Source organism: Streptomyces sp. PR69 (genome assembly GCF_026420845.1).
Lineage (GTDB): Bacteria > Actinomycetota > Actinomycetes > Streptomycetales > Streptomycetaceae > Streptomyces.
On the sequence record NZ_JAOWCB010000017.1, the window covers coordinates 1 to 56,861 of the forward strand.

General features: G+C 71.6%; 50 protein-coding genes and 1 riboswitch (1 of these 51 running past the window's edge). Of the genes, 13 read left to right on the forward strand and 37 right to left on the reverse strand.

Annotated elements, in window-relative coordinates; translation table 11 throughout:
- The 4 genes from OF819_RS17780 to rimP form a co-directional block, all read right to left on the reverse strand.
- Positions 1-721: translation initiation factor IF-2 N-terminal domain-containing protein (locus OF819_RS17780; RefSeq protein WP_267244552.1), on the reverse strand; the 721-nt coding region annotated here is incomplete at its 3' end.
- A gap of 207 nt (positions 722-928) precedes the next feature.
- Positions 929-1,207 carry a YlxR family protein gene (locus tag OF819_RS17785; protein WP_267244553.1) on the reverse strand — a complete coding sequence of 93 codons (279 nt, stop codon included), beginning with the start codon at positions 1,205-1,207 and terminating at the stop codon, positions 929-931.
- A gap of 162 nt (positions 1,208-1,369) precedes the next feature.
- A complete protein-coding gene (gene nusA / locus OF819_RS17790; RefSeq protein WP_267244554.1) occupies positions 1,370-2,422 on the reverse strand; it encodes a transcription termination factor NusA in 1,053 nt (350 codons plus the stop codon).
- A gap of 2 nt (positions 2,423-2,424) precedes the next feature.
- A complete protein-coding gene (rimP, locus tag OF819_RS17795; RefSeq protein WP_267244555.1) occupies positions 2,425-2,922 on the reverse strand; it encodes a ribosome maturation factor RimP in 498 nt (165 codons plus the stop codon).
- A 148-nt stretch (positions 2,923-3,070) separates the two neighbouring features.
- Here rimP and OF819_RS17800 point away from each other — a divergent pair, with 148 nt between their 5' ends.
- Genes OF819_RS17800 through OF819_RS17810 form a run of 3 tightly spaced genes read left to right on the forward strand, consistent with a single transcriptional unit; the run spans position 3,071 to position 5,153 of the window.
- Positions 3,071-3,724: a hypothetical protein gene (locus tag OF819_RS17800; protein WP_267244556.1), complete on the forward strand. Its 654-nt coding sequence runs from the start codon at positions 3,071-3,073 to the stop codon at positions 3,722-3,724.
- The gene (locus tag OF819_RS17805) at positions 3,721-4,164 is read left to right on the forward strand and encodes a DUF4439 domain-containing protein (protein ID WP_267244557.1); all 444 of its coding nucleotides are present in this window, start codon (positions 3,721-3,723) and stop codon (positions 4,162-4,164) included. Before OF819_RS17800 ends, OF819_RS17805 begins: the two co-directional genes overlap by 4 nt.
- 17 nt (positions 4,165-4,181) lie before the next feature.
- Positions 4,182-5,153, forward strand: a complete 972-nt coding sequence (locus OF819_RS17810) for an aminoglycoside phosphotransferase family protein (RefSeq protein WP_267244558.1) — start codon at positions 4,182-4,184, stop codon at positions 5,151-5,153.
- A 1,136-nt stretch (positions 5,154-6,289) separates the two neighbouring features.
- Here OF819_RS17810 and OF819_RS17815 read toward each other — a convergent pair.
- The 11 genes from OF819_RS17815 to OF819_RS17865 all read right to left on the reverse strand — a co-directional run bounded on the left by OF819_RS17815 (position 6,290) and on the right by OF819_RS17865 (position 22,670).
- Complete coding sequence (locus OF819_RS17815) at positions 6,290-7,984, reverse strand: proline--tRNA ligase (RefSeq protein WP_267244559.1); 1,695 nt, start codon at positions 7,982-7,984, stop codon at positions 6,290-6,292.
- A gap of 65 nt (positions 7,985-8,049) precedes the next feature.
- Entirely contained in the window at positions 8,050-8,589 is a 540-nt protein-coding gene (locus tag OF819_RS17820) for a GNAT family N-acetyltransferase (RefSeq protein ID WP_267244560.1), read from the reverse strand.
- A 110-nt stretch (positions 8,590-8,699) separates the two neighbouring features.
- Positions 8,700-9,545 carry a GNAT family N-acetyltransferase gene (locus OF819_RS17825; protein ID WP_267244561.1) on the reverse strand — a complete coding sequence of 282 codons (846 nt, stop codon included), beginning with the start codon at positions 9,543-9,545 and terminating at the stop codon, positions 8,700-8,702.
- Positions 9,546-9,824: 279 nt separating this feature from the next.
- On the reverse strand, positions 9,825-10,979 hold the full coding sequence (gene ispG, locus OF819_RS17830; RefSeq protein ID WP_267244562.1) for a flavodoxin-dependent (E)-4-hydroxy-3-methylbut-2-enyl-diphosphate synthase: 1,155 nt from the start codon (positions 10,977-10,979) through the stop codon (positions 9,825-9,827).
- A gap of 189 nt (positions 10,980-11,168) precedes the next feature.
- Positions 11,169-12,470 carry a M50 family metallopeptidase gene (locus OF819_RS17835; RefSeq protein WP_267244563.1) on the reverse strand — a complete coding sequence of 434 codons (1,302 nt, stop codon included), beginning with the start codon at positions 12,468-12,470 and terminating at the stop codon, positions 11,169-11,171.
- Positions 12,467-13,759 carry a 1-deoxy-D-xylulose-5-phosphate reductoisomerase gene (gene dxr / locus OF819_RS17840; protein ID WP_267244564.1) on the reverse strand — a complete coding sequence of 431 codons (1,293 nt, stop codon included), beginning with the start codon at positions 13,757-13,759 and terminating at the stop codon, positions 12,467-12,469. Before dxr ends, OF819_RS17835 begins: the two co-directional genes overlap by 4 nt.
- Positions 13,760-13,871: 112 nt before the next feature.
- Positions 13,872-15,839 carry an acyl-CoA dehydrogenase family protein gene (locus OF819_RS17845; RefSeq protein WP_267244565.1) on the reverse strand — a complete coding sequence of 656 codons (1,968 nt, stop codon included), beginning with the start codon at positions 15,837-15,839 and terminating at the stop codon, positions 13,872-13,874.
- A gap of 270 nt (positions 15,840-16,109) precedes the next feature.
- Complete coding sequence (locus OF819_RS17850; protein ID WP_267244566.1) at positions 16,110-17,555, reverse strand: aldehyde dehydrogenase family protein; 1,446 nt, start codon at positions 17,553-17,555, stop codon at positions 16,110-16,112.
- Positions 17,556-17,700: 145 nt separating this feature from the next.
- Positions 17,701-18,648, reverse strand: a complete 948-nt coding sequence (locus OF819_RS17855; RefSeq protein WP_267244567.1) for an EamA family transporter — start codon at positions 18,646-18,648, stop codon at positions 17,701-17,703.
- Between the two features lie 82 nt (positions 18,649-18,730).
- On the reverse strand, positions 18,731-20,314 hold the full coding sequence (locus OF819_RS17860) for a PucR family transcriptional regulator (protein WP_267244568.1): 1,584 nt from the start codon (positions 20,312-20,314) through the stop codon (positions 18,731-18,733).
- Between the two features lie 199 nt (positions 20,315-20,513).
- The gene (locus OF819_RS17865; protein WP_416370563.1) at positions 20,514-22,670 is read right to left on the reverse strand and encodes an ATP-binding protein; all 2,157 of its coding nucleotides are present in this window, start codon (positions 22,668-22,670) and stop codon (positions 20,514-20,516) included.
- Positions 22,671-22,971: 301 nt separating this feature from the next.
- Between OF819_RS17865 and gabT the strand changes: the two genes are divergently transcribed.
- Together gabT and OF819_RS17875 are read left to right on the forward strand one after the other, a co-directional pair.
- Positions 22,972-24,306: a 4-aminobutyrate--2-oxoglutarate transaminase gene (gabT, locus tag OF819_RS17870; RefSeq protein ID WP_267244570.1), complete on the forward strand. Its 1,335-nt coding sequence runs from the start codon at positions 22,972-22,974 to the stop codon at positions 24,304-24,306.
- Positions 24,307-24,453: 147 nt separating this feature from the next.
- Positions 24,454-25,278 carry a phosphatase PAP2 family protein gene (locus OF819_RS17875; RefSeq protein ID WP_267244571.1) on the forward strand — a complete coding sequence of 275 codons (825 nt, stop codon included), beginning with the start codon at positions 24,454-24,456 and terminating at the stop codon, positions 25,276-25,278.
- 83 nt (positions 25,279-25,361) lie between these two features.
- Here OF819_RS17875 and OF819_RS17880 read toward each other — a convergent pair whose 3' ends face one another.
- The 7 genes from OF819_RS17880 to OF819_RS17910 form a co-directional block, all read right to left on the reverse strand.
- A complete protein-coding gene (locus OF819_RS17880; protein ID WP_267244572.1) occupies positions 25,362-25,823 on the reverse strand; it encodes a hypothetical protein in 462 nt (153 codons plus the stop codon).
- Positions 25,824-25,962: 139 nt separating this feature from the next.
- Positions 25,963-27,378 carry an NAD(P)/FAD-dependent oxidoreductase gene (locus OF819_RS17885; RefSeq protein WP_267244573.1) on the reverse strand — a complete coding sequence of 472 codons (1,416 nt, stop codon included), beginning with the start codon at positions 27,376-27,378 and terminating at the stop codon, positions 25,963-25,965.
- Between the two features lie 25 nt (positions 27,379-27,403).
- A complete protein-coding gene (locus tag OF819_RS17890) occupies positions 27,404-28,216 on the reverse strand; it encodes an ABC transporter permease (RefSeq protein ID WP_267244574.1) in 813 nt (270 codons plus the stop codon).
- Entirely contained in the window at positions 28,216-29,163 is a 948-nt protein-coding gene (locus OF819_RS17895; RefSeq protein ID WP_267244575.1) for an ABC transporter permease, read from the reverse strand. Before OF819_RS17895 ends, OF819_RS17890 begins: the two co-directional genes overlap by 1 nt.
- A complete protein-coding gene (locus OF819_RS17900) occupies positions 29,160-30,326 on the reverse strand; it encodes an ABC transporter ATP-binding protein (RefSeq protein WP_267244576.1) in 1,167 nt (388 codons plus the stop codon). Before OF819_RS17900 ends, OF819_RS17895 begins: the two co-directional genes overlap by 4 nt.
- A 59-nt stretch (positions 30,327-30,385) precedes the next feature.
- Positions 30,386-31,645, reverse strand: a complete 1,260-nt coding sequence (locus OF819_RS17905; protein WP_267244577.1) for a polyamine ABC transporter substrate-binding protein — start codon at positions 31,643-31,645, stop codon at positions 30,386-30,388.
- 71 nt (positions 31,646-31,716) lie between these two features.
- Positions 31,717-33,231, reverse strand: a complete 1,515-nt coding sequence (locus tag OF819_RS17910; protein ID WP_267244578.1) for a gamma-aminobutyraldehyde dehydrogenase — start codon at positions 33,229-33,231, stop codon at positions 31,717-31,719.
- 175 nt (positions 33,232-33,406) lie between these two features.
- On the opposite strand from OF819_RS17910, the gene OF819_RS17915 reads away from it, so the two are divergent.
- Positions 33,407-33,982, forward strand: coding sequence for an NADAR family protein (locus OF819_RS17915; protein WP_267244579.1), 576 nt, complete (start codon positions 33,407-33,409; stop codon positions 33,980-33,982).
- 340 nt (positions 33,983-34,322) lie between these two features.
- Here the strand turns inward: OF819_RS17915 and OF819_RS17920 are convergent, their stop codons facing one another.
- Positions 34,323-35,045: a DUF4190 domain-containing protein gene (locus OF819_RS17920; RefSeq protein ID WP_267244580.1), complete on the reverse strand. Its 723-nt coding sequence runs from the start codon at positions 35,043-35,045 to the stop codon at positions 34,323-34,325.
- A gap of 123 nt (positions 35,046-35,168) precedes the next feature.
- Between OF819_RS17920 and OF819_RS17925 the strand changes: the two genes are divergently transcribed.
- Both OF819_RS17925 and OF819_RS17930 read left to right on the forward strand, forming a co-directional pair.
- Positions 35,169-36,194 carry an adenosine deaminase gene (locus OF819_RS17925; RefSeq protein WP_267244581.1) on the forward strand — a complete coding sequence of 342 codons (1,026 nt, stop codon included), beginning with the start codon at positions 35,169-35,171 and terminating at the stop codon, positions 36,192-36,194.
- 43 nt (positions 36,195-36,237) lie between these two features.
- On the forward strand, positions 36,238-36,924 hold the full coding sequence (locus tag OF819_RS17930; RefSeq protein ID WP_267244646.1) for a glycerophosphodiester phosphodiesterase: 687 nt from the start codon (positions 36,238-36,240) through the stop codon (positions 36,922-36,924).
- Between the two features lie 42 nt (positions 36,925-36,966).
- Here the strand turns inward: OF819_RS17930 and OF819_RS17935 are convergent, their stop codons facing one another.
- From OF819_RS17935 to OF819_RS17945, 3 genes are all read right to left on the reverse strand, one after another.
- Positions 36,967-38,142 carry an ABC transporter substrate-binding protein gene (locus OF819_RS17935; protein ID WP_267244647.1) on the reverse strand — a complete coding sequence of 392 codons (1,176 nt, stop codon included), beginning with the start codon at positions 38,140-38,142 and terminating at the stop codon, positions 36,967-36,969.
- A gap of 319 nt (positions 38,143-38,461) precedes the next feature.
- Positions 38,462-39,307, reverse strand: coding sequence for a hypothetical protein (locus OF819_RS17940; protein ID WP_267244582.1), 846 nt, complete (start codon positions 39,305-39,307; stop codon positions 38,462-38,464).
- Positions 39,308-39,463: 156 nt separating this feature from the next.
- Entirely contained in the window at positions 39,464-40,903 is a 1,440-nt protein-coding gene (locus OF819_RS17945) for a gamma-aminobutyraldehyde dehydrogenase (RefSeq protein ID WP_267244648.1), read from the reverse strand.
- Between the two features lie 201 nt (positions 40,904-41,104).
- Here OF819_RS17945 and OF819_RS17950 point away from each other — a divergent pair, with 201 nt between their 5' ends.
- The 4 genes from OF819_RS17950 to OF819_RS17965 all read left to right on the forward strand — a co-directional run bounded on the left by OF819_RS17950 (position 41,105) and on the right by OF819_RS17965 (position 45,093).
- The gene (locus tag OF819_RS17950) at positions 41,105-41,608 is read left to right on the forward strand and encodes an Lrp/AsnC family transcriptional regulator (protein WP_267244583.1); all 504 of its coding nucleotides are present in this window, start codon (positions 41,105-41,107) and stop codon (positions 41,606-41,608) included.
- Complete coding sequence (locus OF819_RS17955; protein WP_267244584.1) at positions 41,593-42,972, forward strand: aspartate aminotransferase family protein; 1,380 nt, start codon at positions 41,593-41,595, stop codon at positions 42,970-42,972. The genes OF819_RS17950 and OF819_RS17955 overlap by 16 nt, the downstream gene beginning before the upstream one ends.
- Before the next feature lie 211 nt (positions 42,973-43,183).
- Positions 43,184-43,915, forward strand: a complete 732-nt coding sequence (locus OF819_RS17960; RefSeq protein ID WP_267244585.1) for an ABC transporter ATP-binding protein — start codon at positions 43,184-43,186, stop codon at positions 43,913-43,915.
- Entirely contained in the window at positions 43,897-45,093 is a 1,197-nt protein-coding gene (locus OF819_RS17965) for a hypothetical protein (protein WP_267244586.1), read from the forward strand. Before OF819_RS17960 ends, OF819_RS17965 begins: the two co-directional genes overlap by 19 nt.
- Positions 45,094-45,247: 154 nt before the next feature.
- On the opposite strand, the gene OF819_RS17970 is transcribed toward OF819_RS17965, so the two are convergent.
- The 9 genes from OF819_RS17970 to rpsB form a co-directional block, all read right to left on the reverse strand.
- Complete coding sequence (locus OF819_RS17970; protein ID WP_267244587.1) at positions 45,248-46,288, reverse strand: ABC transporter ATP-binding protein; 1,041 nt, start codon at positions 46,286-46,288, stop codon at positions 45,248-45,250.
- Positions 46,288-47,991, reverse strand: a complete 1,704-nt coding sequence (locus tag OF819_RS17975) for an ABC transporter permease (protein WP_416370564.1) — start codon at positions 47,989-47,991, stop codon at positions 46,288-46,290. The genes OF819_RS17970 and OF819_RS17975 overlap by 1 nt, the downstream gene beginning before the upstream one ends.
- On the reverse strand, positions 47,967-49,076 hold the full coding sequence (locus tag OF819_RS17980; RefSeq protein ID WP_267244588.1) for a thiamine ABC transporter substrate-binding protein: 1,110 nt from the start codon (positions 49,074-49,076) through the stop codon (positions 47,967-47,969). Before OF819_RS17980 ends, OF819_RS17975 begins: the two co-directional genes overlap by 25 nt.
- A gap of 87 nt (positions 49,077-49,163) precedes the next feature.
- Positions 49,164-49,273: riboswitch (TPP riboswitch) on the reverse strand.
- 71 nt (positions 49,274-49,344) lie between these two features.
- Positions 49,345-50,457: a 23S rRNA (adenine(2503)-C(2))-methyltransferase RlmN gene (gene rlmN / locus OF819_RS17985; protein ID WP_267244589.1), complete on the reverse strand. Its 1,113-nt coding sequence runs from the start codon at positions 50,455-50,457 to the stop codon at positions 49,345-49,347.
- A gap of 183 nt (positions 50,458-50,640) precedes the next feature.
- A complete protein-coding gene (locus OF819_RS17990) occupies positions 50,641-51,801 on the reverse strand; it encodes a phosphatidate cytidylyltransferase (RefSeq protein ID WP_267244590.1) in 1,161 nt (386 codons plus the stop codon).
- Complete coding sequence (gene frr / locus OF819_RS17995; protein ID WP_267244591.1) at positions 51,801-52,358, reverse strand: ribosome recycling factor; 558 nt, start codon at positions 52,356-52,358, stop codon at positions 51,801-51,803. The genes OF819_RS17990 and frr overlap by 1 nt, the downstream gene beginning before the upstream one ends.
- A 113-nt stretch (positions 52,359-52,471) precedes the next feature.
- Positions 52,472-53,275: a UMP kinase gene (gene pyrH, locus OF819_RS18000; protein ID WP_267244592.1), complete on the reverse strand. Its 804-nt coding sequence runs from the start codon at positions 53,273-53,275 to the stop codon at positions 52,472-52,474.
- A 161-nt stretch (positions 53,276-53,436) separates the two neighbouring features.
- Complete coding sequence (gene tsf, locus OF819_RS18005; RefSeq protein WP_267244593.1) at positions 53,437-54,273, reverse strand: translation elongation factor Ts; 837 nt, start codon at positions 54,271-54,273, stop codon at positions 53,437-53,439.
- Between the two features lie 106 nt (positions 54,274-54,379).
- Positions 54,380-55,246: a 30S ribosomal protein S2 gene (rpsB, locus tag OF819_RS18010; protein WP_267244594.1), complete on the reverse strand. Its 867-nt coding sequence runs from the start codon at positions 55,244-55,246 to the stop codon at positions 54,380-54,382.
- A gap of 270 nt (positions 55,247-55,516) precedes the next feature.
- On the opposite strand from rpsB, the gene OF819_RS18015 reads away from it, so the two are divergent.
- Positions 55,517-56,005, forward strand: coding sequence for a M23 family metallopeptidase (locus tag OF819_RS18015; RefSeq protein ID WP_267244595.1), 489 nt, complete (start codon positions 55,517-55,519; stop codon positions 56,003-56,005).
- Positions 56,006-56,111: 106 nt separating this feature from the next.
- Here the strand turns inward: OF819_RS18015 and OF819_RS18020 are convergent, their stop codons facing one another.
- Both OF819_RS18020 and whiG read right to left on the reverse strand, forming a co-directional pair.
- Positions 56,112-56,675, reverse strand: coding sequence for a TetR/AcrR family transcriptional regulator (locus OF819_RS18020; RefSeq protein WP_267244650.1), 564 nt, complete (start codon positions 56,673-56,675; stop codon positions 56,112-56,114).
- Positions 56,676-56,747: 72 nt separating this feature from the next.
- On the reverse strand, positions 56,748-56,861 hold the final stretch of the coding sequence (gene whiG, locus OF819_RS18025) for an RNA polymerase sigma factor WhiG (protein WP_267244596.1). Its footprint extends 723 nt past the window's final position; 114 of the gene's 837 nt are visible here — the last part of the coding sequence; the start codon falls outside the window, past its right edge; its stop codon occupies positions 56,748-56,750.

Below are 56,861 nucleotides of genomic sequence, written 5' to 3' on the forward strand. Positions count from 1 at the left end.
GACCGCCGCCCGGACGGCCGCCGCCGGGGCCGCCTGCCGAGCGGGGCGACTGCGGACGGGCCATGCCGGTGGAGCCGCCCGAGGTGAAGGGGTTGTTGCCGGGACGCGGACCGGCCGGACGGCCGCCGGGACGCGGAGCGCCCTGACCGCCGGACGGGCCGGGGCGTGCAGCGCCGCGTCCGCCGCCCTGCTGACCGCCGGACGGACCGGGGCGCGCGCCGGGACGCGGGCCGGGGGCGGCTCCCTGAGGACCGCCGGCAGGACGCGGCGCCTGGGGCGCGGGGGCCGGGGCCGCGGGGGACGAGAACTCCGCCGCGGGCGCCGGGGCGGGCTTGGCCGGCACCGGCTTGGGGCCGGGCGCGGGCCGCGGACCCGGAGCCGGGGCCTGGGAGGGGGTGCTGCTCGCCGGAGCCTCGGGGCGTGCGGCCGGCTTCGGGGCCGGTGCGCCGGGCTTCGGGGCAGCAGGACGGGCCGACTGTGCCGGGGACGGCGCGGTCGGCTTGGCAGGCGCGGCCTTACGGGGCGCGCCGGGCTTGGCAGCGGGCTTGCCGGCGGTTCCGCCGGGCCCCTGCAGCGCATCGGTCAGCTTACGTACTACGGGTGCCTCGATCGTCGAGGACGCCGAACGGACGAATTCACCGAGTTCCTGGAGCTTAGCCATGACGACTTTGCTCTCTACACCGAACTCCTTGGCGAGTTCGTATACCCGGACCTTAGCCACTTCGCTCCTTTTAGGTCCGGGTTACCGCCGGACCGTCGCTACTTCATGGGCGTACTCATCGCGTACTCATCGAGTGCTCATCGCAATCTCGACCTACTTCCGACTCGCGAGGTACCTGACCGCACGGGGTTCCGTGCCGTACTTCTTTCTTTCTTTCTTCTTCACGGCGCTGCCTCAAGCCTGCTTCACGCCTGCTTTACGCCAGCCTCAAGCCTGCTTTGCCTCAAGGGCAAGGCGCACCTCCGCGGTGTCGAGCGGTCCCCGGTGCCTGAGAGCCCGTGGAAACGCCCGGCGGCGGACCGCCATATCGAGACAGGCCAAAGCGGGATGCACATAAGCGCCCCGGCCGGGCAGCGTACCGCGATGATCGGGGACGCAGGCGTCCTCGATCGCCACGATCCGCAGCAGATCGCCCTTGGCCGCTCGCTCCCGGCACCCCACACACGTGCGCTCAGGGCATGCGCGGGCATGCGTCCGGCCAGACACGGTTAAGTCTACCTCCCCGCACCGACCTCACCCCTTTGGGGCAAAAATCGAACAGCTGATGGCTCAAAAGATCACTGTGATCCCGCCGAGCCACAACGTGATCACGGCGGGCGAGTATTCCCGAGGCGGCCGACGCCTTCATGCCGCGCCGGCCATCAGACCTCAGATCCGGCGGGAGTCCTCCGAGGTCTGCTCTGCCGACTGCTCGCCGCCGGGGCCGGTCTGACCAGCCAGTCCCGCCGGGGTGTCGGGGCGGATGTCAATGCGCCAGCCGGTCAGCCGGGCGGCCAGCCTGGCGTTCTGACCTTCCTTGCCGATCGCCAGGGAGAGCTGGTAGTCGGGGACGGTCACCCGCGCGGAGCGGGCGGCCAGATCCACGATCTCCACCTTGGAGACCCGCGCCGGGGAGAGCGCATTGGCCACCATCTCGGCCGGGTCATCCGACCAGTCCACGATGTCGATCTTCTCGCCGTGCAGCTCGCCCATCACATTGCGCACCCGGCCGCCCATCGGGCCGATGCAGGCACCCTTCGCATTCAGGCCACTGCGTGTCGAACGGACAGCGATCTTGGTGCGGTGACCGGCCTCACGGGCGATCGCCGCGATCTCCACCGAGCCGTCCGCGATCTCCGGCACCTCCAGGGCGAAGAGCTTCTTCACCAGATTGGGGTGCGTGCGGGACAGCGTGACGGACGGGCCGCGCACGCCCTTGGCCACCCGGACGACGTAGGTGCGCAGCCGCAGACCGTGCGTGTACTCCTCGCCGGGCACCTGCTCCTGCACCGGAAGGATGGCCTCCAGCTTGTCGTCCAGCTTGACGAGGACGTTCTTGGGGTCCTTGCCCTGCTGCACCTGGCCGGCGACCACATCGCCCTCACGGCGGGCGTACTCGCCGAAGGTGACGTCGTTCTCGGCGTCGCGCAGCCGCTGCTGGATCACCTGCCGGGCGGTGGTGGCTGCGATCCGGCCGAAGTCAGTCGGAGTGTCGTCGAACTCCTTGGGCTCCTGCCCCTCTTCGAGGTCCGCCGGGTCCTCCTTCGCCCACACCGTGACATGGCCGGTGTCGCGGTCGAGCACCACGCGTGCGTGGCGGCGGCTGCCCTCGGTGCGGTGATAGGCGATGAGGAGGGCCGACTCGATGGCCTCGACCAGCAGGTCGAAGGCGATCTCCTTCTCCTGTGCCAAGCCCTTCAGGAGCTTCACGTCGATATCCACGGCTACGCCTCCTCTTCCTTCGTGTTCTTGCGGCTGAATTCGATCTCCACGCGCGCCTTGGCGACATCGGCGAATTCGACCCGGCGGGCAGTGGGCTTGCGCCCCTTGACGCCCGGCACCTCCAGATCGAGGCCGTCGTCGTCCACGGTGAGAATGCGAGCCGTGAGCTCTCCGCCTTCCTTCAGCTGGAATTTCACCAGCCGGCCGACAGCGCGTACGTAGTGGCGGTGCTGGGTCAGCGGGCGGTCCGCGCCGGGGGAGCTGACTTCGAGGACGTACTCGCCCTCGCCCATCGCGTCCGTCTCGTCCAGCTTCTGGGAGATGGTGCGGCTCAGCTCCGCGCAGGCGTCCAGCTCGACGCCCTGGTCGGAGTCCACGATGATCCGCAGCATGCGGCGCCTGCCTGCCCGGGAGATCTCGATCTCTTCCAGCTCCAGGTCGGCGGCGCTGACGAGCGGTTCCAGCAGCCCGCGCAGCCTTTCGCTCTGGGTGGTGCTCATCCGGGTGACTCCTCGGCCGCGTGTGCTGTTGTGGGATCGTCGCGTGTCAGGTCAAAGGGTATCCGGTCCCAGGGGGTGTTGCCGTCCACCTCCGCCGTACCCACGGGTACGCTCGCGGGGCGGTGATGATCAAGGGCGAGGAGCATGCGTGGGGCGCACAGGCGAGGGGCGCGCGGGGGCGACGCGCAGGCGTGTCCTGGCGGTGGGCGCGGCGGCCGCGACGGCCGTGGCGGCCGGCTGTTCCTCTCCGGCCCGGGAGCCGGAGGCCCTGCCGGCCGGGATGGAAGAGGTCCGCGTCGAGGAGGCCCGGCGACGGCTGCTCGTGGCGCACAGCACGGTGCTGCGGGAGCGGTATGACGCTGTGATCGCACGCCATCCACGGCTGGCGGAGCGGCTGGGGGCGCTGCGGGAGGCGGTGGCGGAGCATGAGAAGGCGCTGCTGCCGGGGGGTGTCAGGGCGTCCGGGACACCGTCCTCCGGGGTGCCGTCTGAGGGGCCGTCCGGGGCAGCCTCGGGGGTGCCTTCCGGGGAGCCGTCCGGAATGGCGGCATCGGGGGTGCCCTCCGGAACGGCGTCTCCGTCGCCCGGCGCGGCGGCATCGGCCCCGGGGGTCGGTGTGTCGGCCGATCCCGGCACGGCGCTGAAGGAGCTGGCCGCGGCCGAACGGCGTACCTCCGACGCCTTCGCCGCAGCCCTCGTGGACGCCGAACCGGAGCTGGCGCGGCTGCTCGCGTCCGTCGCGGCGGCGGGGGCGGCGCACGCGTACCTGCTCACGCACCCACCGGCCGAGGGGGCGCGGTGAGCCCGGCGGACAGAGCCCTTCAAGCCGTGCAGGCGGCGTTGGGCGCGGAGCACGCGGCGGTGTACGGGTACGGGGTCGTCGGCGGCCGCGTCGGCGAGGACCGCGCGGCCGAGGCGCGGACCGCGTACGCGGCGCACCGGGCACGGCGGGACTCGCTCGCCCGCACGGCGCGCGACCTGGGCGGCACGCCCGACGCCGCGGCGCCCGCGTACGCCCTGCCCTTCCCGGTGCCGGACGCGGCGGCGGCCGAGCGGCTGGCCGCTGCGCTGGAGGACCGGGTGGCCGGCGTCTACTCCGACCTGGTACGGGCCGCCGAGGGCCCGCTGCGCACGGAGGCGGCCCGGGCGCTGCGGGAGGCGGCGGTCCGCGCGGTGCGGTGGCGGGGCAGCGGCGTAGCCTTTCCGGGGCTCGCCGAGCGGACCCCGAATCCTCAGCGCTGAAAGGGAACGACATACGCATGGCTTTCGAACCGCCGCAGCGGCTCGTCCGGGCACTCGCCGAGAACTACGGGGAGGCGGCGGCGGGCGAGTGGCTCGCACGGCTCCCCAAGGCCGCGCAGGCGGCGGTGGACCGGTGGCAGCTGGACGTCGAGCGGGTCCTCGCCCCCGGCGGACGGAGCAGCCTGGTGCTGCTCGTGCACACTCCGGACGGCGCGCCCGCGGCGCTGAAGGTGGTTCCGCCCTTCGCCGCGCCCGCTGCGGAGCGGGCTGCGCTGGAGCACTGGGACGGCTGGGGCGCGGTACGACTGCTGTCGTCCATGGACGAAGCGGACGGGGGCGAACCGGACGGGGGCGCCCTGCTGCTGGAGCGGCTGCACCCCGAGGTCTCGCTGCGGTCGCTGCCGGAGGCGAAGGCGCTGCTGGAGGCGGCGGGCACCGTGCGGCGGCTGTGGGTCGAGCCGCCCGCGGGGCACGGGTTCGAGACGGTGGCGGAGCGCACGGAACGGCATGCGGCGGCGATGGTCCGCCATCGGGCGGACGCATCGTTCGGCCCGCTGGTGGAGAGCGCGCTCGCCGCGCGGGCGGAACTCGTCGCGGGTGCGGACGCCGACGGCGCGGGTGCGGGTACGGGCGTGGGTGCCGGCCGCGCGGTCGAGGCGGTGCTGCTGCACGGCGACTTCCGGCAGAGCAAGGTGCTGGCGGGTGACCGTACGCCGTGGCTGGCCGTCGGGCCCGCTCCCGTCGTCGGCGAACGCGCCTACGACCTGGCCCGGCTGGCCCGCGACCGGGCCGAGGACCTGATCGCCTCGACGGCGGGCGCGGCGGGGGCGCGGCGGCGGGTGAACCGCCTGGCCGACTCCCTGGACGTCGACCGCGACCGGCTGCGGGGCTGGACCCTTTTCCGGGCGGTCGCGTCGGCCGCGCGGGCGCTGGGGGCGGGGCGAAGGAGGGACGCGGAGCTGGCGCTGGAGTTCGCGTCGTGGTTGTAGGGGGCGGAGCCGGTGTCCGCGGGTGCGGGTCCCTTTCCCACCCACCCGCCCTTGTTGGTGCAGGGGCTTCGCCCCCACACCCCGGCGGCGCTGCGCGCCGTGCGGGTTTCCCGGGCGGGCCCCTCTCCGCGGGTGCGGGCCCTTCCCCCACCCACCCGCCCTTTCTAGGTGTAGGGGCTTCGCCCCCTTACACCCCCTGGCGGCGCTGCGCGCCGCTGGGGTTCCCCGGCTGCGCCCGTCTCCGTTGGGCACGGGCTTTTCGGGCCCTCGCCGGGTGCGGGTTGCCTGTCCCTTGGGTTCCTTGGGGTGCGGGGCCTTGCCGAACCTCGGGCAGTCGGGGCCCCTCCGGGCTCACCTCCTCAAGGCCGGCGGCGTGACCGCCCTTGTCAGGGTCACCCCGGTCTTGCCGCCGGTCCTCTGCGGGGGCGACCCTGCACGGCCCCTCCGCCCCAGACGGGCCGACTGCCCCGGCGTCCCCGCACCCGACAGGATGCGAGTCCCCCCTCACCCGCGCCTGACGGGGTGCCGGCCCCCCCACCCACCCGCCGCACCCGACGAGGTGCTGGAAACGTGGGGGTCCCCCCACCCCCCAGGGCGAAGGGGGAAAGCGGGAGGGACAAGCACCCGCCCGGGCCACGGGCGGCCCGCACGGGCGGGAAGCCGCAACCCCGGGGCACCCCGCCCCGCACCCGGCGGAGTGCCGGACCCCCCACCCACCTACCCGCCCGCACCCGGCGGAGCACTGGAAACGTGGGGCCCCCCACGCCCCCAGGGCGAAGGGGGAGGACGGGAGGGACAAGCACCGGCCCGGGCCGCGGGCGACCCGCACGGAAGGGCAGCCATGACCCCAGGGCACCCCGGCCCGCACCTTGTGGGGTGCTGGAAACGTGGGGGTCCCCCCACGCCCCCAGGGCGTAGGGGGAGGGTGGCCGGGAGAGGTACCGGCCCGGGCCGCGGGTAACCCGCACGGATGGGCGGCTGTGCCTCGGGGCACCCCAGCCCCGCGCCCGGCGGAGTGCCGGACCCCCACCCCACCCACCCGCACCCGGCGAGGGACGGGAAGGGCACCTGCCCGGGCCATGGGTGACCCGCACGTGTGGGCGGCCGCAGCCCGGAGGCTCCCCGCGGCCCCCCCGTCACACCGTGAGCCGCGCCACCGCCTCGTCGAGGGGGAGTTCTACGCGCTCGCCCGTCCGGCGGTCCTTCAGTTCGAGGACGCCCTCCGCCGCGCGGCGGCCCGCGACGAGGATGTGCGGGACGCCGATGAGTTCCGCGTCGGTGAACTTCACGCCAGGGGAGACGCCCGCGCGCTCGTCCACCAGCACCCGCAGCCCCGCCCCGGCCAGGCGGTCGGCTGCCTGAAGGGCCAGCTCGGTCTGGAGCGCCTTGCCGGCGGCGACGATGTGGACGTCCGCGGGGGCGATCTCCCGCGGCCAGCACAGGCCCTTGTCGTCGGCGGACTGCTCGGCGAGCGCGGCCACCGCGCGGGAGACGCCGATGCCGTAGGAGCCCATCGTCACACGCACGGGCTTGCCGTTCTGTCCCAGGACGTCGAGCTGGAAGGAGTCCGCGTACTTGCGGCCCAGCTGGAAGATATGGCCGATCTCGATCGCCCGGTCCAGCTTCAGGCCGGCCCCGCACGCGGGGCACGGGTCGCCCTCCTCGACGACGACCACGTCGAGGTAGTCGTCGACGTCGAAGTCCCGCCCGCATACGACGTTCTTCGCATGGGTGTCGGGCTTGTTGGCGCCGGTGATCCACGCGGTGCCGGGGGCCACCCGCGGGTCGGCGATATAGCGGACCTTCTCCAGGCCCTGCGGGCCGACATAGCCGCGGACCAGGTCCGGACGGTCCGCGAAGTCGTCCGCGGTGACCAGCTCGACCTCCGCCGGGGCGAGGTGCTCGCCCAGCTTGCCGAGGTCGACCTCGCGGTCGCCGGGCACGCCGACCGCGACGATCTCGCCGTCGACCTTGACGAGCAGGTTCTTCAGGGTGGCCGAGGCCGGCACGCCCAGGTGCTCGGCGAGGGACTCGATGGTCGGCGTGTCGGGGGTGTCCAGCTCCTCGGCCGGCCCGTGCCCCTCGCCGGTCACCGGCTTCAGGGCGAAGGTGACGGCCTCGGTGTTGGCCGCGTAGTCACAGGCGGGGCAGTCGACGAAGGTGTCCTCGCCCGCGGGCGCGGGCGCGAGGAACTCCTCCGACTTGGAGCCGCCCATCGCGCCCGCCACCGCGGAGACGATGCGGTAGTCGAGGCCGAGTCGCTCGAAGATCCGCTGGTAGGCGGCGCGGTGCAGCGCGTAGGACTCGGCCAGCCCCTCGTCGGTCGTGTCGAAGGAGTAGGAGTCCTTCATCTGGAACTCGCGGCCGCGCAGCACACCGGCACGGGGCCGCGCCTCGTCCCGGTACTTGGTCTGGATCTGGTAGAGGATCACCGGCAGGTCCTTGTAGGACGTGCACTGGTCCTTCACGGTCTGGGTGAAGATCTCCTCGTGCGTGGGGCCGAGGAGGTAGTCCGCGCCCTTGCGGTCCTTCAGGCGGAACAGCAGGTCGCCGTACTCGTCGTAGCGGCCGCTCGCCTCGTACGGCTCCTTCGGCAGCAGTGCGGGCAGCAGCACCTCCTGCGCGCCGATGGCGTCCATCTCCTCGCGTACGACGCGCGTGATGTTCTCCAGGACCTTCTTGCCGAGCGGCAGCCAGGACCAGACGCCCGCGGAGGTCCGGCGGACGTAGCCCGCGCGGACCAGCAGCTTGTGGTTGAGGGTCTCGGCGTCCGCCGGGTCGTCGCGCAGTGTCTTGACCATCAGACGGGACATGCGCTGGACCTGGGACATGGTGAACTCCTGCTCGGAAGGTGTGGAGTACAGGAGGTTAGCCGGGGCACGCCGCCGGGCGGAAATCAGTTCCCGCGCCGCAGGGGCAGCGGCGCGCCCATCACCGCGTAGGGGCTGGGCGCGCTGGGGAACAGCACCTGGCGGGCGAGGTCGGTGTAGCCGAGGCTGCGGTAGAGCGCGCGGGCGGGGCTTTCGACGTCGATGGCGGACAGGATGGAGCGCGGCTGGTCGGCGTCGTCGGTGAGGGAGGTGATCAGCGAGCGGCCGATGCCCCGCCCCTGGAAGTCGGGGTGCACATGGAGCTCGGTGATCACGAAGGAGTCGTCGAGCCAGTCGTCCGTGCCGGAGGCGCGCAGATAGGGTTCGACGACGGTCGACCACCAGTGGGTGCGGTCGTTGGGCATGCCGTAGACGAAGCCGACGAGCCGTCCCGTCTCGGTGGTCGCGCCCAGCGCGCGGGCGCCGGGGCTGAGCAGATGCCGCAGCACGATGTAGCGGCGCACCTCGATCTCTTCCTCGCTCAGGCCGAAGGCGAGGGCTTGGACCGCGAGGGCCTCGTCGACCCGGGCGGCCAGTTCGAGCGGTCCGATCACTACATCTGCCATGCGGGAACCCTACTTCGCGCCGCCGAAGCCCAGAACGGCGCGCCCAGAACGGCCCGCCCGGAACAGCAGGCCCGGAACAGCAGGCCCGGAACAGTCGGCTCATCAGCCGCTCAGAACAGCACGCTCATAAAGGCTCCGACCTCCCGGAAGCCGACGCGCCGGTATGCGGCCCTGGCCGCGGTGTTGTAGTCGTTGACATACAGGCTGACCACCGGGGCGACATCAGCGAGGGCGTAGCGGAGCACCGCGGCCATCCCTGTTTCGGAGAGCCCTCGGCCGCGGTATTCGGGGTCGACCCAGACTCCTTGGATCTGGCAGGCCTGGTCGGTGGCCGCACCGATCTCCGCCTTGAAGATCACTTTGCCGTCGTCGATGCGGGCGAAGCACCGGCCCGCGCCGACGATTTCCGCGACCCGCGCCTGATAGAGCAGTCCGCCGTCGCCGGCGAGCGGCGAGACGCCGACCTCTTCGGTGAACATCGCCACGCACGCCGGCATGATCACGTCGAGTTCGTCCTTGCGGATGCGGCGGACGCGGGGGTCGGGCCGGACGTCCGCGGGGAGCTGGTCCGCGACCATCAGGGGCTGATGGGGCCGTACGTCACGGGCGGGGCCCCAGCTGGATTCGAGCAGCCGCCACAGCTGGGCGGTGGGCTCTGCGGGGCCGACGATGGACGAGCAGCGGCGGCCTGTTCTGCGGGCGCGGTCGGCGAAGGCGCGCACCGCGTCCGGGGTGGCGCAGATGGGCACGAGATTGGCGCCGGAGTAGCAGAGGGAGCGCAGCCGCCCTTCCGCGTACCAGCCCCACATCTCCCCGCCGAGACGCCAGGGGTCGAGTCCGGCGACCTGGACGCGCGAGGTGACGAAAGCATTCTCTACGGGCTCGCTCTCCAGGATGGCGAGCGCGGCCCCGAGGTCGCTGGGGTCGAGGACCCGGGTGGTGGTGTGCGTCAACACGAGGGTGGCTCCAACGCTCCTTCGGGGCGGCGGCACAGCGTCCTGCTCGCTGTCGGCGTCGCCGCGTGCCAGTTCGGCACCGGTCAGGGCTTGACCGTCGCGTCGCTTGCGAGAAGCCCCTCGTGGGCGGAGGCACAAGGTCTGCTGATCTGTCGAACTGTACCCGGAGATGGCCCGCAGCACCTCATGCACGGGGAACCGGGACCCTGTCCATGACCAGGCCGGGGTCCCGGTCCGGGGCCGCGCGCGGCGGTGTCAGCCGCAGTGTCAGCCGCGGTGTCAGCTGATGGAGACCTGGGGTTCGCCGGAGGCGACGCCGTCCTTCTCCATCTGCTCGGCGATCTTCAGCGCCTCTTCGATCAGCGTCTCGACGATCTTCGACTCGGGGACGGTCTTGATGACCTCGCCCTTGACGAAGATCTGGCCCTTGCCGTTGCCGGACGCCACGCCGAGGTCGGCCTCGCGCGCCTCGCCTGGGCCGTTGACGACGCAGCCCATGACGGCGACGCGCAGCGGCACCTCCATGCCCTCCAGACCGGCGGTGACCTGGTCGGCGAGCTTGTAGACATCGACTTGGGCGCGTCCGCAGGAGGGGCAGGAGACGATCTCCAGCCGGCGCTGGCGGAGATTCAGCGACTCCAGGATCTGGATGCCGACCTTGACCTCCTCGGCGGGCGGGGCGGACAGCGAGACGCGGATGGTGTCGCCGATGCCCTCCGACAGCAGCGCGCCGAAGGCGACGGCCGACTTGATGGTGCCCTGGAAGGCCGGGCCGGCCTCGGTGACGCCGAGGTGGAGCGGGTAGTCGCACTGCGCGGCCAGCTGCCGGTAGGCGTTGACCATCACCACCGGGTCGTTGTGCTTGACCGAGATCTTGATGTCGCGGAAGCCGTGCTCCTCAAACAGGCTCGCCTCCCACAGCGCGGACTCCACCAGCGCCTCGGGGGTGGCCTTGCCGTACTTCTCCAGCAGCCGCTTGTCCAGCGATCCGGCGTTGACGCCGATGCGGATGGGGGTGCGGGTCTCGGACGCCGCCTTGGCGATCTCCTTGACCTTGTCGTCGAACTGCTTGATGTTGCCCGGGTTCACCCGGACCGCCGCGCAGCCCGCGTCGATGGCGGCGAACACATACTTGGGCTGGAAGTGGATGTCCGCGATGACGGGGATCTGGGACTTCTTGGCGATCGTCGCCAGCGCGTCCGCGTCATCCTGGGTGGGGCAGGCCACCCGTACGATCTGGCAGCCGGACGCGGTCAGCTCCGCGATCTGCTGGAGGGTCGCCCCGATGTCGGAGGTGCGGGTGGTGGTCATCGACTGCACCGAGACGGGCGCGTCCCCTCCGACGGCCACCGAGCCGACCTGGATCTGCCGGCTCACCCGCCGGTCGGCGAGCTTGGCCGGGACGGACGGCATACCGAGTGAAATCGCAGTCATCTGCTGTGCAACCCCAAGGTGTGGAACGAGGTCCCGAATCGGCGCGGGCTCCGGCTTCTGAGATTACGGCACTCAGCTGACAGCGGGCACATCGCGGGGGAAAGACTCGCCCAAAGGGCGGGCGGCCGGACACCGGGCGTGTCCGGCCGCCGCGGAGCGGGCAGCCTCAGCTGATCTTGACCGGTTTCCTCAGCTGATCTTGACGGGGTTGACGATGTCGGCGACCAGCACGAGCAGTGTGAAGCAGATGAAGATCCCGGCGACGACATAGGCGACCGGCATCAGCTTGGCCACGTCGAACGGGCCCGGGTCGGGACGCCGGAAGACCCTGGCGACATTGCGGCGTACGGACTCCCAGAGCGCCCCCGCGATATGCCCGCCGTCCAGCGGAAGCAGCGGAAGCATATTGAACAGGAAGAGGGAGAGGTTGAAGCCGGCCAGCAGCATCAGGAAGGTGGCGACGATGTTCTGGGCTGGCACGTCGAGGTTGAGCACCTCGCCGCTGATCCGGGCGGCTCCGACGACGCCGACCGGGGAGTCGTCCTTGCGCTCGCCGTCGTTGAAGGCGGCGTTCCACAGGTCGGGGATCTTGGACGGGATGGCGACGACCGCTTCGACGCCGTTCTCCATCATGTCGCCCATGCGGTCGACGGACTCGGTGAAGGACAGCGGCAGGATCTCGGTCTTCGCGGCGAACCCGAGATAGCCGGCCTTGACGAACTCCCCGGAGACCACTTCGCCGTCGGCGTCCTTCTTGGCGACCAGGTTCTCCAGGAGGCTGGCTTTGAGGACCTGCTCCCGGCCGTCACGCTCCACGGTGATCGTGGCGGGGCCGATGGTGTCGCGGATACGGCTGGAGAGCGTGTCCCAGTCGTGGACCGGGGCGCCGTTGAAGGCGACGATCTTGTCGCCCTCCGTGAGCCCGGCGGCGTGGGCGGGTGAGACGGGGTCGCCGGCGGCGCAGGTGTCGCGCTCCTCGCTCTGGGCGATGACGCACTTCTGCACGCCCGCGACCTCGGTGGTCTGGGTGGCGAAGCCGAAGGTCATCGCGACGCCCATGAAGATCGCGACGGCGAGCACCAGATTCATGAAGGGGCCCGCGAACATCACGATCACGCGCTTCCACGGCTTGCGCGTGTAGAACAGCCGCTTCTCGTCGCCCGGCTGGAGCTCTTCGTAGGCGGCGGTGCGGGCGTCCTCGATCATGCCGCGCCAGGGCGAGGTGGAGCGGGCCTCCAGCTTGCCGTCGTCGCCGGGCGGGAACATCCCGATCATCCGGATATAGCCGCCCATGGGGATGGCCTTGATGCCGTACTCGGTCTCGCCCCTGCGGCGCGAGAACAGGGTGGGGCCAAAGCCGACCATGTACTGCGGCACGCGGATGCCGAAGAGCTTGGCGGTGGAGAGATGGCCCAGCTCGTGCCACGCGATCGAGAAGAGCAGCCCCACGGCGAAGAGCGCTATTCCGAGGACCGTCAACAGAATCGTCATGCGCGAGCCTCCGCCGGCTGTGCCGCGTCGTCGCCTACTGCGCCGCCGCTGTACTTGGCTGCTGTCTCCCGGGCCCGGGCGCGCGCCCAGGCATCCGCTTCGAGGACGTCGGCCACGGTGAGGGAGGTTCCCTGCGCGTGCTGTGCGGGAGAGCCGTGCGCGGCGACGACCTCGGTGACCGTATCCATGATGGCGTTGAACGGCAGCCGTCCGGACAGAAACGCCTCCACGCACACCTCGTTCGCGGCGTTGAACACGGCGGGGGCGGTGCCGCCCAGCTCGCCGACATGCCGGGCGAGCGCCACGGAGGGGAAGGCCTCGTCGTCGAGCGGGAAGAACTCCCAGGTCGAGGCGGTGGACCAGTCGAAGGCGGGGGCCGCGTCGGGGACTCGGCCGGGCCAGCCGAGGCCGACGGCGATGGGCCCGCGCATATCGGGCGGGGTGGCCTGGGCGAGGGTGGAGCCGTCGGTGAACTCCACCATGGAGTGAACGTACGACTGGGGGTGGACGACGACCTCGATGCGGTCGAAGGGGATGTCGTAGAGCAGATGGGCCTCGATGACCTCAAGCCCCTTGTTGACGAGCGTCGCGCTGTTGACGGTGATGACCGGGCCCATCGCCCAGGTGGGGTGGGCGAGCGCGTCCTCAGGGGTGACATGCGCCAGCTGCTCGCGGCTGCGGCCGCGGAAGGGCCCGCCGGAGGCGGTGACGACGAGCTTGCGGACGTCGGCCCTGGCGCCTGCGGCGAGCGCCTGGAAGAGGGCGGCGTGCTCGGAGTCGACGGGGATGATCTGCCCGGGCTTCGCGGCGGCCTTGACCAGCGGGCCGCCCACGATCAGCGACTCCTTGTTGGCCAGGGCGAGCGTGCGGCCCGCTTCGAGGGCCGCCAGCGTGGGGCCGAGGCCGATGGAGCCGGTGATGCCGTTGAGCACCGTGTGGCACGGCGAGGCGGCCAGCTCGGCGGCGGCGCCGGGCCCCGCGAGGATCTCGGGCTGCGGTTCGGAGCCGTACTGCCCGGCCAGCGCCTCCCGCAGCGCGGGGAGCGCGCCCTCGTCGGCCACGGCGACCGCGTCGACGCGCAGCCGCCGTGCCTGCTCGGCGAGGAGCCCCACCCGGCCGCCCGCGGCGGACAGGGCGGTCACCCGGAAGCGGTCGGGGTTGCGCAGGACCAGATCGATGGCCTGCGTGCCGATGGACCCGGTGGAGCCGAGGACGACCACGGACCGGCGGCCTTCGGTCGTGTCGAAGACGGTATGCGGGTCTGCGAGAGGGGCTGGGCTGTCGCTCATGCCCCCCATTCTTGCCGCATCCGCTGTGCGTCCGGACACCACTCCCCGCGAAACGCCACTCCCGGGGGTGGTGCCTGACGGTGTCCGGTCGCCGGGCCCCGGCGCGCCGCGGTCAGCGGATCGGACGGTGGACGTTCTCGCGCTGGGAGGGCCCGGGGGCGGCGTCGGCGATCCAGGGGCCTTCGCCGCTGGGGTCGACGACGCCCTCTTCGAGCCAGGTGTGGTCCCCGGACAGCACGCTTCTGACGACCTTGCGGTCCAGCTCGTCGGTGTTGGTCCACAGCCGGTCGAAGAGCTCCTCGACGCGGATGCGGGCCTGCCGGCAGAAGGCGTCGGCCAGTTGGTACGCCGCGCGGCCGTGGTCGCCCTGGGTGCGCAGCAGCTCGGCGCGTACGCAGGCGGCGCTCATCGCGAACAGCTCCGCGCCGATGTCCACGACCCGGCCGAGGAAGCCCTGTTTGGTCTCCATGCGGCCCTGCCAGCGGGACATGCCGAGGAAGGTGGCGCGGGCGAGCCGGCGCGCGCCGCGTTCGACATAGCGCAGATGGGGGGCGAGCGCGCCGAACTCGGCGTAGGCGCGCGGGAGCTGGCCCCGGCCCGCGACCAGCTTGGGGAGCCAGCGGGCGTAGAAGACGGCGGCGTTTGCCCCCGCCTTGGCCTTGGCCGACATCGGCTTGTCCGGGTCGATGATGTCTCCGGCGACCGCGAGGTGGGCGTCGACGGCCTCGCGGGCGATCAGCAGATGCATGATCTCCGTCGAGCCCTCGAAGATCCGGTTGATGCGCAGATCGCGCAGCATCTGCTCGGCGGGCACGGCCTTCTCCCCGCGCGCCGCCAGGGACTCGGCGGTCTCGAAGCCCCGGCCGCCGCGGATCTGGACCAGCTCGTCCGCCATCAGCCAGGCCATCTCGGAGCCGTACAGCTTGGCCAGCGCGGCCTCGATGCGGATGTCGTTGCGGTCTTCGTCGGCCATCTGGGAGGAGAGGTCGAGGACCGCCTCCAGGGCGAAGGTGGTGGCCGCGATGAAGGAGATCTTGGAGCCGACGGCCTCGTGTTTGGCGACGGGCTTGCCCCACTGTTCGCGGACCGCCGACCACTCGCGGGCGATCTTCAGACACCACTTGCCCGCGCCGACGCACATGGCGGGCAGGGAGAGCCGGCCGGTGTTGAGCGTGGTCAGGGCGATCTTGAGGCCGGCGCCCTCGGGGCCGATGCGGTTGGCGGCGGGGACGCGCACCCGGTGGAAGCGGGTGACGCCGTTTTCGATGCCGCGCAGGCCCATGAAGGCGTTGCGGTTCTCGACGGTGATGCCCTCGCTCCCGGCCTCCACCACGAAGGCGGTGATGCCGCCCTTGTGGCCCTCGGACTTCGGCACCCGGGCCATGACGACGAGCAGATCGGCGACGACGCCGTTGGTGGTCCAGAGTTTGACGCCGTCGAGGATGTAGTCGTCCCCGTCGGGCACGGCCGTGGCGGCCATCCGCGCCGGGTCGGAGCCGACGTCGGGTTCGGTGAGCAGGAAGGCGGAGATGTCGGTGCGGGCGCAGCGCGGCAGGAACGCGTCCCGCTGCTCCTGGGTGCCGAACAGTTTCAGCGGCTGCGGTACGCCGATCGACTGATGTGCGGACAGCAGCGCGCCGACGGCCGGGTTCGCGGAACCGACGAGCGCGAGCGCCTTGTTGTAGTACACCTGGGTGAGGCCGAGCCCGCCGTACTTGGTGTCGATCTTCATGCCGAGCGCGCCGAGTTCCTTGAGCCCGTCGATCACCGCGTCGGGGATGCGGGCCTCGCGTTCGATCAGCGCGCCGTCGATCTTCGTCTCGCAGAAGTCGCGCAGCTTGGCGAGGAACTCCTCGCCGCGCTGGACGTCCTCGTCCGCGGGCAGCGGGTGAGGGTGGATCAGGTCCAGCCGGAAGCGGCCCAGGAACAGCTCCTTGGCGAAGCTGGGTTTGCGCCAGCCCTGCTCGCGGGCGGCCTCGGCGACCTGGCGCGCTTCGCGTTCGCTGACCTTGGGAGCCGCGTCGGGCTGCGACCTGTCGGGCCTGTCGGGCCTTTCGAGCCTGTCGAGTGGTGCGGACATGAGGTTCACCTCGCCGCGAGTCGGAGTGGACTTACCAGCCGGTGCTACTCGTTCGTAGTACCCAAATTCCGGCGGGTCCACCAGTGCGCGTACGCCGCTTGCCGCGTGCGGCCGGATGAGGGCGCGCGAAGGTGCGGGGAGGTGTACGGGGGTGTACGGGGGTGCACAGAGCGGGTTGTACGGAGGGGGTTGTACGGAGGGATGTGCGAGCACGGCCTGAGCCCCCGCACAGTGGGCTCAGGCCGTGGGTCTTTTCGGGGACCGGCGGGCTTACAGCGCCAGACCGGTCAGCACGAGCACCCGCTCGTAGGTGTAGTCGTCCATCGCGAAGCGCACGCCCTCACGGCCGACGCCGGACTGCTTGACGCCGCCGTACGGCATCTGGTCCGCGCGGTAGGAGGGCACATCGCCGACGATGACGCCGCCGACCTCCAGAGCGCGGTGGGCGCGGAAGGCGGTCTGCACATCGTGGGTGAACACGCCCGCCTGCAGGCCGTACTTGGAGTCGTTGACCGCGGCGAACGCGGCCTCCTCGCCGTCGGCCCGCTGGACGGTGAGCACCGGGCCGAAGACCTCCTCGCAGGCGAGGGTGACATCGGACGGCACCTCGGCCAGCACGGTCGGGGCATAGGACGCGCCGTCGCGCTTGCCGCCGGCGAGCAGCTTGGCGCCGGCCCGCACCGCCTCCTCGACCCAGGCCTCGACCCGCTTGGCGGCGTCCTCGCTCACCAGCGGGCCGACATCGGTGGCCGGGTCGGACGGGTCGCCGGTGACCTGCTTCTCGACGGCCGCGACGATCTTCGGCACCAGCCGCTCGTACAGCGAGGCGTCGGCGATGACGCGCTGGACGGAGATACAGGACTGACCGCCCTGGTAGTTGGAGAAGGTGGCGATGCGGTTCGCCGCCCAGTCCAGGTCCTCGTCGCGTGCGAAGTCGGCGAGGACGACGGCGGCGCCGTTGCCGCCGAGCTCCAGGGTGCAGTGCTTGCGCGGCACCGAGTCCATGATCGCGTAGCCGACCTTGTCGGAGCCGGTGAAGGAGATGACGGGGAGGCGCTCATCCTGCACAAGTGCGGGCATGCGGTCGTTCTCCACCGGCAGGACCGACCAGGAGCCCGCGGGCAGCTCGGTCTCGGCGAGCAGTTCGCCGAGGAGCAGCCCGGACAGCGGGGTGGCGGGCGCGGGCTTGAGGATGATCGGCGCGCCGACGGCGATCGCCGGGGCGATCTTGTGGGCGCACAGGTTCAGCGGGAAGTTGAACGGCGCGATGCCGAGGACGACGCCCTTGGGGAAGCGGCGGGTGAGGGCGAGACGGCCCTGGCCGCCCGCGTCGGTGTCCAGGCGCTGGGCCTCGCCGCCGTTGAAGCGGCGGGCCTCCTCGGCCGCGAAGCGGAACACGGAGACGGCGCGGCCGACCTCGCCGCGCGCCCACTTGACGGGCTTGCCGTTCTCGGCGGAGATCAGCTGGGCGATCTCCTCGGTGCGCTCGACGAGACGGCGCGAGACATGGTCGAGGGCGGCGGCGCGGACATGGGCCGGGGTGGCGGCGAACTCGTCCCGTACGGCGTGGGCGGCGGCCACCGCCTCCTCGACCTGGGCGTCGGTGGGCACGGAGACCGTGCCGACGATCCGGCCGTCCCAGGGGGAGGTGACGTCAAAGGAGGTCTCGCCGGTGGCCTGGCGGCCGGCGAGCCAGAAGGCGTGGGTGGAAGTCATTGTGCGGTCCCGGCCCTTCCGGAGGTAGCGGGGGGTTGTCTGTGCCCACCGTAGGACCGGGGCGGACGGTGTGGGTTTATCCGGCGTGGAGTGGTCGACGGGGCTGATCCGCCGGTTCGGCAGATACGGCGCGCTCCGTCAGGCGTCAGGCGCGCCGCTCGGTGCTGACGATGAGGCAGACGCCCGCCACGACGACGGCGCCTCCCAGCAGAATGGGCCAGGTCAGCGCCTCGTTCAGGACGAGCGCGCCGAGGAGGACCGCGACGACCGGATTGACATAGGCGTAGGTGGCGACCAGCGAGAGCGGGGCGGTCTGCAGAAGCCAGGCGTACGCCGTGAACGCGAGCAGTGAGCCGAAGAGGACCAGATAGCCGAGGGCGGTCCAGGAGCGGGCGGAGAAGGCGGTGACGTCCAGGCCGAGGTGTTCGCCGCGGACCAGTCCGACGAGCAGGCAGCCCAGGCCGCCGAAGACCATCTCGTACGCGCTGGCGGTGAACGCGTTGGAGGGCATCGGGATCCGGGAGGAGGTGAAGGAGCCCGCCGACCACATGACGGTCGCGGCGATCACGGTGAGAACGCCGCCGATGCGGACCTCGCCGCTGAGACCGGGGAGGGTGAGGACCGCCAGCCCGCCGAGGCCGAGCAGGACGCCCAGATACGCGCCGGCGCCGGGCCGCTCGCCGAAGGCGGTGCGCAGCAGCACGACCCAGGCCGGTACGACGGCGATGAGCAGCGCGGCGAGGCCGGAGGGCACGGAGGTCTCGGCGAGGACCACGAGCCCGTTGCCGCCGAGGAGCAGCAGCGCTCCGACGACGGCGGTGGAGGCGAGCTGGGCGCGGGTCACCTTCAGCACGGCCGGCCCGCGCCGCCAGGCGAGCAGCGCGCCGAGGGCGAGCCCGGCGACGGTGAACCGGAATCCTGCGGACAGGAAGGGCGGCATGGTCTCCACGACCACCCGGATGCCGAGGTAGGTGGACCCCCAGACCACGTACACGATCGCGAGGGCGGCCCAGACGGCCGCCCCGCCCGTGCGGCGGCGGGCGGGGCCAGGGGGTATGGATGAGTGCGCCGTAGCGACGGCAGGACGTGTCATGCGCCGGAGAATATGGATCAGGAGCGCCAAACAGCAAAGAATTTGCCCGAGTTCGGGCAGGATCAGGGAAGTCGGGGCGCCGTCAGCGGGATGGAGCGCCGTCGCCTGTGGCCTTGAGCGCCAGCCAGAGCTCCATGCGGACGTCCGGGTCGTCCAGTGAGCGGCCGAGGATCTCCTCGACGCGGCGCATCCGGTAGCGCAGGGTGTGGCGGTGGACGCCCAGATCCGCGGCGGCCGCGTCCCACTGGCCATGGCGGGAGAGCCAGGCACGCAGGGAGGCGACGAGGTCCCCGCGGCCGGTGGCGTCGTGTTCGTAGAGGGCGCGGAGCATGCCGTCGGCGAACGCGCGGACCGCGTCGTCCGCGAGCAGCGGCAGGATCGAGCCCGCGGACAGCTCGTCGTGCTCGACGAGGGCGCGGCCGCGGCGGCGGGCGACCGAGAGCGCCTGCTCGGCCTGCTTGTACGCGCCTGCGGCGGCGATCGGGCCGGTGGGCGCGGAGAGCCCGACGACGGCCTGGGCCTCTTCGGCGTCCTGGCCCGCGCAGGCGGCGGCCACCGCTGTGACGACCGCGCCGCCGTCCACGGCGAGGACGACCAGCCGGTCGTCGCGCTCCGGCACCGCCAGCACGGTCTCGCCCGCCCGGGCGGCGGCCGACTCCACCGACTCGGCGAAAGCGTGCAGCGGGCGGGCGTCGGCGGGGGCGGCGGGCGCCGTGGGCGCGGGGGGTTCGGCGGGCTCGGCGATCAGCAGCCGGAAGGGGGCGTCGAGGAGCGATCCGTACAGATCTCCCGCGACCGCGCGGGCGTGGTCCTGCTGACCGGCCAGCAGCATGCGCAGCACGGCGGCGCCGAGCCGCTGTTCGGCGGCCTGGAGCGAGCGGGACCGCTCCGTGGTCAGGGTGAGCAGGGCGACGGCGGAGTGGACGGCGTACCGCTCCGCCGTGCCCAGCGGCGCGCCGGTGCCGACGGCGAGAGCGCCGCGGACCCGGCGTCCGGTGCCGAGCGACTGCAGCTCCACGCGGTCGTCCGCGTCTCCGACGACCGCGCTGACCGGCGCGGGGCGGTCACGCAGCCGCTCCACATCCGCGGTGAGCCGGGCGGCCCTGCGCTGCGCCCACTCCGGGGCGACGGCCAGCACGGCCCCCGACGCGTCGTACACCGCCGCCCAGCCGTCGACATGCGCGGCCAGCCGGGCGACGACCGCGGCCGGGCCCTCCGCGAGCGCGGCGCGGGTCAGCTCGCGCTGGGCCTCGAAGCCCGCGGTGACGGCGCGGTACTGGTCGGCGGCGATGGCCGCGGAGACGGCCTTGCTGATGGCGAGGAAGGGGGTGCGGCGGGGGACGGCGAGCAGCGGGAAGTCCTCCTCCTTCGCCGCCTCCACCAGCGCGTCGGGGATGTCGTCGTAGTACACGCCGACGGCGAATCCGAGCCCGACGACGCCCGCGGCGGCGAGCCGCCGGACATAGCGGCGCATGGCGTCGCGGTCCTCCGCGTCCAGCTTCATCGCGGTGACGAGCAGCAGCTCGCCGCCTTCCATATACGGCACCGGGTCGGCCAGCTCGCTCACATGCGCCCACCGCACGGGCCTCTCCAGCTGCCCGTGCCCGGCGCGGACGGTGAGCTTGAGCGCGGAGTGCTGGAGGAGGGAGGCGAGGGTGGGGGGCATGGGGGTGCGCTTCCGGGGGAGACGGCGGCTTTTGCGCCGTCCTGTATGAACGGCCTACCCCGATTCTGCCAGGTCGTAGGACTCCCGGGGGGACGGTGCGGGGGGTCTCGAAACTGGGGGCTGCGCCACATCCCAGCCCCGCCGGCGTTTGAGGCGCGGGGGTACGGGGCGGAGCCCCCGGTTCGGGGGCGGGCGCGGATCACCCCCGCAAGTTCACCAGCAGCGGCGGCGTATGGTCCCCGTGCACCGTCGTCAGAGACAGCACCGCGTGCCCCGCGGGCAGCCCGTGCGACAGGTCGGAGGCCGACCACCGCGGGCGCTCCACCTCGCGGACGGTGACCGCCTGGGCCGTGGCCGCCTTGCCGGTGGCCAGGCGGCGCATCAGGTGCAGGGCCTTGGTGAGGGGCTCGTCGGAGACGATCTGGCGGTCGGTGACATCGCGGGTCTGGACCCACTCCGTGCCCCAGGTCTCCGCGAACCGCCCGCCGTCCCACGGAGCGACCCCGGCGAACGCCATCCGGCAGCCGACCGCGCCGAGGAGCGGATCCCGCAGCGGCTCGGGCACGTCCTCCAGGGTGCGCAGGGCGAGCAGCACGCCGGCGTTGGCCGAGCGGAGCCGCTGGATCGCGCGGACGGAGTCGGCGGTGACGGTGTGGGTCGCGTCGTCGAGGACGAGGCAGGCGAACAGGGAGCGGTCCGACCTGGTCAGCGCGGCCTCGGTGAACTGGGCGAGCACCAGGCGCGCGACGATCCTGGAGGCTTCCGCGTGCCCTCGCTCCGGCAGGTCGATGCGGACCCGCAGGGGATGCTCGACCGCCCGCAGGGAGAAGGGGCGGCCGCCGCCGTCCGTACGGAAGAAGTCGGCGAAGGCGGGCCGGTCGAGGAAGGCGATCCGCTCGGCGAGGAGGACGCCGATGTCGTCGGCGCGGGCCGACTGCCGCTCGCGGGCGTCCAGTTCCCTCAGCTGCGCTGCGGCGCCGGGGGCGGCGGACTTCTCCAGAGCGGACCGCAGCTCGCCCACGGCCGCGGGCGCGCCCGCGAGGAGGTCGCGCAGCTCCGGCACCCCGGGGAAGGAGCCGTGGACGCACTGGTAGGGGCCGATCAGCTGGGCGAGCGCGGTCGCGGCGCGCCGGCTGTCGGCGACGAGGTCGCCGACGAGCGCCTCGGCGAGGGTGCGGGCCGCTTCGTCGGGGTCCTCGGCCCCGCCGTACAGATCGAGGTCGTGTGTGGAATCGGGCCGGCCGACGCCGATGACGAGGTCGAAGGCGTCGTCGGGGGCGAGCCCGGAGCCGTACTCGGTGACGGCGACGACCGCGGCGCGGTTGGCCAGCGCGAGGAGGCACAGGGATTCGACGACCGGCCGCACCAGACGCACGCTCTTGCCGGAGCCGGACGGCCCCACGGCCAGCAGGGAGGTGCCCAGCAGCGCGGGCTCCAGGGCGAGCCCGGTGGTGCGGCGGGCGTAGGGGTTGCGGGGGTCGTCCGCGACCGTGCCGATCCTCACCTGCGCGGTGGCCAGGTCGTGTGTCGCGCCGCGCACGGGCAGGTCCCGCATCCCCGAGGGGTGGGCGCAGGCGGCCGGCCCGCGGGTGCGCACGGCGTCCGTGAACGCGGCCAGCCGCTCGGGGCTGGCGTGGACGCCCTGCCAGGCGCGGCGGATGCGCGCGTAGTCGACGTCGCCGAGTGTCCCGGCGTGCGTCGCCTCGGTGAGCCGGGCGGCGGCCTCGGCCAGCCCGGCCGCGCGCAGCTCCGGCCAGTCCGCCGGATCGGGCTCCCCCTTGGGCGGCGGCGGGACGGCGGGCCGCCGGTCGGAGCGCCGGGCGTAGCGCTGGACGAAGCGCCGCCAGATCTCCGGGACATGGCCGATCCGGGCGAAGAAGACGAGGAGTCCGCCGCCGACGAGGGTGTAGTACGTGTAGCTGGCGAACGCCCAGAGGGACGGCTCGGAGCGCCAGGAGTCGGGGGTGAGGGCGAGGAGCGGCCAGATCCAGTAGCGGCCCAGATAGCCGTTCCACAGCAGCGACCACAGCAGCCAGCCGCTGAGCAGGGCGATCAGCGCCCCTGCGAAGAGCCGCCTGGCCGGTACGGGCTCCGGCTCCTCCGCCGGGCGCGGGCGGTGGCCGAAGCGCCATACGCCCGGTTCGGCCTCCGGCCGGGGGGTCCGCAGCCACTCGACGGCTCCCGGCCGGGTCATGGGCGCATGCGCGGGCGGTGCGGGGGGCGTCGGCAGACCGGGCGCGGACGGCGGCGGGGCCGCGGGGCGTGGCGGCGCCGGCGGGGCGGCAGGCCGCGGGAACTGCGAGTCCCGGGTGCCGCATGTGTCGGATGTGCCGTCGGACGTGCCGTCGGAATTCATGAACCCTGCCCCCTGACCAGCCAGGCCCGCCGTGTGCATCCGTCAATCTAGTGCCCCGTCAGGGGGAGTTCACCGATCCCCGGCCCTGACCCGGCCGCGTCGCCGGCCGGAACACGGAACGGAACGCCGACCGGAACGCCGACCGGAACGGCTGCGGAGCACCGGCCGGGCGTTCGGGTGACACTCCGCCGCGGACAAGGACACAAGCCCAACACTCCCGAACGGAGCATGCCCGGCCGAAGTGCCCGCGCCTAGCCTGCGAGACAGAAGCAATGCGTCCGGAAGATCCCAGGAGCCCCTCATGACCGCAATCCCGCAGGAGCGCCGCGTCGTCACCGCCATCCCCGGCCCGAAGTCCCAGGAGCTTCAGGCCCGCCGTACCGCCGCGGTCGCCGGTGGTGTGGGGTCCGTGCTGCCCGTCTTCACCGCCCGCGTCGGCGGCGGCGTCGTCGAGGACGTGGACGGCAACCGTCTGATCGACTTCGGCTCCGGCATCGCCGTGACCAGCGTCGGCGCCTCCGCGGAAGCCGTCGTTCGCCGGGCGTCCGCGCAGCTCGCCGACTTCACCCACACCTGTTTCATGGTCACGCCGTACGAGGGCTATGTGGAGGTCTGCGAGCAGCTGGCCGAGCTGACCCCGGGCGACCACGCGAAGAAGTCCGCGCTGTTCAACTCGGGCGCGGAGGCCGTGGAGAACGCGGTCAAGATCGCCCGCGCGCACACCAAGCGGCAGGCCGTGGTGGTGTTCGATCACGGGTACCACGGGCGCACCAATCTGACGATGGCGCTGACCTCGAAGAACATGCCGTACAAGCATGGCTTCGGCCCGTTCGCGCCCGAGGTGTACCGGGTGCCGGTGGCCTATGGCTACCGCTGGCCGACCGGCCCGGACAACTGCGGTCCGGAGGCCGCGGCCCAGGCGATCGACCAGATCTCCAAGCAGGTCGGCGCGGACAATGTGGCCGCCATCGTGATCGAGCCGGTCCTCGGCGAGGGCGGCTTCATCGAGCCGGCGAAGGGCTTCCTGCCCGCCCTCGCGCAGTTCGCCAAGGACAACGGCATCGTCTTCGTCGCCGATGAGATCCAGTCCGGCTTCTGCCGCACCGGCCAGTGGTTCGCCTGCGAGGACGAGGGCGTCGTCCCGGACCTGATCACCACCGCCAAGGGCATCGCAGGCGGTCTGCCGCTGGCCGCCGTGACCGGCCGCGCCGAGATCATGGACGCCGCGCACCCCGGCGGCCTCGGCGGCACCTACGGCGGCAACCCGGTGGCCTGCGCCGGGGCCCTGGGCGCGATCGAGACCATGAAGGAGCTCGACCTCAACGGCAAGGCCAAGCGGATCGAGGAGGTCATGAAGGGCCGCCTGGCCGCCATGGCCGAGAAGTTCGACGTGATCGGCGACATCCGCGGCCGCGGCGCGATGATCGCGATCGAGCTGGTGAAGGACCGCGGCACCAAGGAGCCCGCGCCCGAGGCCGCCGCCGCGCTCGCCAAGGCGTGCCACGCGGCGGGCGTGCTGGTGCTCACCTGCGGCACGTACGGCAATGTGCTGCGCTTCCTGCCGCCGCTGGTGATCGGCGAGGACCTGCTGAACGAGGGCCTGGACGTCATCGAGCAGGCGCTCGCCGGGCTCTGAGCCGTGGCCGTTCCGATCGGTTCCGGGCCGGAACCGATCGGGCGCGGCGCGGCTCACCGGTGATTGGTGAAGAAGCTGTGGGGGGCCGATGGCGGGTTGGAGATCCGGCTGTCGGTCACCCCGGCCGCTGACGTACGGTTCCTGCAGATGAGAGAAACACCCCGTCCGCAGGGGACTGCGGGCGATGCCAGGGCGGAGCCTCCCCAGCCCCGGCCTGGCGGTGCCATTGCGCACACCGTCGGAGCCTTGTGTTCCGGAACTCCTCACCGATCGGACGGCCGCCCGCCCCAAACCCCCCGGGGCGCGCGGTGCACCGGTCAGGCCGGCTTCCCCGGAACCACCCCCCCTGTTCCGGGGAAGCCGGCTCTTCTCGGCCCTCTCCGCCGTCCCGCCCTGCTCGTCCTTCTCGGATGTGCGGCCCTCTTCGCGCTGGTCACCTGGCAGGTGGCCGCCCATGGGCCGCTGCGCTCCGCCGACGAACGCCTCGGCAGGTCGCTCTTCGGCCGTGGCCCGGCCTCCGTCACCGAACTCCTCGCCGACCTGGGCAGCATGACGGTCGCCCTTCCCGTTCTCGCGGCGGCGATCGCGTATGCGCTCTGGCGCGGCCGCGACTGGCCGCGGGCGCTCGCCGCCGCCCTCGCCATGGCCGCCGTGCCCGCTCTCGTCATTCCCCTGAAGCTGTGGATCGCCCGCCCCGGGCCGCTGGAGCCCGGCACCGGCTGGTACCCGTCGGGGCATACGGCCACGGCGGCGGTGGCGTACGGGGCGGCGGCCCTGCTGCTCGCCCCGTACACGGGCCGCCGGCTGCGGCGATGGACGATGGCCGCCGCCGGGGCGCTGACACTGGCGACGGGCGCCGGTCTGGTGCTGCGCGGCTACCACTGGCCGCTGGATGTGGTCGGCAGCCTGTGCCTGTGCGGGGTGCTGCTGGTGTTGTTGCGCCTGGCGCAGGGGCGGACGACGCTCCTTTGACGACGCCACTTTGACGACACCACTTTGACGACACGGCCCAGGCCGCCGAAGCAGGAGCTGAAGTCCTTCACGGCGGCCTCCGGTCAGCCCTCGCCCTCCCTGCTGATCGACGCTGCCGCCTCGTGCATGGCCAGCTCCAGCAGCGACGGGTCGTTGAGCGTGCCCGCGCCGTCGGGCAGGACCAGCCAGCGCACGGTGCCCGCGGTTCCCTTGGCCGGGTGCGGCACGACGATCCATGTGCCCTTGCCCGCGCCGCGTACACCCGTGCCGAGCCAGCGGGCGGCGGTGCCCGGCGGCACGAAGTACCCGATGCGGGAGTCGCCGAAGTCGGCGAGCACGGGACCCGGCCGCTCCACCAGCCGGGTGAGCACATCGAGGGCCGGATAGCCGAGTTCCCCCGGCAGGATCAGCACATCCCAGAGCCGGCCGGCCGGGAGGAGAGCGACACCCAGGGGGTTGCGCTCCCACTCCCAGCGGCAGGCGTCGGGGTCGGGCGCCGCCGACACCAGCCATTCCACCGCCGTTTTGACTCCCGGGCCTGTCATCGTCCCCGTCTCCCATCCGTGTGTGCTGCATGGGTGCTGCACGGGGAGAGAGCAGGGTGGGCCCGGACTATGACGCGGGTTCAGCTGCCGATGCGCAGTGAACTGGGTCACACAGAAAGGAAGCGGATGTGATCGCGTGTCAGCTGTCGAAGCCGAGGCCCAGGCGGTCCATGGCCTTGAGCCATAGATTCCGCCGGCCGCCGTGCGCATCCGCCCGCGCCAGCGACCACTTGGTGAGACCGATGCCCGCCCAGGCGATCGGCTCGGGCGGGAACGGCAGCGGCTTGGTGCGCACCATCTCCAGCTCGGTGCGTTCGGTGCGCTCCCCCGCCAGCAGGTCGAGCATCACCTCCGCGCCGAAGCGGCTCGCGCCCACCCCGAGCCCCGTATAGCCGGCGGCGTAGGCCACCTTGCCGCCGTGCGCGGTGCCGAAGAAGGCGGAGAAGCGGGAGCAGGTGTCGATCGCCCCGCCCCAGGCATGGCTGAAGCGGACGCCCTCAAGCTGCGGGAAGCAGTCGAAGAACTGCCCCGCGAGCTTCAGATAGGTCTCGGGCCGGTGATCCATCTCGGCGGTCACCCGGCCGCCGTAGGGATAGACGGCGTCATAGCCGCCCCACAGGATGCGGCAGTCGGCGGTGATGCGGAAGTAGTGGAACTGGTTGGCGCTGTCGCCGAGGCCCTGGCGGTTCTTCCAGCCCACCGCCGCCAGCTGCTCCTCGGTGAGCGGCTCTGTCATGAGCGCGTAGTCGTAGACCGGGACGGTGTACGCCCTCACCCTCTTGACCAGCGAGGGGAAGACGTTGGTGCCGAGCGCCACCCGGCGGGCGAAGACCCGGCCGTACGGGGTGCGCACCCCCATCCGGCTGCCGTTCGAGGACAGCTTCAGCCCGGGGGTGTTCTCGTAGATCCGGACGCCCAGCTCCTCGCAGGCGCGCTTGAGACCCCAGGCCAGCCTGGCCGGATGCAGCATGGCGACCCCGCGCCGGTCCCACAGCCCGCCGAGGAAGGTCGGGGAGTCGACCTCGGCGCGCATCCGGTCGCGGTCCAGCAGCTCGTAGCCGTCCAGACCGAGGCGGGTGACCTGCTCGTATGTCTCGCGCAGCTCGTCGAGCTGGTAGGGCTCGACAGCCACGTCGATCTCGCCGGTGCGTTCGAAGTCGCAGTCGATGGAGTACGCGGCGACCGCCGCCTCGATGGCGTCGAGGTTGCGGGCGCCGAGCTGCTCCAGGACAGCCAGTTCGTCCGGCCAGCGGGCGAGGCCGTTGGCGAAGCCGTGGGTGAGGGAGGCGGCGCAGAAGCCGCCGTTGCGGCCCGAGGCGGCCCAGCCCGCCTCATGGCTCTCGATCAGGACGACGTCCCGTTCCGGGTCGCGTTCCTTGGCGAGCAGCGCGGTCCACAGTCCGCTGTAGCCGCCGCCGATGACCAGCAGGTCGCAGTGTTCGTCCCCGGTGAGGGCCGGCAGGGCGCCGGGCTTCGCGGGGTCGTCCAGCCAGAAGGGGACGGGCTGGGCGTCGGAGAGTGATCGTGCAGCGAGACGCATGGCAGCTGGGGCCATGGTTTCCAACTCCTTCGGAGTGTGCTCAGGGTTGTTGCGCCGCGGTGCGCTGTCGCCGGCTGCTGATCAGCTGGCCCGCGACCACGACCAGGACGGCCACGGCGAACATCGCCGTGCCGATGACATTGATCTGTACGGGCGTGCCGCGCTGTGCCGATCCCCAGACGAACATCGGGAAGGTCACGGTGGAGCCCGCGTTGAAGTTGGTGATGATGAAGTCGTCGAAGGAGAGCGCGAAGGCGAGCATCGCGCCGGCCGCGATGCCGGGCGCGGCGATCGGCAGGGTGACGCGCAGGAAGGTCTGCACCGGGCCCGCGTACAGATCCCGGGCGGCCTCCTCCAGACGTGGGTCCATGGACATGACCCGCGCCTTGACGGCGACGACGACGAAGCTGAGGCAGAACATGATGTGGGCGATCAGGACGGTGTAGAAGCCGAGCTGCGCGCCCATGTTGAGGAAGAGGGTGAGCAGCGAGGCGGCCATCACCACCTCGGGCATCGCCATCGGCAGGAAGATCAGCGAGTTGATCGCGCCGCGCGCCCGGAAGCGGTAGCGGACCAGCGCGAAGGCGATGAGGGTGCCCAGCGCCGTGGCGGCGAGCGTGGCCCAGCCGGCGATCTGGAGGGAGAGGGAGAGCGAGCCGCACATGTCGGCGACGCCGCAGGGGTCCTTCCAGGCGTCGAGGGAGAACTCCTGCCAGGCGTAGTTGAACCGGCCGCGCGGCTTGTTGAAGGAGAACACCAGCACGACGATGTTCGGCACGATCAGATAGGCCAGGGTGAGCAGTCCCGCGACGACGACGAGATTGCGCCTGAGCCACTTCAGCGGTGCGGCCATCAGAGCAGGTCCTCCGTTCCCGACCGGCGGATGTAGACGGTGACCATGAGCAGCACGATCGCCATGAGGATGAAGGAGAGCGCGGCGGCGGTCGGATAGTCGAGGACTCTGAGGAACTGCGACTGGATGACGTTGCCGACCATCTTGGTGTCGGTGGAGCCAAGGAGTTCGGCGTTGACGTAGTCGCCGCTCGCCGGGATGAAGGTGAGCAGGGTGCCGGAGACGACGCCCGGCATGGACAGCGGGAAGGTCACTTTGCGGAAAGTGGTGACCGGGGAGGCGTACAGATCCCGGGCGGCCTCGTGCAGCCTGCCGTCGATGCGCTCCAGCGAGGTGTAGAGCGGCAGGATCATAAAGGGCAGGAAGTTGTACGTCAGACCGGTGACGACGGCCATGGGCGTGGCGAGGACGCGGTTGCCCTCGGTCCAGCCGAGCCAGTTGGTGACGTCCAGGACGTACAGGGCGTCGAGCGCGCCGACGACCGCTCCGCCGTCGGCGAGGATCGTCTTCCAGGCCAGGGTGCGGATGAGGAAGCTGGTGAAGAAGGGCGCGATGACGAGCACGAGCAGCAGATTGCGCCAGCGTCCCGCTTTGAAGGCGATCAGATACGCCAGCGGATAGCCGAGCAGCAGACACAGCACGGTGGCGGTGCCCGCGTACAGCAGAGAGCGGATGAACTGCGGGTAGTACTCCTGGAGCGCCTCCCAGTACGTCGGGAAGTGCCAGGTGACCTCGAAGCCCTCTTCCAGGGAGCCGGTCTGGACGGAGGTGGATGCCTGGTAGACCAGCGGCAGGGCGAAGAAGACCAGCAGCCACAGAATGCCGGGGAGCAGCAGCAGATACGGGACGAGCCGGCGGCGCGTAGGGACGGTGCGCCGGACGGGCTGCTCGGGGGTCTGCGGCCGGGGTGCGGGCGGCGGGGCCTCGGTGAGGGTGGAGGTGCTCATGTGGCGTCCTCCACCTTTTCGGTGCCGGCGGTGCGGTCCTGGGCGGCGTCCAGGCCGAAGGTGTGGTCGGGGTTCCAGTGCAGGACGACGTCTGCGCCGGGGACGAATCCGTCGCGGTGCTCGGTGTTCTGGACGTACACCTCCAGTCCCCGGCCGGCCGGGGAGTCGATGACGTACTGGGTGGAGACGCCGATGAAGGATGAGGCGGCGATCCGGCCGGTGACGGCATTGCGGCCGCCGGGGACGGACTCGGCGTCCTCGGGGAGCGCGAGGGAGATCTTCTCCGGGCGGACGCCGACGAGCAGCTTGCCGCCGCCCGCGGTCGGGTCGGCCGAGCAGCGTCCGGCGGGCAGCCGCAGCTTGCCGCCGCCCGCGGTGACGACGATCTCCCCGTCGGCGCCCGTGCCGCCGGATTCGACGACCTCGGCCTCGATGAGGTTGGAGGTGCCGAGGAAGTTGGCGACGAAGGTGGAGCGGGGGTGCTCATAGAGCTCGGCGGGCGCGCCGAGCTGTTCCACCCGGCCGGCGTTCATCACCGCGACCGTGTCGGCCATGGTCATGGCCTCCTCCTGGTCATGGGTGACATGGATGAAGGTGATGCCGACCTCGGTCTGGATGCGCTTGAGTTCCAGCTGCATCTGGCGGCGCAGCTTGAGGTCGAGGGCGCCGAGCGGCTCGTCGAGGAGCAGCACCTGCGGATGGTTGATCAGGGCGCGGGCGACGGCGACGCGCTGCTGCTGGCCGCCGGAGAGCTGGTGCGGCTTGCGGTGTGCGTAGTCGCCGAGCTGCACCAGGTCGAGCATCTCGCCGACCTGCTTCTTCACGGACTTTATGCCGCGTCTGCGCAGCCCGAAGGCGACGTTCTCGTAGATGTCGAGATGCGGGAAGAGCGCGTACGACTGGAAGACGGTGTTGACGGGGCGCTTGTACGGGGGGAGTTCGGTGACGTCGCGGTCGCCGAGGAACACTGTTCCCGTCGTGGGGTCCTCCAGTCCGGCGATCATCCGCAGGGTGGTGGTCTTGCCGCAGCCGGATGCGCCGAGGAGGGCGAAGAAGGAGCCCTGAGGCACGGTCAGATCGAGGGGCTGGACGGCGGTGAAGGAGCCGTACGTCTTGCTGATCCCAAAGAGGCGGACGTCGCCGCCGTCGGACTTCTGTGTCATGGGTCGCGGTCCCAGTGGTGTCGGGGGCGGGGGGGGAGGGCCGGGGCCTCGCGGGCCGGTCAGGCGCCGATGAGCGTGGCGAACTTCTCCTCGTACGCCGTCTCTTCCTCGGTGGCGAGGGAGCGGAAGGCATGGGACTTCGCGGCCATGGCCTCGTCCGGGAGGATCAGGGTGTTGGACGCCAGCGAGTCGTCGATCTTCGCCAGCTCCTCGCGTACGCCGGCGACGGGGCAGACGTAGTTGATGTACGCGGCGAGCTGGGCGGCGACCGGCGGCTCGTAGTAGTAGTCGATCAGCTTCTCGGCGTTGGTCTTGTGCCGGGCCTGCGCCGGGACCAGGAGGTTGTCGGTGGAGGTCATATAGCCGGCGTCCGGGATGGCGAAGCGGATGTCCGGGTTGTCGACCTGGAGCTGGATCAGATCGCCCGCCCAGGCCAGACAGGCGGCGATATCGCCCTTGTTGAGGTCGGAGGTGTAGTCGTTGCCGGTGAAGCGGCGGATCTGGCGTCGGTCGACGGCCTTCTGGAGGCGGGCGACGGCCGCGCCGAAGTCGTCGTCCGTGACCGTGGCCGGGTCCTTGCCCATGTCGAGGAGGGTCATGCCGACGCTGTCGCGCATCTCGGACAGGAAGGCGACGCGGCCCTTGAGCGCCGGGTCGTCCAGCAGCTGGGAGACCGAGGTGATCTCGCGGCCTCCGGTGGCCTTGGCGTTGTAGGCGATGACGGTGGAGATGCCGGTCCAGGGATAGGTGTAGGCGCGGCCGGGGTCCCAGTCGGGCGTGCGGAACTGCTGACTGAGGTTGGCGTAGGCGTGCGGGAGGTTCGCCGGGTCGAGCTTCTGCGCCCAGCCGAGGCGGATCATCCGGGCGGCGAGCCAGTCGGTGACGCAGATCAGATCGCGGCCGGTGTCCTGGCCCGCGGCGAGCTGCGGCTGGATCTTGCCGAAGAATTCGACGTTGTCGTTGATGTCCTCGGTGTACTTGACCTTGATCCCGGTGCGCTTGGCAAACGCCTCCAGCGAGGGACGGTGCTTCTCGTCGTCGCTGATGTCGATGTACTGGGTCCAGTTGGAGAAGTTGAGCTGCTTCTCCTCGGCCGAGTGGTCGTCGGCCGCGGCCGTGTCGCCCGAGCGTTTCGCGGGCGGGATGCCGCAGGCGCCCAGGGCGGCCAGGCCGCCTGCGGTGAGCGCGCCGACGCCGGAGGCGCGCAGCATCGAGCGGCGGGTGAGGCCGCGTCCTTCGCTGCGGGCGAGACTGCGTCGCATCGCGGCCAGCTGCGCCCGGGACAGGGCGCCGTCCGGCTCCGGCTCGTACTGATCCATGCGCTGTGCCCTTTCGGGATCTGCCCTTGCGGGAGAGGGAGGCCGTGGTCGGCGGCCGGCGGTTGTCTGTCCTACCTGTCCCCGAATACCGTGCGGTGCCAGTCCTTCGCGGCGACCGCGGTGTTATCGAACATCACATGCTTGACCTGCGTGTACTCCTCGAAGGAGTACACCGACATATCCTTGCCGAAGCCTGAGGCCTGATATCCGCCGTGCGGCATCTCGCTGATGATCGGGATGTGGTCGTTGATCCAGACGCAGCCCGCCTTGATCTCGCGGGTGGCGCGGTTGGCACGGAAGACGTCCCGGCTCCAGGCGGAGGCGGCCAGTCCGTAGGGCGTGTCGTTGGCGAGAGCGATGCCCTCGTCGTCGGAGTCGAAGGGCAGGACGACAAGGACCGGGCCGAAGATCTCGGACTGCACGGCCTCGCTGGTCTGCGCGGCTCCGGTGATCAGGGTGGGGCGGTAGTACGCGCCGCTCTTCAGCTCACCCTGCGGAGCTTCCCCGCCGGTGACGACGGTCGCATAGCCGCGGGCGCGTTCGACGAAGCCGGCCACCCGGTCACGCTGGGCATGGGAGACGAGCGGGCCGAGGTCGGTGGCGGGGTCGAAGGGGTCGCCGAGGCGGACGGTCGCCATCAGATCGGCGACGCCGGAGACGAAGGCGTCGTACAGCGGCCGCTGGACGTAGGCGCGGGTGGCGGCGGTGCAGTCCTGACCGGTGTTGATCAGCGCTCCGGCGACCGCGCCGTGGACGGCGGCCTCCAGATCGGCGTCGTCGAACACGACGAAGGGGGCCTTGCCGCCGAGTTCCAGATGGAGGCGCTTGACGGTGGCGACCGCGAGTTCGGCGACACGTCTGCCGACGGCGGTGGAACCGGTGAAGGACGTCATCGCCACATCCGGGTGGCCGACCAGCTGCTCGCCCGCGTCCCGGCCCGCGCCGCTGACGACGTTGACGACGCCTTCCGGGATGCCCGCCTCGGCGGCGGCCTCGGCGAACATCAGGGAGGTGAACGGGGTGATCTCAGCAGGCTTGAGGACGACCGTGTTGCCCGCGGCGATGGCCGGCAGGACCTTCCAGGCGGCCATCTGGAGCGGATAGTTCCAGGGAGCGATGGAGCCGACCACGCCGATCGGCTCCCGCCGTACATACGAGGTGTGGTCGCCGCTGTACTCGCCCGCCGACTGGCCCTGGAGATGGCGGGCGGCCCCCGCGAAAAAGGCGGTGTTGTCGACCGTGCCGGGCACGTCGAACTCGCTCGTCAGCTTGATGGGCTTGCCACACTGCAGGGACTCGGCGCGCGCCAGCTCGTCCGCCTGCCCGGCGAGCACGGAGGCGAAACGGTGCATCGCGTCGGAGCGCTCGCCGGGGGTGGCCCCGGACCAGCCGGGCAGCGCCTCACGCGCGGCGGCCACGGCCGCGTCCACGTCCGCGGGGCCTGCGAGCTCGTAGGTGTGGACTCTCTGCCCGGTGGCCGGATCGACCACATCCTGTGTACGTCCCGAGGTCCCGGGCCTGAGCCGGCCGGCGATGTACTGCGCGCCGTCCGCGAAGCGATCCTGTGCCTGGAAGCGGTTGCCCATCACGCTCTCCGTAGTTCCAGCTCGAATTGAGTGCCGATCCTGACAGAGCGACTGCTGTCTAACAAGCGATTCCGTAGTTGCCTTTTGGTTACGCGACGGAATCGGTCGACCATGTGTCGGGTCGACGGGCCCGTTGGCATACGCACTGTCAGTGGCGGGTGCCAGACTCGCCTGCATGGGGACACACACGGGGACCGAGGCGACCGAAGCGCTGCTCAACCGTCTGAACAGCGGGAAGAGAGTCAAGTATGTCCACTTCTGGGGCCATGCTCCAGGAAAGGACGGCCGCATCGGCGCAAGCTGTCTGAGCCAGTGGTGGCCGTCGCCCTTCGCGGTCGACGGCGTGCGCTACGCCACGGCGGAGCACTGGATGATGGCGGAGAAGGCGAGACTCTTCGCCGACGCGGACGCCGAGCGCCAGGTGCTCCAGGCGACGAGCCCGGGTGCGGCGAAGACCGCGGGACGGCTGGTGCGCGGCTTCGACGAGCAGATATGGGAGCGCGAGCGCTTCGCGATCGTGCGCACCGGCAGCCTGCACAAGTTCCGCCAGCACCCGGACCTGAGGGACTTCCTGCTGGCGACGGGCGACCGCGTGCTGGTCGAGGCGAGCCCGCGGGACCGCGTCTGGGGCATCGGCCTCACGGCTGCCGACGAGCGCGCGCATGACCCCGCGCAGTGGCGGGGGCTGAATCTGCTGGGCTTCGCGCTGATGGAGGCGCGGGACGCACTGCGAGCCGAGGCCCTCCCGTAGGCCCGGGGCTCCGCCGTGGCACGGAGCTAGCCGGTGCGCGGGCCGGGGGACCTTGCCCTGGCCCTATGCCCTGGGGGCGTGGGGGACCCCCACTGCCCGCAACTAGGGGGGCAGGCCCCCAGACCCGCCTACGGCCTTCGGCCGTGTCCTCAATCTCCCCCAGCTACCGCTGGGAGGTGCCCCCAACGGGCTGGATTTTCCAGCCTCGCCGGCGCTTGAGGCGCGGAGGCTGCACGCTCAGACTCGCCGGCGCTTGAGGCGCGGGGGTCCGGGGGCGGAGTCCCCGGGAAACGGGGTCTGGGGCTTCAGCCCCAGGTTCGGGAAGGGAAAGGGCACCCGCCTAGCGGGCCGCCCCCTCGTCGACGACCAGCACATTCGAGTAGCTGTCGTAGTCGTAGTCGTACTCGTCGCCCTTGTTCCGCTCCTCATTGATCGCCGTCGTGATCCCCCACGCCAGCAACCCGATCATCACCGCCCCCAGCAGCATGCCGATGGAGCCGAGGATGATGCCCGCCAGGGCCATGCCGCCGTTGGTGGCCTCGCCGCGCTGGGCCTTCTTGCGGCCGAGGATGCCGAAGATCAGCGCGAGGACGCCCAGGATCAGGCCGACGATTCCGTACAGGCAGAACAGGCAGACGGAGAGGATGCCGAGCACCATCGCGGTGACGCCCATGCCGTTGGAGGGCGAGGGCTGCCAGCCGGGCTGGCCGTAGCTCTGGTAGGCGGTCGCCGCCGGGTACGCGGGGTAGGCGCCCGAGCCATACGGGGTGCTCGCGGTCCCGGCCGCGGGGTAGCCGTAGGCGCCGGCCGCCGGGCCGCCGGGGGCCGTGGGCGGCGGGGGCACAGCGCCGGCGTCGGGCGAGGCGGCCGGCATCGCGGCGACCGTCGGCTGGTCATGCACCGGCGCGGGCTGCGGCGCGTCCCCGGACTTGCCAAGCGGCACACCGCCCTGCGCGCCACCCGGCGCGGCCGCACCGGGCGCTCCGTACTGCGGCGGAGCCCATGGATCGCTGTCGCGCGGCTCTGGCCCGCTCGTCCCGCGGCCGTCCTGATTGTCAGACATTCCTCTCCCCCATCGGTGGTCCGGCCATGCTACGGCGTGGGTTCCGCGCCTGGCCGGGCGGCCTACGATGATCCGTGACAGCCAGCCGGACCCGCGCCGATCCACAGCTCCCGGAGGACCTCGATGCCCGATCTGCGCCCCTTCATCGCGGGGCTGCCCAAGGCCGAACTGCATGTGCACCACATCGGCTCCGCCTCGCCCCGCATCGTCGCGGAACTGGCCGCACGGCACCCGGACTCCAAGGTTCCCGCCGACCCCTCGGCGCTCGCCGACTACTTCACCTTCACCGACTTCGCGCACTTCATCGAGGTCTATCTCTCGGTCGTCGATCTGATCCGCACCCCCGAGGATGTGCGGCTGCTCACCTTCGAGGTGGCCCGCGACATGGCGCGGCAGAACATCCGCTATGCCGAGCTGACCGTCACGCCCTTCAGCTCGACCCGCCGCGGCATCGACGAGAAGGCGTTCATGGCGGCGATCGAGGATGCCCGCAAGGCGGCCGAGGACGAGCTCGGGGTGGTCCTGCGCTGGTGCTTCGACATCCCCGGCGAGGCCGGTCTCGAGGCTGCGGAGGAGACGGCCCGGCTGGCGGTCGATCTGCGCCCTGAGGGGCTGGTGTCCTTCGGTCTCGGCGGGCCGGAGATCGGTGTGCCGCGGCCGCAGTTCAAGCCGTACTTCGACCGCGCCATCGACGCCGGTCTGCACTCCGTGCCGCACGCGGGAGAGACGACCGGGCCGCAGACGGTGTGGGACGCCCTCACCGAGCTGCGTGCCGAACGCATCGGCCATGGCACAAGCTCCGTCCGGGACCCCGAGCTGCTCGCCCATCTCGCCGAGCACCGGATCCCCCTGGAGGTCTGCCCCACCTCCAACATCGCCACGCGCGCCGTCGCGGACCTGGACCGGCATCCGATCCGGGAGATGGTCGCGGCGGGTGTGCCGGTGACGGTCAACAGCGATGACCCTCCCATGTTCGGCACCGACCTCAACACCGAGTACGCGGTGGCCGCCCGGCTGCTGGAGCTGGACGAGCGGGGCGTGGCCGGCCTGGCGAAGAACGCGGTGGAGGCGTCGTTCCTTGACCCGGCGGGCAAGGAGCGGATCGCCGCGGAGATCGACGCCTACACGGCCGCGTGGCTGGCCCGCTGAAACCGGCCGCCCCGTGCGCCCCGTGCGGCAGCAGCCGGTCCTGATGCGCCCCGTCGCCGCCGTGGCCCATCGCGGAGATCCGTACCGCGTCCGGGAGAACACGCTCGGCTCGCTGCGCTCGGCGATCGACTGCGGCGCGGACGCGGTCGAGATCGACGTCCGGCTGACCCTGGACGAGACGCCCGTGCTGCTGCACGACGCCTCGCTGAAGCGGCTGTGGGGCCATGACCGGCCACTTGACCGGCTTGCCCTGGCGCAGCTGAAGGAGCTGACGCTGGGCGGGGTGCCGACGCTGCACGAGGCGCTGCTCGCCACGGGCGCACACCGGCTGATGATCGATCTGCCGGGCGCGTCGGAGCGGTCGGTACGGACGATCGTGGGCGTGGTGCGCGAGTGCGGCGCGGCGGAGCGCGTGTACTACAGCGCGGGCGCCGCGACGATGCTCGCGGTCCGCGCCGCCGACCCCTCCGCCGAACTCGCCCTGACCTGGACGACCTTGGCCCCGCCCCGCCCCGTGCTGCTGGCCGCGGTGCGCCCGCGCTGGCTCAACTACCGCTTCGGCCTGGTCAGCGGGGAGCTGGTGGACCGGGTCCACCGCGACGGCGCCCTGGTCTCGGCCTGGACCGCGGACACCCGGCGCACGATGCGACGGCTGCTCGCCCATGGAGTGGACTCCATCACCACCAACCGGGTGGACGTCCTCGGCCGCGTACTGGACTCACACCGCTGATGACGGCGGCGTCCGGCCGAGGCACGGTCCTGCGGGGCGGCACTACAGGCCCACGATCGCGTTCCAGCGTTTGGCGAACCGGGTGCGCTCCCCCGCCGTGATGTCGCGGGCGATCGCGAGCCGTGCCCGCATCGCGGCGTCCGGGAAGATCAGCGGGTCTTCGGCGAGTGCGGCGGTCTCCTCGTCGCCGGAGTCGGCGAGGACATCGCGGGCGGCGGGGACGGGGCACACATAGTTGACCCAGCTCGCCAGTTCGGCGGCGACCGCGGGGTCGTAGTAGTGGTCGACCAGCGCCTCGGCGTTGCGTTTGCGGCGGGCGAGGTTGGGGATCATCAGGGACTCCGACCAGAGCTCCGCGCCCTCCTCGGGCACGACGAACTCGATGTCGGGGTTGTCGGCCTGGAGCTGGATGACGTCTCCGGAGTACGCCTGGCAGGCGAGCACATCGCCGGTGGAGAGGTCCTTGATGTAGTCGTTGCCGGTGAAGCGGCGGATATGGCCGCGCCGGACAAGCTTGTCGACCTGTTCGCAGATGAGGTCGAAGTCGTCCTCTCCCCAGCGGGTGATGTCGACGCCGTTGCCCTGCATCAGCAGGGCGAAGGCCTCATCGAGCCCGGACAGCAGGGTGACCTTGCCGCGCAGATCGCCGGCCCAGAGTTCGCCGGTCTGCCGGATCTCCCGGCCGAGCAGCCGCCGGTTGTAGGCGATGCCGGTGATGCCGGACTGCCAGGGAACGCTGAAGCGCCGCCCTTCGTCGAAGGCGGGCGAACGCAGCTGTGGGTCGAGGTGCTCGGCCACGTTGGGCTGGGCGGAGCGGTCCATCTCCTGGACCCAGCCGAGGCGTACGAAGCGGGCGGCCATCCAGTCGCTGATGACGATCAGATCGCGGTCCGTCTCCTGACGGTTGATCAGCGCCGGGCTGATCTTCCCGAAGAACTCGTCGTTGTCGTTGATCTCCTCGGTGTAGCGGACGGAGATCCCGGTGCGCCGGGTGAAGGCTTCGAGCGTGGGGCGACGGGACTCGTCCTCGTCGTCGGTGTCGATGTAGAGCGGCCAGTTGGCGAAGTCCACGCTGCGGTCGCTGTCGGAGACGTCGCGCCGTGCGCGCTCGCCGGCCGGCACGTACGCGGCGGGGACTCCGCAGCCGGAGAGTGCGCCGCACGCGGCGATCAGCGTGCCGCCGGCGCCGAGGGAACGCAGCAGGGACCGTCGGGATATGGGGTGGTTCCGAGTCGCTGGCACCCGGGAAGGATGGCCGCGGCCGGGGATGCGGGGCAATGGACGGTACGTCCATCCCTGCGGCGGGGCCCCGACACCCTGTCGATCATCAGGGCCGCCATGGCGGCGGCTGCCCGGACATCACCGTCCACGCCTGGCGACGGCCGCGCACCCTGCCGCCGGGCCAGGCCGCCCGGCCGCGGAGCGGCGTGCAGCGCACCCCGCCGCCCTGCATGCCGCCCCGGACGCGGGGCGGCGTGCAGAGCGGCGCGCCAGGGGAGAGGTCTCCGGGAGGGGCGCCAGACCGCCGCCGCGGTGGTCACGGCGCGGGCGGGCCCGGTGTGCCTCCCGGGGCCGGACCCGACGCCGCGCCCGGGCCGGGCGGGCTCTGCGCGCCACCCGGTGTCGGGCCCGGCGCCGTACCGGGCCCGGAGGCGGCCGGGCCGGAAGACCCTGGGCCGGCGGGCCCCGGCTCGGGGGTGCCGGGCCCGGCGGGCAGGTGTCCCGCGGTCTTCTCACGGGACTGGAGGATCATCAGCACCCCGGCCGCGATCACCCAGACGCCCAGCAGCAGCGGCGTCAGCCAGGCCGTGAACGGGCCGACCAGGCAGATGACGGCCACCGCGAACGCGGACCAGCCCAGCCACTGCGGCGCGGCGTGCGCCGCCGTCGCCACCCGCCAGACGGCGAAGAGCATGACGGCCGCGGCGACCATGGCCGCGACCATGCCCGCGTACTGCACCTCCAGCAGCAGGATCGCGATCAGCGCGGTCTGCGGGGCGACCGGGAAGACGTCTGCGTGGTCGACGGTGATGGCGTAGACATTGCCGGCGATCACCGCGACGAGCAGCAGCACCGTGAACGCCACACCGCCCAGCAGCACTTGGTGGGAGCGGTTCCCGGCCAGCCGGGCGAGGGCGACGAGGAAGAACAGGAAGAGCAGGCCCGCCAGCAGCGTCATCAGCGCCGTCGCCTCCGCGAGATGGCGGTTGCCGTCGTCGGCGTAGAAGGCGACCACGTCGCGGATCGCGCCGCGGCCCTCGATGTCCGGGGTGCGGTACCACAGCGCCTGGACCGCGATCAGCAGGCCGCCGGCCACCACACCCGCGATCCCGGGCCAGATGTCCTTGTGCGAGGTGACTTCCACGCTCTGCGACGCCGTCATCGTGGCCTCCCGCGCGAGCATCCCCGAGCCAGCCGTACGTACGCATGTACGTCCCCGAGCCGTACTGTCAGCTTAGGCAGCCTGACGCAGATGCGCGCCCCGGACGCCCGCCGGGCGGCGGGTGTCCGGGGCGCGCTCCCGGTCAGGGGCGTGGTGCTATGCGTTGAGCGAGGTCATCACATGCTTGACGCGGGTGTAGTCGTCGAAGCCGTACGCCGACAGGTCCTTGCCGTAGCCGGACTTCTTGAAGCCGCCGTGCGGCATCTCCGCCACCAGCGGGATGTGGGTGTTGATCCAGACGCAGCCGAAGTCCAGCGCCTTGGACAGCCGCATGGCGCGTGCGTGGTCCTTGGTCCACACCGAGGACGCCAGCGCGTACTCCACGCCGTTGGCCCACTCGATCGCCTGGGCCTCGTCACGGAAGGACTGCACGGTGATGACCGGGCCGAAGACCTCGCGCTGGACGATCTCGTCGTCCTGCTTGAGGCCGGAGACGACGGTGGGCGCGTAGAAGTAGCCCTTGTCGCCGACCCGGTGGCCGCCCGCCTCGACCTTGGCGTGCGCCGGGAGCCGGTCGATGAAGCCGGTGACCTGCTCCAGCTGGTTGGCGTTGTTCAGCGGGCCGTACAGCACGTCCGCGTCGTCCGGGCCGCCCGTCTTGGTGTCCGCGGCGGCCTTGGCCAGCGCCTGGACGAACTCGTCGTGGATCGACTCGTGCACCAGCACACGGGTCGCGGCGGTGCAGTCCTGGCCTGCGTTGAAGTAGCCGGCGACGCAGATGTCCTCGACGGCCTTGGCGATGTCCGTGTCCTCGAACACGACGACGGGCGCCTTGCCGCCCAGCTCCAGGTGGACCCGCTTGACGTCCTTGGCCGCGGAGGCGGCGACCTGCATGCCGGCGCGCACCGAGCCGGTGATGGAGGCCATGGCGGGCGTGGAGTGCTCGACCATCATGCGGCCGGTCTCCCGGTCTCCGCAGAGGACGTTGAAGACGCCCTTGGGGAGGATGGAGCCGATGATCTCGGCGATCAGGACGGTCGAGGCCGGTGTGGTGTCCGAGGGCTTGAGGACGACCGTGTTGCCCGCGGCCAGCGCCGGGGCGAACTTCCACACGGCCATCATCATCGGGTAGTTCCACGGCGCGACCTGGGCGCAGACGCCGACCGGCTCACGGCGGATCATGGAGGTGAAGCCCTCCATGTACTCGCCGGACGCCCGGCCCTCCAGCATGCGCGCCGCGCCCGCGAAGAAGCGGATCTGGTCCACCATCATCGGGAACTCTTCGGTCCGGGTGAGCTCGACGGGCTTGCCGGTGTTCTCGCACTCGGCGGCGATCAGGTCCTCGGCGCGCTCCTCGAAGGCGTCCGCGATCTTCAGCAGGGCCTTCTGGCGCTCGGCGGGGATGGCGTCGCGCCAGGCGGGGAAGGCGGCCGCGGCCGCCGCCATGGCGGCGTCGACGTCGGCCTCCCTGGAGAGCGGCGATGTCGCGTAGGCCTCACCCGTCGCCGGGTTGATCACCTCGATGGTCCCCCCGTCGGCGGCGTCCTTGAACTCCCCGTTGATGTAGTTGCGCAGACGACGCAGCTCGGTGGTCACTGTTGCCACCCCTCCTGTCAGATGTCCGATGGGTGAGTTGCCCACATGCTGGAATGCCTGAGGCCACCCTAGCTCCAGCGGTGACGCTTTCGACAGGGTCAACCCTCGCCAACTTCGGATTCAGTGAGTTCCAAGCCTAAAAACTACGCTTTCCATCGCTGAGGGCTTGCGCGACAGACGAGACGCGTGCACAGTGAAGTGGTGGCCAGCCGTAGTGCAGACTCCAGGAACCCCAGCGGCGGCGGATCGGGGTCGTCGCCGACGATCGACGCCGTCTCGCTCGCGATCATCGAACAGCTTCAGGAGGACGGACGGCGTCCGTACGCCGCGATAGGCAAGGCCGTCGGCCTCTCCGAAGCGGCCGTGCGGCAGCGCGTCCAGAAGCTGCTCGACCAGGGCGTGATGCAGATCGTCGCCGTCACCGACCCGCTCACCGTGGGTCTGCGGCGTCAGGCGATGGTCGGCATCACCGTCGAGGGCGATGTCGACCCGGTGGCTGACGCGGTGACGGCCATGGCCGAGTGCGAGTACGTGGTGCTGACCGCGGGCTCGTTCGATCTGATGGTGGAGATCGTCTGCGAGGACGACGACCACCTGCTCGAAGTGATCAACAAGCGGATTCGTGCGCTCCCCGGCGTGCGCTCCACAGAGAGCTTCGTCTACCTCAAGCTCAAGAAGCAGACCTATATGTGGGGAACCCGATAGCCGTGAGCAAGGACCTCTCCCAGACCGCCTACGACCACCTGTGGATGCACTTCACCCGCATGTCGTCGTACGAGAACGCCCCCGTCCCCACCATCGTGCGCGGCGAGGGCGCCTACATCTACGACGACAAGGGCAAGCGCTACCTCGACGGGCTCGCCGGCCTCTTCGTCGTCAACGCCGGTCACGGCCGCGCCGAGCTCGCCGAGACCGCCTTCAAGCAGGCCCAGGAGCTCGCCTTCTTCCCGGTGTGGTCCTATGCCCACCCCAAGGCCGTCGAACTGGCCGAGCGGCTCGCCGGCTACGCCCCGGGCGATCTCAACAAGGTCTTCTTCACCACCGGCGGCGGCGAGGCGGTGGAGACCGCCTGGAAGCTGGCCAAGCAGTACTTCAAGCTCAAGGGCAAGCCGACCAAGTACAAGGTCATCTCGCGCGCCGTCGCCTACCACGGCACCCCGCAGGGCGCCCTGTCCATCACCGGCCTGCCGGGGCTGAAGGCCCCCTTCGAGCCGCTGGTGCCCGGCGCGCACAAGGTGCCGAACACCAATATCTACCGCGCCCCGATCTACGGCGACGACCCGGAGGCCTTCGGCCGCTGGGCCGCCGACCAGATCGAGCAGCAGATCCTCTTCGAGGGCCCCGACACCGTCGCCGCGGTCTTCCTGGAGCCGGTGCAGAACGCCGGCGGCTGCTTCCCGCCGCCGCCCGGGTACTTCCAGCGGGTCCGCGAGATCTGCGACCAGTACGACGTACTGCTCGTCTCCGACGAGGTCATCTGCGCCTTCGGCCGCCTCGGCACGATCTTCGCCTGTGACAAGTTCGGCTACGTCCCGGACATGATCACCTGTGCCAAGGGCATGACTTCGGGCTACTCCCCGATCGGCGCATGCATCGTCTCCGACCGCATCGCCGAGCCGTTCTACCAGGGCGACAACACCTTCCTGCACGGCTACACCTTCGGCGGCCACCCGGTCTCCGCCGCCGTCGGCCTCGCCAACCTCGACATCTTCGAGCGGGAGAACCTCAACCAGCACGTCCTGGACAACGAGAGCGCGTTCCTGTCCACGCTGCAGAAGCTGCACGACCTGCCGATCGTCGGCGACGTCCGCGGAAACGGCTACTTCTACGGCATCGAGCTGGTGAAAGACAAGGCCTCCAAGGAGACCTTCACCGACGAGGAGACGGAGCGCGTCCTGTACGGCTTCCTCTCCAAGGCCCTGTACGACAACGGCCTGTACTGCCGGGCCGACGACCGCGGCGACCCGGTCATCCAGCTGGCGCCGCCGCTGATCGCGGACCAGTCGACGTTCGACGAGATCGAGCAGATCCTGCGCACGGTGCTCACCCAGGCCTGGGCCAAGCTCTGAGCCCCTGACCCCGGCCCGACGCACCCGGCCCCTGGCGCCCCGGCCCGGTTGCCGCCATCCGAGTGAGATGGACGGCGACCGGGCCGCGTGCTTCGCGCACCCCCCGTACTGACTCCCTAGCGTGCCGAGTGACCGATCGGCCCTGCGTTCGTTCCCCCGTGCGAGGGAGTACGTGGGAGGGGGACGTCAGATCAGAACCGAGGTGTACGCCATGGTGGCCCCGCCGGACAACGATGTGCTCTGGGCACGCTCACTGCACTGCTCCTACAGCGGCTCGCCCGCGCTGACAGGGGTGTCGCTGGGGGTGCGGGAAGGCGAGATCCTCGCCGTGTGCGGGGCCCGCGGCAGCGGCAAGACCACACTGCTGCGCGCCCTGTCCGGCCAGCTCGTCGCCGAGCAGGGCGAGGTGTGGTTCAACAGCGCGCCCGTGCACACCATGTCCGCGGCCGCGCGGGAACGGCTGCGGCGCGACCGCTTCGGCTGGATCTCCCCCGAACCGGCCCTGGTGCCGGAGCTGACGGCCTGGGAGAACACGGCCCTGCCGCTGCTGCTGCGCGGCGTCTCGCACCGCGCCGCGAAGGCCACGGCGGCGGAGTGGCTGGAACGCCTCGACATCGGCGCGCACGCCCGCAAGCGGCCGTATGCGCTGAGCCAGGCGCAGCGGCAGCGGGTGGCGACCGCGCGGGCCCTGGCCGCCACCCCGTCCGTGCTGTTCGCCGACGAGCCGACGGCCCCACTGCACCAGGCGGACCGGGCGCATGTGCTGCGCACCATCACCGCCGCGGCCCGCTCGCACCGGATCACCGTCGTCCTCGCCACCCATGACGCGGAGGTGGCCATGCTCGCCGACCGCTCGATCACCCTGGCGGACGGACGGCGGGTGGCGGCGGCCACCGTGATCACCGAGGTGGAAGGCCGGGCCGCGTGCTCGCTCTCCGTCTAGCCCGCGGCTCCCACCCGCTGGTCCTGCTGCGCCGGCTGACCGTGGCGGCCGCCTCCGCGGGGGTCGGCTTTCTGCTGCTGTGCGCCATGGCGCACGCGCTGGCCCACCCCGGGGAGCCCTCCGCTTCGCTGCTGCGGCTGCTGTGGTGCGCCGTGCCGCTCGCCGCGACGGTGTATCTCGCCGTGGCGGTGGCGCGTACGGACCCCGGTACGCGGCCGAGGCCCGGGCTGTCCGCGATCGGGCTCGGGCCGGTCCGGCTGACCGCCATCGCCGCGACCACGACGGCCCTGTCCACGGGGCTCGGCAGCATGGCGGCGCTGCTGGTGTTCCTGCAGCTGCGCGGCGATCTGACCGCACTGCCCTTCGACGGCGCGGCGGGGCGGCTGCTGGCCGCGGGCGTGCCCCTGCCGGTGGGCGCGGCGCTGACGCTCCTCGCGGTCACGCCCGCCGTGTCGTCCGCGGCGGCGGCGCTGGCGCTGCGGCCGCGGCGGGTCAGACCAGGCGAGGAGACCGACCCCGACCGGCCCGGCGCGCCGCCGACCGCGCCCACCGGGCTGCCGTGGGGCGTGGCGCTCATCGCCGCGGGCCTCGCGGTGGAGGTCTACGCGGGCCGGGAAGCCACGGCGGCGGGCGGGGCCGCCGCTTCCGCTCCGCCGCTCGCACTGCCCGGCCACTTCGACGGCAGCCCCGCCGGAGTGCTGGCGGGCTGGGCGCTCACCGCGCTGGGCCTGGCGCTGATGGGCCCCGGCCTCACCCACCAGTGCGGGCGCATCCTGCAGGGCGTGCACCCCGGGCCGACCCGGCTGCTGGCCGGACGCCTCCTGATGGAGGACGCCCGCCGCGTCGGCCGCCCCCTGGGCGTCGTCTGCGCGGTGGCGGCGGGCGGGGTGGCGGCGTGGAACCTGTACGCGACGGGGGCGACGGGGCCGCGCCCCTTCGGCCCGCTCACCGCGCTCGGCGCGGCGCTGGTCGTCACCTGCACAACGGCGACGCTGCTCACCGCCGCGCTCGAATCCCGCACGACCCGCGGCCGCACGGCGGAGTGCCTGCGGGAGCAGGGGGCGCCGGCGGGTCTGCTCCGCAACGCGGGGGTGGTGCGGGCGGGTGTGCTGCTGGCGGTCTTCGCGCCGCTGACGTGGACGGTGGCGACGCTGGCGGCGTTTCCCCTGCTCCGCTGACATCCCCAACGCTCTTTTGAGCCCCTCCGGCGATTGAGGAGCCGGGGGTCCGGGGGCGGAGCCCCCGGGAAACGGGGGCCTGGGGGCGGAGCCCCCAGTTTCGGGAAGTGGGGGTCCCCCCACGCCCCCAGGGGGTAGGGGAACAGGCCCCCGCTCACGCACCCTCAAGCACCACGACCTCGTCCTCCGAGAAGTCCACACCCGTCTCCGCGCCCACCGCCACCGCATCCCGCAGCGCGCACTCCGCTTCCAGGAGAGGCCCGTCCGCGGCAGGCGCGCGGGGCCGGAGCAGCATGGCCATATGCGTACCGCGGAAGGTGCGGGCCTCGACCGTGCACCGCAGGCCGTCGCCGGGCGGGACGAGGCGCACTCCGGCCGGCCGGACGAGGAGCTTCCGGGCCCCCTGCGGGGAGCCGTCGGGGACCGGGATCTTGCCCCAGGGGGTGGCGGCCGCCGCGCCGGCGACCGTGGCGTCGACGATGTTGTCGAAGCCGAGGAAGCGGGCCACGAACGCGGAGGCCGGCCGCCGCCAGACCTCCAGCGGGGCGCCCGTCTGCGCGATGCGCCCGTCCCGCATGACCGCCACGCGGTCGGCGAGCGCGAACGCCTCCCCCTGGTCGTGGGTGACGGCGAGCACCGTCGTACCCAGCCGCCCGAACAGTTCCCGCAGTTCGGCGACCAGCCGCTCCCGCAGCCCGCGGTCCAGCTGCCCGAGCGGCTCGTCCAGCATCAGCAGCCGCGGTTCGGGGGCGAGCGCCCGCGCCAGGGCGACCCGCTGCTGTTCGCCGCCGGACAGGGAGGCGACGGCGCGCCGCTGCGCGCCGGGCAGTCCGACGAGATCCAGCAGTTCGGCCACCCGGCGGTCGCGTTCCCGGCGGGCGACGCCGTGCATCCGCAGGCCGAACGCGACATTCCCGGCGACATCGCGCTGCGGGAAGAGCTGATGGTCCTGGAACATCAGCCCGACGCCCCGGCGGTGCACCGGCACCCCCGACTGGTCGGCGTCGCCGAGGAGCACCCGCCCCGCGTCCGCGGGCTGGAGCCCGGCGATGGCCCGCAGCAGCGTGGACTTGCCGCTGCCGCTCGGGCCGAGGAGGCAGACGATCTCGTGCTCAGCGACCTCCAGGTCCACCGCGTCGACGACCGCGCGGCCCCCGAACCGCACGGTCACATCCTCCAGCCGCAGCAATGGCATCAGAACTCCCCTGACGTCTTGGACGAGCCGCGGACTCGTTCGAGCAGCAGCAGCGCGGCGGCGCACACCGCCATGAGAATGGTGCTCAGCGCCATCGCCTGGCCGTAGTTGAGTTCGCCGGGCCGCCCCAGCAGCCGCGCCACGGCCACCGGCAGCGTCGGCTGGTCGGGCCGGGCGATGAAGACCGTCGCCCCGAACTCGCCCAGGGAGACGGCGAAGGCGAAGCCCGCGGCGATCAGCAGGGCGCGGCGTACCAGAGGGAAGTCGACCTCGCGCCAGGCGCGCAGCGGCGACGCTCCGAGGACGGCGGCGGCCTCCCGCAGCCGTTCGTCCACCGCCCGCAGCACCGGCAGCATGATCCGTACGACGAAGGGCACGCCGACCAGCGCCTGTGCGAGCGGCACCAGAATCCAGGAAGCCCGCAGATCCAGCGGCGGCTCGTCGAGGGCGATGAGGAAGCCGAAGCCGACCGTGACGGCGGAGACGCCGAGCGGCAGCATCAGCAGCGCGTCGAAGCCGCGTACGAGCCGCCCGGCGCGCCGGGTGAGCGCGGCGGCCGCGAGTCCGCCGACGGCGACGGCTACGGCGGTCGCGGCGAGCGCGTATTCGAGGGAGTTCCACACGGCCTCGATGGGCGGTACGAGAAAGGCGCCGCCGCGTGCGTCGAGTGTGGTGAGGGCCCGGTAGTAGTGCAGGCCGTAGCCGTCGGGGCCGGCGAGGGAGCGTTCGACGAGCACGGCGAGGGGGGTCAGCAGCAGGGCGGCCACACTGGCGAGGACGCCGCCGAGGAGCGTCCACTGGCCCGCTCCGCGCGGCCTGCGCGCCGTGCGCGCCGGGTCGGTCAGCCGCAGCGCGCTCTCCCTGCGCCGTACGGTGCGGGCGTGCACGGCGAGGACGACGCCGACGGCGAGGAACTGGAGCATGGTCAGCACGGCCGCGGTGGGCAGATCGAGCAGCTGGGCGGTCTGCCGGTAGATCTCCACCTCCAGGGTGGCGAAGGCGGGCCCGCCGAGGATCTGCACGACGCCGAAGGAGCTGAAGGTGAACAGAAAGACCATCAGGGCAGCGGCCGCGACGGCGGGCGCCAGCGCGGGCAGGGTGACGCGCCGCCAGGCGGCGAACCGTCCGGCCCCGAGCACGCGCGCGGCCTCCTCCTGGCGCGGGTCGAGCTGGGCCCAGAGTCCGCCGACGGTCCGTACGACGACGGCGTAGTTGAAGAAGACATGGGCGAGGAGGATCGCCCAGACGGTGGTGTCCAGGCGTATGCCGAGGGTTTCGTCGAGCAGCCCGCCGCGGCCGAGCAGGGCGAGGAAGGCGGAGCCGACGACGACGGTGGGCAGCACGAACGGCACGGTGACCGCGGCCCGCAGCAGCTGCTTCCCGGGGAAGTCGAGCCGGGCGAAGACATACGCCCCGGGCAGGGCGATCAGCAGGGTCAGCGCGGTGGACGCGAGCGCCTGCCAGGTGGTGAACCACAGCACGTGCTGGATGTCCGAGCGGGCCAGCACTTCGCCGAAGCGCCCGAACTGCCAGTCCCCGTCGGCCTTGAGGCCGCGGGCGACGATCGCGGCCACGGGGTAGGCGAAGAAGACGGCGAAGAACGCGACGGGCCCGGCCATCAGGGCGAGCCGCGTCACGCCGCCGCGCCGCCGCGCACCGCGGGTGCGCGGCGGACCGCCTACTTCAGGACGAGCGAGGACCACGACTGGATCCACTGCTCACGGTTCTTCGCGATGTCGTCCGCGGGCACGGTCGCGGGCTTGTCCACGACCTCGCCGTGCTCGGTGAACAGCTCGGGCAGCTTCGCGTCGTCGCGTACGGGGTTGACGAACATGTTCAGCGGCATGTCCTCCTGGAAGGTCTTGGAGACCAGGAAGTCCAGCAGGGCCTTGCCGCCCGCCTCGTTCTTCGCGCCCTTGAGCAGCCCGGCGAACTCGATCTGGCGGAAGCAGGTGCCGGTGGCGACGCCGGTGGGCGCCTCGTCGGGCTGCGGCTCGGAGTAGAGGACCTCGACCGGCGGGCTGGAGGCGTAGCTGACGACGAGCGGCCGCTCCGCTCCGGCCTTCTTGCCGCCCGCGGAGCCGGAGAACTCCTCGTTGTAGGCCTGCTCCCAGCCGTCGACGACCTTGACGCCGTTGGCGTCGAGCTTCTTCCAGTAGTCCTGCCAGCCGTCTTCGCCGTATGTGCCGATCGTGCCGAGGAGGAAGCCGAGGCCGGGTGAGGAGGTGGCGGCGTTCTCGACGACGAGGAGGTTCTTGTACGCGGGCTTGGCCAGATCGTCGAAGGTCTGCGGCGGGGCGAGCTTCTTGTCGGCGAAGTACTTCTTGTCGTAGTTGACGCAGATGTCGCCCGTGTCGACAGGGGTGACGCGGTGCTGCTGATCGTCGAGCCGGACCTCTTCGCGCACCTGCGCCAGGCCCTTGGCCTCGTACGGCGTGAACAGTCCGTGGTCGAGCGCACGCGACAGCAGGGTGTTGTCGACGCCGAAGAGGACATCGCCCTGCGGGGAGCCCTTGGTGAGGATCTCCTTGTTGAGCGCCTCGCCCGCGTCTCCGCTCTTGAGCACCGTGACCGTGTAGCCGGTCTCCTTGGTGAACTGCTTCAGCACGTCCTCGGAGGCGGCGAACGACTCATGGCTGACGAGGGTCACAGTCTTGGAGCCGGAGCCGGAGCCCGTGGCGGCGTCCTTGGAGTCCTTGGCGTCCTTGGACTCTCCGCCGCAGGCGGCGAGTGCGCCGACGCCGAGGGCGGCGGCGGCCACGACGGCCGTGATCTTCTTGGTGCTCATCGGATTCCTCCTGGAGATGACCAGGAAGAGACGCGGCCCCGCCCGGCCCCGAAGCGAGCGGATCGGATGCCGGGCAGGGCGCAACAGCTTGAGTGATGACCGAACTTCCTACCCCGAATGACCGGGGCGAGGTTCAGAGGGTCTGCGACCTGACGGCGTCGCACTCTCAGCGCTGTGGCGCTCCCCTGTCGGAATGACTATGCAGATATTTCCAGTCACATTACATGGACGGTTCCGGGGGCCGGCGGCCCGGTTCAGGGTTCAGGGGTCAGCGCTCCGAGGCGGCGAGCTGGCCGCAGGCCCCGTCGATCTCCTGGCCGCGGGTGTCCCGCACGGTCACCGGCACCCCATGGGCGGCGATGGCCTCGATGAACGCCTTCTCGTCCGCGGGGCGGGAGGCCGTCCACTTGGAGCCGGGCGTGGGGTTGAGCGGGATCAGATTGACATGGACGCGCTTGCCCTTGAGCAGCCGGCCCAGCAGATCGCCCCGCCATGCCTGGTCGTTGATGTCGCGGATCAGCGCGTACTCGACGGAGATGCGGCGGCCGGACTTCTCCGCGTACTCCCATGCCGCGTCGAGGACCTCGCGGACCTTCCAGCGGGTGTTGACGGGGACGAGGGTGTCGCGCAGCTCGTCGTCGGGCGCGTGCAGCGAGACCGCCAGCCGGCACTTGAAGCCCTCGTCGGCGAACCGCAGCATCGCCGGGACCAGGCCGACGGTGGAGACGGTGATCCCGCGCTGGGAGAGGCCGAGGCCGTCCGGCTCGGGGTCGGTGAGCCGGCGGATGGCGCCCACGACCCGCTTGTAGTTGGCGAGCGGCTCCCCCATGCCCATGAAGACGATGTTCGACAGCCGGGCGGGGCCTCCGGGGACCTCGCCGTCGCGCAGGGCGCGCATGCCGTCGACGATCTGGTGGACGATCTCGGCGGTGGACAGATTGCGGTCCAGTCCCGCCTGCCCGGTGGCGCAGAAGGGGCAGTTCATCCCGCAGCCGGCCTGTGAGGAGATGCACATGGTCACCCGGTCCGGGTAGCGCATGAGCACCGACTCGACGAGCGTGCCGTCGTGCAGCCGCCACAGGGTCTTGCGGGTGGTGTCGTCGTCGCAGGAGATATGCCGTACGACGGACATCAGCTCGGGCAGCAGCTCCGAGGCGAGCTTCTCGCGCGCCGTGGCGGGAATGTCCGTCCACTGGGCGGGGTCGTGGGCGTACCGCGCGAAGTAGTGCTGTGAGAGCTGCCTGGCGCGGAACGGCTTCTCGCCGATGGCGGCGACGGCCTCCTTGCGCTCGGCGGGCGAGAGATCGGCGAGATGCCGCGGTGGCTTCTTGGCTCCGCGCGGGGCGACGAAGGTCAGTTCGCCGGGAACAGGGCGTGCCACGTCGGGAAACTCCTCATGACGACGAGGTCCGGCCCCGCTGTCGCGGGGACAACGGCAACACCGTGCCGAAGCCGGGAGACCTCACGGGACCGCCCCCGCGTCGGCGGGGACCGATGGGAAGGGGCTGATGGAAAGGGCCCGCGGTACGTCGCGCCACGGGCTCTTCCAGCGTACCTGCTCGGGTCAGCTCGCCCCGACGAAGATCACCATCAGCAGCCACACCACCGGAGCCGTGGGCAGCAGCGAGTCGAGGCGGTCCATGATGCCGCCGTGGCCGGGAAGCAGGGTGCCCATGTCCTTGATGCCCAGATCACGCTTGATCATGGACTCGCCGAGGTCGCCCAGCGTGGCGCTGACGGCGACCGCGAGGCCCAGCAGCAGACCCTGCCACCAGGTGCCGCCGTCGATGAGGAACTGCATGCACAGCGCGCCCGCCGCCATGGCGAACGCCACCGCCCCGGCCAGACCCTCACGGGTCTTTCCGGGGCTGATGCGCGGGGCCAGCTTGTGCTTGCCGAAGCGCCAGCCGACCGCGTACGCCCCGGTGTCGCTGACGACGGTGAGCAGCAGGAAGGTGAGCACCCGCTGGGGCCCGTCCCCGGCGGTGAGCATCATGGCGACGAACGTCGCCAGGAAGGGGACGTAGAACGCGGCGAAGAGGCCCGCGGTGACGTCCCTGAGATAGCCCTCGGGCGGTTCGGTCATCCGCCAGACCAGCACCGCAAGACCGGTCAGCGCCATGGCCACCCAGGCGCCTTCGGCGCCGCGCGCATAGCCGGCCACCACCATGGCCGCGCCGCCCACGGCCAGCGGCACCAGCGGGGCCTTGATCTGCTTGCGCTCCTGGAGGCGGGAGGTCAGCTCCCACAGGCCGACGACGACGGCGACCGCTATCACGCCGACGAAGACGGCCTTGACGACGAAGAGCGAGGCGATGATGACCGCGCCGAGCCCGATCCCGACCCCTATGGCGGCCCGCAGGTCACGGCCTGCCCGCTTCTTCGGCTGCGGGGTGGGCGCGGTCTGCGGCGCGGTGGGCATGGGCTCCTGCGGCATCTCGTCACGGAACAGGGGGCCGCTCAGCCGAGCGGCCCCCCGGTCGCGGTCTTCCTGATCACTGCGGCCGTCGCCGCGGCTGCCTCGGTTCTCGTGGTCGCTGCCTGCGTCGTCTCTACCTGCGTCGGGGAAGTCCGGCACGATGGGCATGGGCCGAGTCTGCGGCGCGGCGCGCTCATCGTATGCGGGACCCGCCGGGGCATGCCCCTGGTCGGACGGCGGCCACTGACCTGCGTATCCGGCGTGCTGCCGGTGCTGCGGGGCGGCCCCCCGGGAAGAGTCGTTCATCAGACCTCGAGCAGCTCGGCTTCCTTGTGCTTGAGCAGCTCATCCACCTGCGCCACATGCTTCGCGGTGGTGTCGTCGAGCTCCTTCTCCGCGCGGCGTCCCTCGTCCTCGCCGACCTCGCCGTCCTTGATCAGCTTGTCGATGGCCTCCTTGGCCTTGCGGCGGACCGAACGGATCGAGATCTTGGCGTCCTCGCCCTTGCCCTTGGCGACCTTGATGTACTCGCGGCGGCGCTCCTCGGTGAGCTCCGGGAACACCACGCGGATGACATTGCCGTCATTGGTGGGGTTGACGCCCAGATCGGAGTCGCGGATGGCCTGCTCGATATTGCGCAGCGCGCTCTTGTCGAAAGGCGTCACCACGGCCATGCGGGCCTCGGGGACCGCGAACGAGGCGAGCTGGTTGATCGGCGTCGCGGCACCGTAGTAGTCCGCCACGATCTTGTTGAACATGGCGGGGTGGGCACGTCCCGTACGGATCGCGGCGAAGTCCTCCTTGGCGACCAGGACGGCCTTTTCCATCTTCTCCTCGGCCTCGAGGAGGGTCTCTTCGATCACCACTTGCTCCTGCGTGTCTAGAGTTGGCCCGGCATCCAGCGGGGGCCGGCGGAACCTGTGTCGCGTCTACCCCTGCACGGTGTCCGACCGGCGGGGCGTTGTCCATCCCTCGATCAGGCCCGGGTGCCCTGGTCGCTCACGAGTGTGCCGATCTTCTCACCCTTGACGGCCCGGGCGATATTGCCCGTCGTCAGCAGCTCGAAGACGAGAATCGGGAGGTTGTTGTCGCGGCAGAGCGTGACGGCGGTGGCGTCGGCGACCTTGAGGTTGCGGGAGATCACCTCGCCGTACTCCAGCGCGTCGAACTTCACCGCGTCGGGGTTGGTCTTGGGGTCGGAGTCATAGACCCCGTCCACGCCGTTCTTGCCCATCAGCAGGGCCTCGGCGTCGATCTCCAGGGCACGCTGGGCCGCGGTGGTGTCCGTGGAGAAGTAGGGCATGCCCATGCCCGCGCCGAAGATGACGACCCGGCCCTTCTCCAGGTGGCGCACCGCGCGCAGCGGGATGTACGGCTCCGCGACCTGCCCCATGGTGATGGCGGTCTGGACGCGCGAGTCGATGCCCTCCTTCTCCAGGAAGTCCTGGAGGGCGAGGCAGTTCATCACCGTGCCGAGCATGCCCATGTAGTCGGAGCGCGCCCGGTCCATGCCGCGCTGCTGGAGCTCCGCGCCGCGGAAGAAGTTGCCGCCGCCGATGACGACCGCGATCTGCGCGCCGTCCCGGACCACCGCGGCGATCTCGCGCGCCATGGTGTGTACGACGTCGGGGTCGACGCCGAGCCCCGTGCCGCCGGAGAACGCTTCTCCGGAGAGCTTCAGCAGAAAGCGTCCGGCCTTCTTGCCGTCGCCGCCGTTGCTCTCGCCGTTGTTCTCGCGTTTGCCGCCGGCTGCCTGGGTGGCGTCCGCGCCCTTGTTCATGGAGATCTCCTCGTGCACATACGAAGAAGGCCACTGCCTTGGGGTGCTGGTGTCCCTGTCGGCAATGGCCTCCTCGTCAGATCTGCGGTCGTGCGGCGCGTACCCGGCCGATGACTGCGTTAGGAAACCCTAGCGGTCTCCTGTGTCGATCGCTTACGGGCTCAGGCGCCGACGCGGATGCGCGCGAAGCGCTTCAGCGAGACACCGGCCTCGTCCAGGACCTTCTGGACGGTCTTCTTGTTGTCCTTGGCGAACGGCTGGTCGAGGAGGGTGACCTCCTTGAAGAAGCCGTTGACGCGACCCTCGACGATCTTCGGGAGGGCGGCCTCGGGCTTGCCCTCGTTGCGCGAGGTCTCCTCGGCGACGCGGCGCTCGGCCTCGACGACCTCGGCCGGGACGTCCTCGCGGCGGAGGTACTTCGGGGCGAAGGCGGCGATGTGCTGCGCGACGTCCTTGGCGACCTCTGCATTCTCCTTGTCCAGCTCGACCAGCACGCCGACCTGCGGCGGGAGGTCGGGCATGGTGCGGTGCATGTACGCGGCGACATAGCCGTCGGCGAACTGCGCGAAGCGGTCGAGGACGATCTTCTCGCCGAGGTTGGCGTTGGCCTCGTCGACGTACGCCTGGACGGTCTTGCCGGCCTCGATCTCGGAGGCGAGCAGCGCCTCGATGTCGGCCGGGGAGGTGGCGGCGACGTGCTTGGCGAGCGCGTCGGCCACGGCGAGGAACTTCTCGCCCTTGGCGACGAAGTCCGTCTCGCACTTCAGCTCCAGCAGCACGCCGGAGGACTTGTCGTCGGCGATGAGGGAGACGACCGCGCCGTTCTCGGCGGAGCGGCCCTCACGCTTGGCGACGCCCTTCTGGCCCTTGACGCGGAGCAGCTCAACGGCCTTGTCGACGTTGCCCTCGGCCTCGTCCAGCGCCTTCTTGCAGTCCATCATGCCGGCGCCGGTGAGCTCGCGAAGCTTCTTGACGTCGGCGGCGGTGTAGTTCGCCATGTCCTTGAATCTCTCTCGAAGTCGAAAGTCGAAGATCTACGGGTGAGCGGCGGGGGCGGCGCTCATGGTGCGCCGTCCCCCGCCGTCAGGAACCGAACCGTTGAGGTCAGGCCTGCTCGGCGTCCGCGGCAGGCTTCTCGGCCTCGGCGGGCTTGGCCTCCTCGTCGGCCTTCTTCTCGCCCTCGTCGGCCTTCTTCTCGCCCTCGAGCAGGTCACGCTCCCACTCGGCCAGCGGCTCGCCCGCGGCCTTGTCGCCCGGCTTCTGGTCGCCGGTCGCGGCGCCGGAGCGGGCGATGAGGCCCTCGGCGACGGCGTCGGCGATCACGCGGGTGAGCAGAGTGACGGAGCGGATCGCGTCGTCGTTGCCCGGGATCTTGTAGTCGACCTCGTCGGGGTCGCAGTTGGTGTCGAGGATCGCGACGACCGGGATGTTGAGCTTGCGAGCCTCGCCGACGGCGATGTGCTCCTTCTTGGTGTCGACGATCCAGACGGCGCTGGGCACCTTCTGCATCTCGCGGATGCCGCCGAGGGTCTTCTCCAGCTTGGCCTTCTCACGGGAGAGGACCAGCAGCTCCTTCTTGGTGAGGCCGGAGGCGGCCACGTCCTCGAAGTCGATCTGCTCAAGCTCCTTCAGACGCTGAAGGCGCTTGTAGACGGTGGAGAAGTTGGTGAGCATGCCGCCCAGCCAGCGCTGGTTGACGTACGGCATGCCGACGCGGGTCGCCTGCTCGGCGATGGCCTCCTGCGCCTGCTTCTTGGTGCCGACGAACATGATGGAGCCGCCGTGCGCGACGGTCTCCTTGACGAACTCATAGGCGCGGTCGATGTACGACAGCGACTGGAGCAGGTCGATGATGTAGATGCCGTTGCGCTCGGTGAAGATGAAGCGCTTCATCTTCGGGTTCCAGCGACGGGTCTGGTGACCGAAGTGGACGCCGCTCTCCAGCAGCTCCCGCATCGTGACGACGGCCATGGCCGTATCTCCTTGGATTTCTCGGTTGTGTCCTGACGCCCCGACGCGCCGTGCCACAGGGGACCGAGAGGCGCGGCCACTGACCGATGAGGGTCCGGTGGCGGGGCGTGCGAAGTCGACCCGGTGACCCGGATCGCCAGAAGAAGTGTACGGGACGGGGGCGGTCGCAGGTGACGCGCCGGGGTGACGGCGTTGTCCACAACCGGGGAGTAGTCCACAGGCCGGGCCCATGATCCGCGAGGCGCCCGGCGTCTCGGGCACGCTCCCGCCATGACCGCTCTTGTCCTCACCCTCGCCCTGCTGCTGCCCACCGCCCTCCCCCGGCAGGCCGTCTGGCCGCTCGGCCCGCCTCGCCCCGAGGTCGTACGGGGCTGGGAACCGCCGCTTTTCCCGTACGGGCCGGGGCACCGGGGCGTGGATCTGGCGGGCCGCGCCGGGGCGGAGGTCCGCGCGGCGGCCGCGGGGCGGGTGCTGTTCGCGGGGCAGGTGGCGGGGCGGGGTGTGCTGGTGATCGCGCTCGCCGGGACGGGCGCGCCGCCGTTGCGGACGACGTATGAGCCTGTGCGGCCCATGGTGCGCGCCGGCGACCCGGTCCGCCCGGGCCAGACCGTGGCCACCCTCGCCGCCGGGCCCTCGCACTGCGCGGGGCCGTGCCTCCACTGGGGCCTGCTGCGCGCGGACGCCTACCTCAACCCGCTGCTGCTGCTCCCGCGCGCGCCGTCCCGCCTGCTCCCGCTGTCGGGCACCCGCTCGCGGTAGGCCGCCCCATGCCCTCCACAGGGGGTCCGGGGCGAAGCCGCACAGCAGTGCAGCCCCGCGCCCCTACGGGGCGCGCCCGAACCGCGCTGCACTTCGCCGAAGCTTCTCAGACGCGCGGGGTCACGCCGCGCAGCGCCAGGGAGACCGCCGCGTCGGCGATCTTGGCGGGGTCCTCCGCCGCGCCGAGTTCGGTACGGCGGACCGCCGCGTCCACCACGCCCTGGAGGAGCACCGCCGCAAGGCGGGGCTGCTCATGCCCCAGCTCCGCGAGCGCCTCGACGATCATCGCGACCAGGCCGCCGTGCGCGGCACGGATCTTCTCCCGCGCCCCCGCGTCCAGCTCACTCGCCGAGATCGCGACCACGGCACGGTGCCGCCGGTCCCCGACCAGCTCAAGCTGCTGCCGCACATACGCCTCGATCTTGTCCTCGGGGGTCGCAGCCCGCTCCATCGCGGCCTCGACCTCCGCGGCCCACACGGGGAAGTCGACCGCGCACAGCTCCTCGACGACGGCGGCCCGCGAGCGGAAGTACTCGTACACGGAGGACCGGGCCAGACCGGTGCGTTCGGCGAGGGCGGGGAATGTCAGCGCCTCAGTGCCGCCCTCCGACAGCAGGGAACGCGCGGCGTCCAGCAGGGCGTCGCGCTGCATCGTCCGGTGCTCGGCCACGGAGGCCGCTCGAATCCTGGGCACCCCACCACTGTACGGATCCGGCCGCCCCGTTCCAGCGACAGCGCCCCCTCAGCGTCCGACGTCGGCCAGCTTCGCCCGCAGCTGGAGCACCGACTTTGTGTGGATCTGGCTGACCCTGCTCTCCGTGACCCCCAGCACATTGCCGATCTCCGCGAGGGTGAG

What these genes read in the sequence shown, in the direction of transcription:
- dxr (WP_267244564.1), bottom strand. Translation starts at nt 13,759, where the DNA reads ATGAGCGACAGCCCAGCCCCTCTCGCAGACCCGCATACCGTCTTCGAC.
- OF819_RS17905 (WP_267244577.1), bottom strand. Translation starts at nt 31,645, where the DNA reads ATGGATCAGTACGAGCCGGAGCCGGACGGCGCCCTGTCCCGGGCGCAG.
- OF819_RS17925 (WP_267244581.1), top strand. Translation starts at nt 35,169, where the DNA reads ATGCCCGATCTGCGCCCCTTCATCGCGGGGCTGCCCAAGGCCGAACTG.
- OF819_RS17885 (WP_267244573.1), bottom strand. Translation starts at nt 27,378, where the DNA reads ATGGCCCCAGCTGCCATGCGTCTCGCTGCACGATCACTCTCCGACGCC.
- tsf (WP_267244593.1), bottom strand. Translation starts at nt 54,273, where the DNA reads ATGGCGAACTACACCGCCGCCGACGTCAAGAAGCTTCGCGAGCTCACC.
- OF819_RS17970 (WP_267244587.1), bottom strand. Translation starts at nt 46,288, where the DNA reads ATGCCATTGCTGCGGCTGGAGGATGTGACCGTGCGGTTCGGGGGCCGC.
- OF819_RS17915 (WP_267244579.1), top strand. Translation starts at nt 33,407, where the DNA reads ATGGGGACACACACGGGGACCGAGGCGACCGAAGCGCTGCTCAACCGT.
- OF819_RS17890 (WP_267244574.1), bottom strand. Translation starts at nt 28,216, where the DNA reads ATGGCCGCACCGCTGAAGTGGCTCAGGCGCAATCTCGTCGTCGTCGCG.
- OF819_RS17960 (WP_267244585.1), top strand. Translation starts at nt 43,184, where the DNA reads ATGGTGGCCCCGCCGGACAACGATGTGCTCTGGGCACGCTCACTGCAC.
- OF819_RS17900 (WP_267244576.1), bottom strand. Translation starts at nt 30,326, where the DNA reads ATGACACAGAAGTCCGACGGCGGCGACGTCCGCCTCTTTGGGATCAGC.
- OF819_RS17920 (WP_267244580.1), bottom strand. Translation starts at nt 35,045, where the DNA reads ATGTCTGACAATCAGGACGGCCGCGGGACGAGCGGGCCAGAGCCGCGC.
- OF819_RS17895 (WP_267244575.1), bottom strand. Translation starts at nt 29,163, where the DNA reads ATGAGCACCTCCACCCTCACCGAGGCCCCGCCGCCCGCACCCCGGCCG.
- OF819_RS17855 (WP_267244567.1), bottom strand. Translation starts at nt 18,648, where the DNA reads ATGACACGTCCTGCCGTCGCTACGGCGCACTCATCCATACCCCCTGGC.
- rimP (WP_267244555.1), bottom strand. Translation starts at nt 2,922, where the DNA reads ATGAGCACCACCCAGAGCGAAAGGCTGCGCGGGCTGCTGGAACCGCTC.
- OF819_RS17860 (WP_267244568.1), bottom strand. Translation starts at nt 20,314, where the DNA reads ATGCCCCCCACCCTCGCCTCCCTCCTCCAGCACTCCGCGCTCAAGCTC.
- OF819_RS17845 (WP_267244565.1), bottom strand. Translation starts at nt 15,839, where the DNA reads ATGTCCGCACCACTCGACAGGCTCGAAAGGCCCGACAGGCCCGACAGG.
- OF819_RS17875 (WP_267244571.1), top strand. Translation starts at nt 24,454, where the DNA reads ATGAGAGAAACACCCCGTCCGCAGGGGACTGCGGGCGATGCCAGGGCG.
- OF819_RS17815 (WP_267244559.1), bottom strand. Translation starts at nt 7,984, where the DNA reads ATGTCCCAGGTCCAGCGCATGTCCCGTCTGATGGTCAAGACACTGCGC.
- OF819_RS17835 (WP_267244563.1), bottom strand. Translation starts at nt 12,470, where the DNA reads ATGACGATTCTGTTGACGGTCCTCGGAATAGCGCTCTTCGCCGTGGGG.
- OF819_RS17910 (WP_267244578.1), bottom strand. Translation starts at nt 33,231, where the DNA reads ATGGGCAACCGCTTCCAGGCACAGGATCGCTTCGCGGACGGCGCGCAG.
- ispG (WP_267244562.1), bottom strand. Translation starts at nt 10,979, where the DNA reads ATGACTGCGATTTCACTCGGTATGCCGTCCGTCCCGGCCAAGCTCGCC.
- OF819_RS17865 (WP_416370563.1), bottom strand. Translation starts at nt 22,670, where the DNA reads ATGAATTCCGACGGCACGTCCGACGGCACATCCGACACATGCGGCACC.
- OF819_RS17990 (WP_267244590.1), bottom strand. Translation starts at nt 51,801, where the DNA reads ATGAACGACTCTTCCCGGGGGGCCGCCCCGCAGCACCGGCAGCACGCC.
- rpsB (WP_267244594.1), bottom strand. Translation starts at nt 55,246, where the DNA reads ATGGCCGTCGTCACGATGCGGGAGCTGCTGGAGAGCGGCGTCCACTTC.
- OF819_RS18015 (WP_267244595.1), top strand. Translation starts at nt 55,517, where the DNA reads ATGACCGCTCTTGTCCTCACCCTCGCCCTGCTGCTGCCCACCGCCCTC.
- OF819_RS17850 (WP_267244566.1), bottom strand. Translation starts at nt 17,555, where the DNA reads ATGACTTCCACCCACGCCTTCTGGCTCGCCGGCCGCCAGGCCACCGGC.
- OF819_RS17940 (WP_267244582.1), bottom strand. Translation starts at nt 39,307, where the DNA reads ATGACGGCGTCGCAGAGCGTGGAAGTCACCTCGCACAAGGACATCTGG.
- OF819_RS17820 (WP_267244560.1), bottom strand. Translation starts at nt 8,589, where the DNA reads ATGGCAGATGTAGTGATCGGACCGCTCGAACTGGCCGCCCGGGTCGAC.
- OF819_RS17810 (WP_267244558.1), top strand. Translation starts at nt 4,182, where the DNA reads ATGGCTTTCGAACCGCCGCAGCGGCTCGTCCGGGCACTCGCCGAGAAC.
- pyrH (WP_267244592.1), bottom strand. Translation starts at nt 53,275, where the DNA reads ATGAACAAGGGCGCGGACGCCACCCAGGCAGCCGGCGGCAAACGCGAG.
- gabT (WP_267244570.1), top strand. Translation starts at nt 22,972, where the DNA reads ATGACCGCAATCCCGCAGGAGCGCCGCGTCGTCACCGCCATCCCCGGC.
- OF819_RS17980 (WP_267244588.1), bottom strand. Translation starts at nt 49,076, where the DNA reads ATGAGCACCAAGAAGATCACGGCCGTCGTGGCCGCCGCCGCCCTCGGC.
- OF819_RS17880 (WP_267244572.1), bottom strand. Translation starts at nt 25,823, where the DNA reads ATGACAGGCCCGGGAGTCAAAACGGCGGTGGAATGGCTGGTGTCGGCG.
- OF819_RS17930 (WP_267244646.1), top strand. Translation starts at nt 36,238, where the DNA reads ATGCGCCCCGTCGCCGCCGTGGCCCATCGCGGAGATCCGTACCGCGTC.